Origin of the sequence: Streptomyces longisporoflavus (assembly GCF_014649775.1) — a bacterium.
Lineage (GTDB): Bacteria > Actinomycetota > Actinomycetes > Streptomycetales > Streptomycetaceae > Streptomyces > Streptomyces longisporoflavus.
Map to the genome: position 1 here is coordinate 1 of NZ_BMTR01000014.1, position 56,661 is coordinate 56,661.

At 70.6% G+C, this 56,661-nt stretch carries 50 protein-coding genes (1 of these 50 only partly in view); 21 read left to right on the forward strand and 29 right to left on the reverse strand.

Features of this window, described 5'->3' with window-relative positions; translation table 11 throughout:
* Positions 1-713 precede the first annotated feature (713 nt).
* On the forward strand, positions 714-1,724 hold the full coding sequence (gene trpS / locus IE226_RS26600) for a tryptophan--tRNA ligase (protein WP_190083921.1): 1,011 nt from the start codon (positions 714-716) through the stop codon (positions 1,722-1,724).
* Between the two features lie 82 nt (positions 1,725-1,806).
* Here trpS and proC read toward each other — a convergent pair whose 3' ends face one another.
* The 4 genes from proC to IE226_RS26620 form a co-directional block, all read right to left on the reverse strand.
* Positions 1,807-2,619, reverse strand: coding sequence for a pyrroline-5-carboxylate reductase (proC, locus tag IE226_RS26605; RefSeq protein ID WP_190083922.1), 813 nt, complete (start codon positions 2,617-2,619; stop codon positions 1,807-1,809).
* A gap of 82 nt (positions 2,620-2,701) precedes the next feature.
* Positions 2,702-3,439 (reverse strand): ABC transporter permease, encoded by a 738-nt coding sequence (locus IE226_RS26610; RefSeq protein ID WP_190083923.1) that lies wholly within the window; start codon positions 3,437-3,439, stop codon positions 2,702-2,704.
* Positions 3,436-4,269 (reverse strand): ABC transporter ATP-binding protein, encoded by an 834-nt coding sequence (locus IE226_RS26615; RefSeq protein ID WP_190083924.1) that lies wholly within the window; start codon positions 4,267-4,269, stop codon positions 3,436-3,438. Before IE226_RS26615 ends, IE226_RS26610 begins: the two co-directional genes overlap by 4 nt.
* Positions 4,270-4,367: 98 nt before the next feature.
* The gene (locus IE226_RS26620; protein ID WP_190083925.1) at positions 4,368-4,937 is read right to left on the reverse strand and encodes an EamA/RhaT family transporter; all 570 of its coding nucleotides are present in this window, start codon (positions 4,935-4,937) and stop codon (positions 4,368-4,370) included.
* Between the two features lie 164 nt (positions 4,938-5,101).
* Here IE226_RS26620 and IE226_RS26625 point away from each other — a divergent pair, with 164 nt between their 5' ends.
* Positions 5,102-7,414 (forward strand): serine/threonine-protein kinase, encoded by a 2,313-nt coding sequence (locus tag IE226_RS26625; RefSeq protein ID WP_190083926.1) that lies wholly within the window; start codon positions 5,102-5,104, stop codon positions 7,412-7,414.
* Between the two features lie 67 nt (positions 7,415-7,481).
* Here IE226_RS26625 and IE226_RS26630 read toward each other — a convergent pair whose 3' ends face one another.
* From IE226_RS26630 to IE226_RS26650, 5 genes are all read right to left on the reverse strand, one after another.
* A complete protein-coding gene (locus tag IE226_RS26630; protein WP_190083927.1) occupies positions 7,482-7,775 on the reverse strand; it encodes an SH3 domain-containing protein in 294 nt (97 codons plus the stop codon).
* Positions 7,776-7,997: 222 nt separating this feature from the next.
* The gene (ilvD, locus tag IE226_RS26635; RefSeq protein ID WP_190083928.1) at positions 7,998-9,851 is read right to left on the reverse strand and encodes a dihydroxy-acid dehydratase; all 1,854 of its coding nucleotides are present in this window, start codon (positions 9,849-9,851) and stop codon (positions 7,998-8,000) included.
* A gap of 166 nt (positions 9,852-10,017) precedes the next feature.
* Positions 10,018-10,647, reverse strand: a complete 630-nt coding sequence (locus IE226_RS26640; RefSeq protein WP_190083929.1) for a TetR/AcrR family transcriptional regulator — start codon at positions 10,645-10,647, stop codon at positions 10,018-10,020.
* The gene (locus IE226_RS26645) at positions 10,644-11,468 is read right to left on the reverse strand and encodes a sugar phosphate isomerase/epimerase family protein (protein ID WP_190083930.1); all 825 of its coding nucleotides are present in this window, start codon (positions 11,466-11,468) and stop codon (positions 10,644-10,646) included. The genes IE226_RS26640 and IE226_RS26645 overlap by 4 nt, the downstream gene beginning before the upstream one ends.
* 135 nt (positions 11,469-11,603) lie before the next feature.
* The gene (locus tag IE226_RS26650; RefSeq protein WP_190083931.1) at positions 11,604-12,536 is read right to left on the reverse strand and encodes a Ppx/GppA family phosphatase; all 933 of its coding nucleotides are present in this window, start codon (positions 12,534-12,536) and stop codon (positions 11,604-11,606) included.
* A gap of 71 nt (positions 12,537-12,607) precedes the next feature.
* Between IE226_RS26650 and IE226_RS26655 the strand changes: the two genes are divergently transcribed.
* Entirely contained in the window at positions 12,608-13,450 is an 843-nt protein-coding gene (locus IE226_RS26655) for a DUF3109 family protein (protein ID WP_190083932.1), read from the forward strand.
* 31 nt (positions 13,451-13,481) lie between these two features.
* Here the strand turns inward: IE226_RS26655 and IE226_RS26660 are convergent, their stop codons facing one another.
* Entirely contained in the window at positions 13,482-15,272 is a 1,791-nt protein-coding gene (locus tag IE226_RS26660) for a hypothetical protein (RefSeq protein WP_229871559.1), read from the reverse strand.
* 179 nt (positions 15,273-15,451) lie between these two features.
* Between IE226_RS26660 and radA the strand changes: the two genes are divergently transcribed.
* Positions 15,452-16,861 (forward strand): DNA repair protein RadA, encoded by a 1,410-nt coding sequence (radA, locus tag IE226_RS26665; protein WP_190083934.1) that lies wholly within the window; start codon positions 15,452-15,454, stop codon positions 16,859-16,861.
* 79 nt (positions 16,862-16,940) lie between these two features.
* Entirely contained in the window at positions 16,941-18,065 is a 1,125-nt protein-coding gene (gene disA, locus IE226_RS26670; RefSeq protein WP_190083935.1) for a DNA integrity scanning diadenylate cyclase DisA, read from the forward strand.
* A 107-nt stretch (positions 18,066-18,172) separates the two neighbouring features.
* Here disA and IE226_RS26675 read toward each other — a convergent pair whose 3' ends face one another.
* Complete coding sequence (locus tag IE226_RS26675) at positions 18,173-19,006, reverse strand: hypothetical protein (RefSeq protein ID WP_190083936.1); 834 nt, start codon at positions 19,004-19,006, stop codon at positions 18,173-18,175.
* Positions 19,007-19,190: 184 nt separating this feature from the next.
* On the opposite strand from IE226_RS26675, the gene IE226_RS26680 reads away from it, so the two are divergent.
* On the forward strand, positions 19,191-19,853 hold the full coding sequence (locus IE226_RS26680) for a phosphatase PAP2 family protein (RefSeq protein ID WP_190083937.1): 663 nt from the start codon (positions 19,191-19,193) through the stop codon (positions 19,851-19,853).
* 45 nt (positions 19,854-19,898) lie between these two features.
* Here the strand turns inward: IE226_RS26680 and IE226_RS26685 are convergent, their stop codons facing one another.
* Both IE226_RS26685 and IE226_RS26690 read right to left on the reverse strand, forming a co-directional pair.
* Positions 19,899-20,552, reverse strand: a complete 654-nt coding sequence (locus IE226_RS26685; protein WP_190083938.1) for a response regulator transcription factor — start codon at positions 20,550-20,552, stop codon at positions 19,899-19,901.
* Between the two features lie 5 nt (positions 20,553-20,557).
* Positions 20,558-22,183 carry an ATP-binding protein gene (locus tag IE226_RS26690; protein WP_190083939.1) on the reverse strand — a complete coding sequence of 542 codons (1,626 nt, stop codon included), beginning with the start codon at positions 22,181-22,183 and terminating at the stop codon, positions 20,558-20,560.
* Positions 22,184-22,663: 480 nt separating this feature from the next.
* On the opposite strand from IE226_RS26690, the gene IE226_RS26695 reads away from it, so the two are divergent.
* The 5 genes from IE226_RS26695 to cseC all read left to right on the forward strand — a co-directional run bounded on the left by IE226_RS26695 (position 22,664) and on the right by cseC (position 27,188).
* Complete coding sequence (locus tag IE226_RS26695) at positions 22,664-23,605, forward strand: HhH-GPD family protein (RefSeq protein WP_308429538.1); 942 nt, start codon at positions 22,664-22,666, stop codon at positions 23,603-23,605.
* Between the two features lie 170 nt (positions 23,606-23,775).
* Positions 23,776-24,324 (forward strand): SigE family RNA polymerase sigma factor, encoded by a 549-nt coding sequence (locus IE226_RS26700; RefSeq protein WP_190083940.1) that lies wholly within the window; start codon positions 23,776-23,778, stop codon positions 24,322-24,324.
* A complete protein-coding gene (locus tag IE226_RS26705; protein WP_229871560.1) occupies positions 24,312-24,965 on the forward strand; it encodes a hypothetical protein in 654 nt (217 codons plus the stop codon). Before IE226_RS26700 ends, IE226_RS26705 begins: the two co-directional genes overlap by 13 nt.
* Before the next feature lie 18 nt (positions 24,966-24,983).
* Positions 24,984-25,697: a two-component system response regulator CseB gene (gene cseB, locus IE226_RS26710; RefSeq protein WP_190083941.1), complete on the forward strand. Its 714-nt coding sequence runs from the start codon at positions 24,984-24,986 to the stop codon at positions 25,695-25,697.
* Between the two features lie 117 nt (positions 25,698-25,814).
* The gene (gene cseC, locus IE226_RS26715; protein WP_190083942.1) at positions 25,815-27,188 is read left to right on the forward strand and encodes a two-component system sensor histidine kinase CseC; all 1,374 of its coding nucleotides are present in this window, start codon (positions 25,815-25,817) and stop codon (positions 27,186-27,188) included.
* 127 nt (positions 27,189-27,315) lie between these two features.
* On the opposite strand, the gene IE226_RS26720 is transcribed toward cseC, so the two are convergent.
* Positions 27,316-28,962: an MDR family MFS transporter gene (locus IE226_RS26720; protein ID WP_190083943.1), complete on the reverse strand. Its 1,647-nt coding sequence runs from the start codon at positions 28,960-28,962 to the stop codon at positions 27,316-27,318.
* A 166-nt stretch (positions 28,963-29,128) separates the two neighbouring features.
* On the opposite strand from IE226_RS26720, the gene IE226_RS26725 reads away from it, so the two are divergent.
* A complete protein-coding gene (locus IE226_RS26725) occupies positions 29,129-29,704 on the forward strand; it encodes a TetR/AcrR family transcriptional regulator (RefSeq protein WP_190083944.1) in 576 nt (191 codons plus the stop codon).
* Between the two features lie 11 nt (positions 29,705-29,715).
* Here IE226_RS26725 and IE226_RS26730 read toward each other — a convergent pair whose 3' ends face one another.
* Positions 29,716-30,396, reverse strand: coding sequence for a M23 family metallopeptidase (locus IE226_RS26730; RefSeq protein ID WP_190083945.1), 681 nt, complete (start codon positions 30,394-30,396; stop codon positions 29,716-29,718).
* A 494-nt stretch (positions 30,397-30,890) separates the two neighbouring features.
* Between IE226_RS26730 and IE226_RS26735 the strand changes: the two genes are divergently transcribed.
* Positions 30,891-34,121 (forward strand): NACHT domain-containing protein, encoded by a 3,231-nt coding sequence (locus tag IE226_RS26735; protein WP_190083946.1) that lies wholly within the window; start codon positions 30,891-30,893, stop codon positions 34,119-34,121.
* On the opposite strand, the gene IE226_RS26740 is transcribed toward IE226_RS26735, so the two are convergent.
* On the reverse strand, positions 34,106-34,522 hold the full coding sequence (locus IE226_RS26740) for an ATP-binding protein (protein ID WP_190083947.1): 417 nt from the start codon (positions 34,520-34,522) through the stop codon (positions 34,106-34,108). The two genes, IE226_RS26735 and IE226_RS26740, sit on opposite strands and share 16 nt — an antisense overlap.
* A gap of 326 nt (positions 34,523-34,848) precedes the next feature.
* Between IE226_RS26740 and IE226_RS26745 the strand changes: the two genes are divergently transcribed.
* The 6 genes from IE226_RS26745 (at position 34,849) to IE226_RS26770 (ending at position 42,715) form a co-directional block, all read left to right on the forward strand.
* Positions 34,849-35,736, forward strand: coding sequence for a helix-turn-helix domain-containing protein (locus tag IE226_RS26745; RefSeq protein WP_190083948.1), 888 nt, complete (start codon positions 34,849-34,851; stop codon positions 35,734-35,736).
* 9 nt (positions 35,737-35,745) lie between these two features.
* On the forward strand, positions 35,746-35,931 hold the full coding sequence (locus tag IE226_RS26750) for a DUF397 domain-containing protein (protein WP_190083949.1): 186 nt from the start codon (positions 35,746-35,748) through the stop codon (positions 35,929-35,931).
* 79 nt (positions 35,932-36,010) lie between these two features.
* Positions 36,011-36,793, forward strand: a complete 783-nt coding sequence (locus IE226_RS26755; RefSeq protein ID WP_190083950.1) for a VOC family protein — start codon at positions 36,011-36,013, stop codon at positions 36,791-36,793.
* Positions 36,794-36,927: 134 nt separating this feature from the next.
* The gene (locus IE226_RS26760) at positions 36,928-37,371 is read left to right on the forward strand and encodes a PPOX class F420-dependent oxidoreductase (RefSeq protein WP_190083951.1); all 444 of its coding nucleotides are present in this window, start codon (positions 36,928-36,930) and stop codon (positions 37,369-37,371) included.
* 161 nt (positions 37,372-37,532) lie between these two features.
* Positions 37,533-40,088 (forward strand): NACHT domain-containing protein, encoded by a 2,556-nt coding sequence (locus IE226_RS26765; RefSeq protein ID WP_190083952.1) that lies wholly within the window; start codon positions 37,533-37,535, stop codon positions 40,086-40,088.
* Positions 40,089-40,144: 56 nt separating this feature from the next.
* The gene (locus tag IE226_RS26770; RefSeq protein ID WP_190083953.1) at positions 40,145-42,715 is read left to right on the forward strand and encodes an NACHT domain-containing protein; all 2,571 of its coding nucleotides are present in this window, start codon (positions 40,145-40,147) and stop codon (positions 42,713-42,715) included.
* A gap of 167 nt (positions 42,716-42,882) precedes the next feature.
* Here the strand turns inward: IE226_RS26770 and IE226_RS26775 are convergent, their stop codons facing one another.
* The gene (locus tag IE226_RS26775) at positions 42,883-45,408 is read right to left on the reverse strand and encodes an ATP-dependent Clp protease ATP-binding subunit (protein ID WP_190083954.1); all 2,526 of its coding nucleotides are present in this window, start codon (positions 45,406-45,408) and stop codon (positions 42,883-42,885) included.
* Between the two features lie 441 nt (positions 45,409-45,849).
* Here IE226_RS26775 and IE226_RS26780 point away from each other — a divergent pair, with 441 nt between their 5' ends.
* On the forward strand, positions 45,850-46,443 hold the full coding sequence (locus tag IE226_RS26780) for an SCO3374 family protein (protein WP_190083955.1): 594 nt from the start codon (positions 45,850-45,852) through the stop codon (positions 46,441-46,443).
* Here IE226_RS26780 and IE226_RS26785 read toward each other — a convergent pair.
* The 11 genes from IE226_RS26785 to IE226_RS26835 form a co-directional block, all read right to left on the reverse strand.
* On the reverse strand, positions 46,422-46,760 hold the full coding sequence (locus IE226_RS26785; protein WP_190083956.1) for a histone-like nucleoid-structuring protein Lsr2: 339 nt from the start codon (positions 46,758-46,760) through the stop codon (positions 46,422-46,424). The genes IE226_RS26780 and IE226_RS26785 overlap by 22 nt on opposite strands.
* A gap of 223 nt (positions 46,761-46,983) precedes the next feature.
* Positions 46,984-47,517, reverse strand: coding sequence for an amino-acid N-acetyltransferase (locus IE226_RS26790; protein ID WP_190083957.1), 534 nt, complete (start codon positions 47,515-47,517; stop codon positions 46,984-46,986).
* A 9-nt stretch (positions 47,518-47,526) separates the two neighbouring features.
* On the reverse strand, positions 47,527-47,967 hold the full coding sequence (locus IE226_RS26795) for a BlaI/MecI/CopY family transcriptional regulator (RefSeq protein WP_190083958.1): 441 nt from the start codon (positions 47,965-47,967) through the stop codon (positions 47,527-47,529).
* Positions 47,968-48,125: 158 nt separating this feature from the next.
* On the reverse strand, positions 48,126-48,296 hold the full coding sequence (locus tag IE226_RS26800; RefSeq protein ID WP_190083959.1) for a hypothetical protein: 171 nt from the start codon (positions 48,294-48,296) through the stop codon (positions 48,126-48,128).
* 14 nt (positions 48,297-48,310) lie between these two features.
* Entirely contained in the window at positions 48,311-48,922 is a 612-nt protein-coding gene (locus IE226_RS26805) for a hypothetical protein (protein ID WP_190084140.1), read from the reverse strand.
* 145 nt (positions 48,923-49,067) lie between these two features.
* The gene (locus IE226_RS26810) at positions 49,068-49,505 is read right to left on the reverse strand and encodes a hypothetical protein (RefSeq protein ID WP_190083960.1); all 438 of its coding nucleotides are present in this window, start codon (positions 49,503-49,505) and stop codon (positions 49,068-49,070) included.
* A gap of 139 nt (positions 49,506-49,644) precedes the next feature.
* Complete coding sequence (locus IE226_RS26815; protein WP_190083961.1) at positions 49,645-50,451, reverse strand: type III pantothenate kinase; 807 nt, start codon at positions 50,449-50,451, stop codon at positions 49,645-49,647.
* Positions 50,452-50,458: 7 nt separating this feature from the next.
* Positions 50,459-51,496, reverse strand: a complete 1,038-nt coding sequence (gene nadC / locus IE226_RS26820; protein ID WP_190083962.1) for a carboxylating nicotinate-nucleotide diphosphorylase — start codon at positions 51,494-51,496, stop codon at positions 50,459-50,461.
* A 2-nt stretch (positions 51,497-51,498) separates the two neighbouring features.
* Positions 51,499-53,283, reverse strand: a complete 1,785-nt coding sequence (locus tag IE226_RS26825; RefSeq protein WP_190083963.1) for an L-aspartate oxidase — start codon at positions 53,281-53,283, stop codon at positions 51,499-51,501.
* Positions 53,280-54,281, reverse strand: coding sequence for a pantoate--beta-alanine ligase (gene panC, locus IE226_RS26830; RefSeq protein ID WP_190083964.1), 1,002 nt, complete (start codon positions 54,279-54,281; stop codon positions 53,280-53,282). Before panC ends, IE226_RS26825 begins: the two co-directional genes overlap by 4 nt.
* Positions 54,278-55,216, reverse strand: coding sequence for a Rossmann-like and DUF2520 domain-containing protein (locus IE226_RS26835; RefSeq protein WP_190083965.1), 939 nt, complete (start codon positions 55,214-55,216; stop codon positions 54,278-54,280). The genes panC and IE226_RS26835 overlap by 4 nt, the downstream gene beginning before the upstream one ends.
* A gap of 147 nt (positions 55,217-55,363) precedes the next feature.
* Here IE226_RS26835 and IE226_RS26840 point away from each other — a divergent pair, with 147 nt between their 5' ends.
* Positions 55,364-56,605 carry a threonine aldolase family protein gene (locus IE226_RS26840; RefSeq protein ID WP_190083966.1) on the forward strand — a complete coding sequence of 414 codons (1,242 nt, stop codon included), beginning with the start codon at positions 55,364-55,366 and terminating at the stop codon, positions 56,603-56,605.
* Here IE226_RS26840 and IE226_RS26845 read toward each other — a convergent pair.
* Positions 56,562-56,661: the 3' portion of a hypothetical protein gene (locus IE226_RS26845; protein ID WP_190084156.1), read on the reverse strand. The gene runs 146 nt beyond the window's last position; only the last 100 of its 246 coding nucleotides appear in the window; the start codon falls outside the window, past its right edge; its stop codon occupies positions 56,562-56,564. The genes IE226_RS26840 and IE226_RS26845 overlap by 44 nt on opposite strands.

Genomic DNA, 56,661 nt, shown 5'->3' on the forward strand with positions numbered 1-56,661 from the left:
TCAAGGAACGGACGCTTCCTTTGTACTCACCCTCTCGGGCTTTCCTCCGGGCGCTTCCCTTCGGTGTTTCATTTTGTCTTGCTGTTCTTGCTGTCTTGCGTTTCCGACTCTATCAGACTCTTTCGTGTCCGATTTCCTCGGTGCCTTTCCGGTTCCCGCTCCGGCCTTTCGGCTTTCGCGTTTCCCTTTCCGGCGGTTCCGACTCTATCAGATCCTTTCGGGCCTGATTCCCAGTCAGTGAGGCTTGTCTTCCCGGCTGTTGGGCCGTTCCGACGAGTGAGACTTTAGCGGGATCCTGGCTCCCGATTCAAATCGGGGCGTTCTTTCGAACGCGGATTCCTCATTTCGCAAAAGCGCATGAAAGCGAGCAGACGACGGGTCGTCGAAGAGACGACGCGATGTTGATCGCTTGAATGGTTGTTGCGGAATGGCCGCCCGGGGACCGACCAGGGGTCGGCGCTCACGTCGGGCAACTCGGAGAACACTACGTAGGCGGCCCAGGGCGTGTCAACCCTGGTACGCGGCGTCCCCCGAGAGCTACTGTAGGAGACGTGACTACACATGCGCACACCCAACTGTGGTGGGCCGCCTGACGGCGGCCGTACACACGCATGTACTCAACGGCTGCCGACTCGGCGGCCGTTTCTTGTTTCTCCCCCTGGAGGATCCGGAGCCCGGTCGTCGGGCCGGCGGTCCTGACCAGAGGTGGAGAGATGACGAGGATCTTCAGCGGGATCAAGCCGACGGGGCACCTGACCCTGGGGAACTACCTGGGTGCCGTACGCCAGTGGGCAGAGGTTGATCAGCACCGGGCCGAGTCGTTGTTCAGCGTCGTGGATCTGCATGCCCTGACCGTGGATCACGATCCCGGCCGGGTGCGAAGGCTCAGTAGGCAGGCGGCGACGCTGTTGCTCGCGTCGGGGATCGATCCCGAGCGGGCCACCGTGTTCGTACAGAGTCATGTGGACGAGCACGCCCGGCTCTCGTATCTGCTGGAGTGCGTCGCGACGGACGGCGAGATGCGGCGGATGATCCAGTACAAGGAGAAGTCCGCGCTCGAGCGGGCCCGCGGTGGGAGTGTGCGGCTCTCGCTGCTCACCTATCCCGTGCTGATGGCGGCGGACATCCTGGCGTACGGGGCGGACGAGGTGCCGGTCGGGGACGACCAGGTGCAGCACGTCGAGCTCACGCGGGATCTGGCCGTGCGGTTCAACCAGCGGTACGGGCACACGTTCGTGGTGCCGCGGGCCACGTATCCCAAGGTTGCCGCCAGAGTCATGGATCTGCAGGACCCGACGTCGAAGATGGGGAAGTCCGGGGACGTGGGGGCCGGGATCGTCTATCTGCTCGATGAGCCGGACGTCGTGCGGAAGAAGATCTTGCGTGCCGTGACCGACAGCGGGTCCGAGGTCGAGTACGACCGTGAGGGCAAGCCGGGCGTCGCCAACCTGCTGGAGATCTTTGCGGCCTGTGAGGGCGGGAGCCCCGAGGACCTGAGCGGTGTGTACGAGTCGTACGGGGCGTTGAAGAAGGACACCGCCGAGGCTGTGGTGGAGGTGCTGAGGCCCGTGCAGGAGAAGCACAAGGAGCTGGTGGCTGATCCCGCGTATGTAGAGGAGGTGTTGCGACGGGGGGCCGAGCGGGCCAGGGGGATGTCCAGGCCGATGGTGGACACCGCCTACCGCGCGATTGGTCTGCTGCCGCCTGTGAACGAGGAGCTGTAGGCGCGACGGGGCGGTGATCGCTTCGGGGCGTGCGGGGGTCGCGGCGGGGCGCGGCCGTCGCGCGCCCCGGTCCGGGCGGCGGTCAGCTGTTGTTGCCGGAGGCCAGTTCGCGGCTGCGGTCGCGGGCGGCTTCGAGAGCGGCGATGAGAGCTGCTCGTACGCCGTGGTTCTCGAGTTCGCGGATGGCGTTGATGGTGGTGCCGGCCGGGGAGGTGACGTTCTCGCGGAGCTTGACCGGGTGTTCGCCGCTGTCGCGGAGCATCACGGCGGCGCCGATCGCGGCCTGCACGATGAGGTCGTGGGCCTTGTCGCGGGGCAGGCCGAGCAGGATGCCCGCGTCCGTCATGGCTTCGACCAGGTAGAAGAAGTACGCCGGGCCCGAGCCGGAGAGGGCCGTGCAGGCGTCCTGCTGGGTCTCGGGGACGCGCAGGGTCTTGCCGACGGCGCCGAAGATCTCCTCGGCGTGGGCGAGGTGGGCGGCGGTGGCCTGGCTGCCCGCGGAGATGACGGACATGCCCTCGTCCACGAGGACCGGGGTGTTGGGCATGACGCGGACGACGGGGGTGCCGGCGGCGAGGTGCTCCTCGATGAAGGAGGTGGTGATGCCGGCGGCGGCGCTGATGACCAGGCGATCGGGGGTGATGTGCGGGGCGAGTTCTTCGAGGAGGCGGCCCATGTCCTGCGGCTTGACGGCGAGGATGAGGGTGTCGGCCTGCTTGGCGGCCTCGGCGTTGCTGACCGGGTCGACTCCGTAGCGGGTGCGGAGTTCGGCGGCGCGTTCGGAGCGGCGGGTGGTGACCAGGAGGTCGGCGGGGGCCCAGCCTGCCCGGATCATCCCGCTGAGGAGGGCTTCGCCGATCTTGCCGGTGCCGAGGACTGCGACGGGCTGGGGCATGTGTGGGTCACCCTCCAGGTGCGGTTCAGCCGGGGTCGTTCTCTTCCGGTCCTTCTCTTCCGGTCATCCTCGCATTGGTGCGTCAGGCCGTGCGGCGGCGGAGGGTGGCGGCGCCCAGGGCGAGTACGAGGACGGCGCAGGCCGCGACGATGACCGCGTCGCGTACGAAGGCGCCGGTGACGGAGGGGTGGCGCAGGACTTCGTTCATGCCGTCGACGGCGTACGACATGGGCAGGACGTCGGAGATCGCTTCGAGGGCCGGCGCCATGTTGTCGCGTGGGGTGAACAGGCCGCAGAGGAGGAGCTGGGGGAAGATCACGGCCGGCATGAACTGGACGGCCTGGAATTCGGAGGCCGCGAAGGCGGAGACGAAGAGGCCGAGTGCCGTGCCGAGCAGGGCGTCGAGGAGCGCGACCAGGAGCAGCAGCCAGGCGGATCCCGTGACATCGAGGCCGAGGGCCCACAGGGCGAGGCCGGTGGCGAGGAGGGACTGGATGACGGCGAGGAATCCGAAGGCGAGGGCGTAGCCCGCGATGAGGTCGCCCTTGGCCAGGGGCATGGCGAGGAGGCGTTCGAGGGTGCCTGAGGTGCGTTCGCGGAGGGTGGCGATGGATGTCACCAGGAACATCGTGATGAGGGGGAAGATGCCGAGCAGCGAGGCGCCGATGGAGTCGAAGGTCTGCGGGCTGCCGTCGAAGACGTAGCGCAGGAGAAGGAGCATCACGCAGGGGACGAGCAGCATCAGCGCGATGGAGCGCGGGTCGTGGCGGAGCTGTCGCAGGACGCGGGCCGCGGTGGCGAGGGTGCGGTGGGCGTTCATCGGGGGCTCCTGGAGGGGGTGCCGTTCTCGGTGGACGGGGTGCCGTTCTCGGTGGTGGGGGTGTTGTCGCGCTGGGCGGCGATTGCCTCGTCGACCAGGTGAAGGAAGGCCGCTTCGACGGTTTCGGAGTCGGTGCGGGTGCGCAGGGCCTGCGGGGTGTCGTCGGCGAGAAGCTCGCCCTCGCGCACGAGGAGAAGGCGGTGGCAGCGTTCGGCCTCGTCCATGACGTGTGAGGACACGAGGATCGTGGTGCCCCGGTCGGCGGCGATGGAATGGAAGAGGTTCCACAGATCGCGGCGGAGTACGGGGTCGAGACCGACGGTGGGTTCGTCGAGCACGAGGAGTTCCGGGGCGCCGATGAGGGCGACCGCCAGGGAGACGCGGCTGCGCTGGCCGCCGGAGAGGTTGCCCGCGAGGGCGTCGGCGTGGCTGGTGAGGTCGACGTCCTCGATGGCTCGGGTGACGTGGTCGTGGCGGCGTCGGGCGGCGAGGCCTCGGCCGGGGTCCAGGACGGCGGCGAAGTAGTCCAGGTTCTGGCGGACGGTGAGGTCGTCGTAGACGGAGGGGCTCTGGGTGACGTAGCCGATGCGGGAGCGGAGGGCGGGGGCGCCCGCGGGGTGGTCGAGGACGTTCAGGGTGCCGGTGACCTTGGCCTGGGTGCCGACCGTGGCGCGCATGAGGGTGGATTTGCCGCAGCCCGATGGGCCCAGGAGCCCGGTGATCTGGCCCTTCGGGACGGTGAAAGTCAGGTCGCGGAGGACTGTGCGGGGGCCTCGGACGACGGTCAGGCCCCTCGCCTCGATGGCAGGAGGTTCCGCATTATTCATCATGTGATGATTATTGCGCGCCGGGCGCCGCACGCGTCAAGGCCCGGCCCCCGAGATGGGGGGGGCCGGGCCAGGGGTCTGACGGGGAACGGGCGGCGCGGTTACGCCTTCTTCTTCTTGCGGGAGGGGTTGCCCGTGCGGCGGGAGGTGCGCTTGGCGTACTGCTCGCGGGCCGCCTCGTACTCCTGGCGGTGGAGCTGTTCGCCGGGGGCCTCGGTGAGGGAGCGGACGAAGTAGGCGAGCAGGACGCCGACGAAGCCGATCGTCATGAGGCCGCGCATCGACGACTGGGACGCCGGGTCGTGGCGGCGGGTGAACCCCTCCCAGCTGCGGCGGAAGGCGATCGCGCTGCAGACCGAGAACATGATGAGGACCAGGAAGTTCACGAACGTCCCCACGTCCGCGATCGCCATGCCCTCGTAAGCGAAACGCAGCACGAAGCAGCCGGCCGCCGCCGCGAGCAGCGATCCCGCCGCGACGCCCGCGCGGCGCGCGCCGTAGCCGTTGTCGTGGCCTACCCAGGTCGTACCGAAGAAGCGGAGGGGCTCGGGCTGCGGGCCGGGGGCCGTCGCGGCCTTGCCGCTCGCTTGGGGTGCGCCGGACGTCCCGGTTGTGCCGGTTGTGCCGGTCGTCGCCGCCGTGCGGTCGGGGGTGCTGGAATCTGCGCTCACCCGTCGAGTATCGCTCGGGGCGGTCGCGGGCCGGCGCAAGGCAGGCTCGCCCTATTCGTCCCCCGCCTTGCCCTGCCGTACCACCCGGCGGCTAGTTTGGTTGGCAGGACAGGTAGACGGACCCAGGCGAAAACTGAGGCAGGCGGGACGGGGAGGTCGGGAGAGTGTCGCTCCGCGGAGGTGACCCAGCCGAGATCGGCGGCTACCCGCTCGAGGCACGGCTCGGCTCGGGCGGCATGGGCACGGTCTTTCTGGCACGTACGGCTTCGGGGCGCCCCGTCGCGATCAAGCTGATCCACCAGCAGTACGCGGGGGACGAGGAATTCCGCATCCGCTTCCGGCAGGAGGTGGCGGCGGCGCGGCGGGTCAGCGGCGCGTTCACCGCCGCCGTCGTCGACGCCGACCCGGAGGCCGAGCACCCGTGGATGGCGACGACCTATATAGAGGGGCACACCCTCGCCCAGCACATCGCCAAGAAGGGCCCGCTGACCGGCACGGATCTGCGCACGCTGGCCATCGGTCTGACGGAGGCGCTGCGCGACATCCACCGCGTGGGCGTCGTGCACCGGGACCTGAAGCCGTCGAACGTCGTGCTCTCGCCCGAGGGTCCGCGCGTCATCGACTTCGGCATCTCGCGCGCCGCGGACCAGCAGACGCTGACGATGACCGGGCGCGTCATCGGTACGCCGCCCTTCATGTCGCCGGAGCAGTTGCAGGCGCCGCGCGGCGTCGGGCCGCGGTCCGACGTCTTCTCGCTGGGTACGTTGCTGGTGTACGCGGCGACGGGGCAGGGGCCGTTCGATGCGGACAGCCCGTACATGACGGCTTATCAAGTGGTGCACGAGCCGCCGGAGTTGACCGCCGTACCGGCCGCCCTGCGCGCGGTGGTCGAGCCCTGCCTCGACAAGGACCCGGACGCGCGTCCGTCCGCCGACGAGCTGCTTGAGCGGCTGCGGGATCTGCCGGCCGAGATGGGGGACGTGGCGGCGGGGGCGCCGGGAAGTCGTACGCGGGACACGGATACGCAGCATCATCGCGCGGGGGATGACGGGACGGCGAACGGGTTCGGCGCCGACACCGACACCGGTACCGGTACTAGCACTGGAACTGGGGCCCCTGCCGACGGCACCCTCAACAGCGTTCGCCGGCGCCGCCGCTGGCGCCCCGTGCTCGCCGCCGCCGTCGCCGTGGCCGCACTCGGCGGCGGGGTCGCCGCGCTGCAGCTCGGCTCGTCCGACACCTCTTCCGGGAGCGGTGACGGCGACGGCAGGGACAGCACGGTCGCGGCGGCCGAGGCGCCGCCCCTGCCCGACGGCTTCCGGCCGTGGCGCACGACCGTGCCCAACGACCGGGGCATCCCGGACGAGGTGCGCTGCGTACCGCGCGGGGACGCGTTGTTCTGCGGGGGCGGCGGGGTCGTCGCGACCCGGCTGCGGATCTCCGACGGCAAGGAGATCTGGAAGGTCAAGAGCCCCGGTGTGCCCACCCAGGGCATGCACATCGTGGGCGCCACGAACGACACCGTCCTCGGCTACCGCGTCCCGGAGGGCGACGGCGCGGGCCAGCAGCTGGTGGCGCTGGACGCCCGTACCAGCAAGGAGTTGTGGTCACGGCCGATCGGCGGCCAGTCGACGGTCTACACCGGGCGGACGCAGGACGCCGTGCTGTCCGGCTCGACCGTCCTGAGCGTCGATCCCGGCCGTACGCGGATCGAGGCCAGGGAGGCGCACAGCGGACGCGTGCTCTGGTCGACGCCGTTCCCCGCGGGCTCCGAGTGCACGCCGGTCGCGGCGGGACAGCGCATGTACGCGATGTGCGGGCCGTCCGCCGAGGTCGCGAACGTCGACGTGCGCCACCCCGTCCTGCACACCGTCGACCTGGAGTCCGGGTCGCTCGGCAAGGGCATCCCCGTCCAGGGTCCGGTGCATCCGGTGGGCGACAGCAAGGGCGGGCTCGTGCTCCTGCACCAGCGGATGCGGGGCGCCCAGTCCGTCGGGTACGACAAGGTGCTGCGGGTCGATCCGGCCAGTGGCCAGGTGTCGTCCCGGCCGCTGAAGAAGACGTACGACGCGACGCCCGGCATGGCGGACGGCACCGTCTACTTCGCGGGGCGGACCGGGCGCATCAGTGCGGTGGACCCGGCGAACGGTCGGGAGAAGTGGTCCCGGCAGACGAGCGTGGAGGGCGCCTCGGGGCCGGTGCTGGCTGCGGGGGCTGGTTCTGGAGCCGGTTCTCGCTCCGGTTCTGGTTCTGCTGGTTCCAAGGCTCTTTATTTCAGCTCGGCCAGTGGGCGGGTCGTCGCGCTCTCGGTGCGGGGCGGCGAGCCGCTGTGGTCCACGAGTCCACGGGCGGACGGGCTCGGCGGTGAGGTGAACGCCAGTCCGCGGATCGCGGTTTCGGGGCGTGTGGTGGTCGTGACCGCGGCCAAGAACACCGTGTTCACGTTCGACGCGACGAAGCCGCCGAAGTCCGGGTGAGAATCCGGATGAGAATCCGGGTGGACTTCGGCGGCTTCCGCGGTGGTGCTGAGAGCGTTGGCGTGAGTCAGCAGCGGGGTGCCACGTAGCCGGTGCTGCCCGTGCGGACGTACGCGTCCGAGACGTAGCGGCCGCTGCCGATGCGGTCCCACAGCTTTGTCGTGCCCGCCGGGCCCGTTATCTTCTCGCCCGGCTTCTGGCAGAGGATCGTCACTCGGGTTCCTGCCGAGAGGCGGCCTACCTTGCCGTACGACGTGCCCGGGCCGGAGCGGACGTTGACGTCCGCGACGATCGGGTACGTTCTGGCCGCCGCGGCCTCGATTTCCTCCGCGGATTCCGGTGCGATGACGTTCTCGCTCATGCTTCTCTCCCCCGTGAAGCGGCGGCTCGGGGCCGCCTTGGCATGTTCGCTTACAGGGGTGGACGCGTGGGGGTGGCGGTGCGGTTGCGGGAGGGGGTGGACGCGCCCCGCAAGGGGCGCGGGGAACTGCGCGACCAGCCCTCACCGGCCCGCAGGCCCCTCACGGCACGTCCGGCAGCGGCCAGGTCAGGTCAGGTCAGGTCTGCAGGCCGCAGGCCGACCTCAGCCCAGCTTCGAGACGTCACGCACCGCGCCGCGGTCCGCGCTCGTGGCCATCGCCGCGTACGCGCGCAGCGCTGCCGAGACCTTGCGCTCGCGGTTCTTGGGGGCGTAGACGCCGCCGAGCGCCTCGCGGCGGCGGGACAGTTCCGCGTCGTCGACGAGGAGTTCGATGCCGCGGTTCGGGATGTCGATGCGGATGCGGTCGCCGTCCTCGACCAGGGCGATCGCGCCGCCGGCCGCCGCCTCGGGCGACGCGTGGCCGATCGACAGGCCCGAAGTACCGCCGGAGAAGCGGCCGTCCGTGACCAGGGCGCAGGCCTTGCCGAGGCCGCGGCCCTTGAGGAAGGAGGTGGGGTAGAGCATCTCCTGCATGCCGGGACCGCCCTTGGGGCCCTCGTAGCGGATGACGACCACGTCGCCTTCCTTCACCTGCTTCTTGAGGATCTTGTCGACTGCTTCTTCCTGGGATTCGCAGACCACGGCCGGGCCCTCGAACGTCCAGATCGACTCGTCGACGCCCGCCGTCTTCACGACGCAGCCGTCCTCGGCGATGTTGCCCTTGAGGACCGCGAGGCCGCCGTCCTTCGAGTACGCGTGGGCCACGTCCCGGATGCAGCCGCCCGCGGCGTCCGTGTCCAGGCTGTCCCAGCGCTTCGACTGGGAGAACGCGGTCGCCGAGCGCTCGCAGCCCGGGGCCGCGTGCCACAGCTCGACGGCCTCGGCGGACGGCGAACCGCCGCGCACGTCCCAGGTCTCGAGCCACTCCTTGATGGATGCGGAGTGGACCGTGTGCACATCCTCGTTCAGGAGACCGCCGCGGTACAGCTCGCCGAGGATCGCGGGGATGCCGCCCGCGCGGTGCACGTCCTCCATGTAGTACGTGCCGCCGGGCGCGACGTTCGGGGCGACCTTGGCCAGGCAGGGGACGCGGCGCGAGACCTCGTCCATGTCGGCGAGGCTGTAGTCGAGCTCGGCCTCCTGCGCCGCGGCGAGCAGGTGCAGGATCGTGTTCGTGGAGCCGCCCATGGAGATGTCGAGCGCCATGGCGTTGTCGAAGGCGGCGCGCGTGGCGATGCTGCGCGGCAGGACCGAGTCGTCGTCGCCGTCGTAGTACCGCTTGGCGATCTCGACGACCGTCTCGCCCGCCTTCTCGTACAGCGCCCTGCGGGCGGTGTGCGTGGCGAGCACCGAGCCGTTGCCCGGCAGGGAGAGGCCGATGGCCTCGGTCAGGCAGTTCATGGAGTTGGCCGTGAACATGCCGGAACAGCTGCCGCAGGTCGGGCAGGCGTTCTCCTCGATACGGAGGATGTCCTCGTCCGAGATGTTCTCGTCGACCGCGTCGCTGATGGCGTTGACCAGGTCGAGTTTTCGGACCGTGCCGTCGACCAGCGTGGCCTTGCCGGCCTCCATCGGGCCGCCGGAGACGAAGACCGTCGGGATGTTGAGACGCAGGGCGGCGTTCAGCATGCCGGGGGTGATCTTGTCGCAGTTCGAGATGCAGATCAGGGCGTCGGCGCAGTGTGCCTCCACCATGTACTCCACCGAGTCCGCGATCAGGTCGCGGGACGGCAGGGAGTACAGCATTCCGCCGTGGCCCATCGCGATGCCGTCGTCCACGGCGATCGTGTTGAACTCGCGCGGGATGGCGCCCGCGGCGACGATCGCCTCGGAGACGATCCGGCCGACCGGCTGGAGGTGGGTGTGGCCGGGCACGAACTCGGTGAAGGAGTTGGCGACGGCGATGATCGGCTTCCGCCCGATGTCCGCGCCGGGTACACCGGAGGCCCGCATAAGGGCGCGTGCGCCCGCCATGTTGCGGCCGTGGGTGACTGTGCGGGACCTGAGCTCGGGCATCGTCGCTCGCTCCTTCTGAGATCTCAGAGACATAGGAATCGACTGTTTTCGAGGGTACGCCGCCGCTCCACGATCTGGACAGCCTGTCCGGATTGCGGGACAGCCGTCTCGCTGAGCGGCGGTTCGGCGGCTGCCTGCTCCTCCCCGGCAACCGGCCCGCTCGACCTCACGGCCCCGTCAGATGCCCCTGCACCACCGGCGCGAGCCGCGCGATGATCGTCTCCGGGTCCGCGGAGGCCAGCGGCTCGACCTGGATCACGTACCGCAGCATCGCCGTGCCCACCAGCTGCGCGGCCGCCAGTTCCGCCCGCAGCTCCGCGTCAGGCTTGTCGATCCGCTCGGCCATCCTGCCGAGCAGCTGCGCGGCGATGAGCCGGCGGAAGACGGCCGCCGCCGTTTCGTTGTTCACCGCCGAGCGCACGATCGCGAGCAGCGGTACACGGGTCGCGGGGTTCTCCCAGACGCCGAAGACGAAGCGGGTCAGGCGCTCGCCGACGCCGTCGAGCGGGCCGTCCTCGATCGCCGCCGGGGCGTCGAGCGCGGGCGCGAAGGCCACCTCGATCGACGCCTCGAAGACCTGCTCCTTCGTACCGAAGTAGTGGTGCACGAGCGCCGAGTCCACCCCGGCCGCCTTGGCGATCCCGCGTACGGACGTCTTCTCGTACCCGCGGGCGGAGAACTCGGTGCGGGCCGCCTCCAGGATGCGGTCCCGCGTCGCGGGGCCCTCGGCGGACTGCGTACGGGACGGCCGTCCCCTGCGGCGCGGAGCCGCGCCGTCCGCTGCCGGAGCCGTCACGAGCGGGGCACCTTCATCGCGGACGCGAGGTGCAGCCGCGTGAAGGCGAGGGCTTCGGCGAGGTCGGCCTCGCGCTCGGCGCTGGACATCGCGCGGCGCGTGTTGACCTCGATGACGACGTGCCCGTCGAAGCCGCTCGTCGCGAGGCGCTCCAGGAGCTCGGCGCACGGCTGTGTGCCGCGGCCCGGCACCAGGTGCTCGTCCTTGGCGGAGCCCTTGCCGTCGGCGAGGTGGACGTGTCCCAGACGGTCGCCCATGCGGTCGATCATGTCCATGGCGTCCGTGCGGGCGGTCGCGGTGTGGCTGAGGTCGACCGTGAAGTGGCGGTAGTCGTCCTTGGTGACGTCCCAGTCGGGGGCGTAGGCGAGCATCTCGCGGTCGCGGTAGCGCCACGGGTACATGTTTTCGACAGCGAACCGGACGTCCGTCTCGTCCGCCATTTTCCAGATGCCGTCGACGAACGCGTTCGCGTAACCCCGCTGCCAGCGGAAGGGCGGGTGCACGACGACGGTCGACGCGCCCAGCTTCTCGGCGGCGGCCTGCGCGCGCCGGAGCTTCACCCAGGGGTCCGTGGACCACACGCGCTGCGTGATCAGGAGACATGGCGCGTGCACGGCGAGGATCGGGATGCGGTGGTAGTCGCTGAGTCTGCGCAGCGCCTCGATGTCCTGGCTGACGGGGTCGGTCCACACCATGACCTCGACGCCGTCGTAGCCGAGGCGCGCGGCGATCTCGAAGGCCGTCGCCGTCGACTCCGGATAGACCGAGGCTGTCGACAGGGCGACCTTCGCATCCGGGATGCGCACCACTGGTTCTGCCACGAGGGACAGCGTACGGGCCCCGCCCCGGCACCCGGGAGGTGGTCTCCCACACACCCGGGCCGTATGTGATGTACGTCTACTGGCGCGCGGCGGCGTCTGCGCTCGGCGCCGATCGCCGCTGTCCGCGCATGAGCCCTATGACGTCGGAAGATGGTCGAGCCTGCGCAGGATCACGCCCTCGCGCAGCGCCCACGGGCAGATCTCCAGGGTCTCGACCCCGAAGAGATCCATCGCACCCTCGGCGACGAGCGCCCCCGCGAGGAGCTGTCCGGCCCGCCCCTCGGAGACTCCGGGCAGTTCGGCGCGCTCCATGGCCGTCATCGCGGACAGCTGCGGCACCCAGTCCTCCAGGGACTTCCGCTTCAGCTCGCGCTGTACGTAGAGCCCCTCGGCAGAGCGCGCGGCGCCCGCGAGCCTGGCCAGCTGCTTGAACGTCTTCGACGTCGCCACGACGTGGTCCGGGGCGCCGAAGCGGCTGAACTCTCCCACCGTGCGCGCGATCTCGGTGCGCACGTGCCGCCGCAGCGTCTTCACGTCGGCGGGGTCCGGCGGGTCCTGGCTCAGCCAGGAAGACGTCAGACGCCCCGCGCCGAGCGGCAGGCTGACCGCCGCGTCCGGTTCCTCGTCTATGCCGTACGCGATTTCGAGCGAGCCGCCGCCGATGTCGATGACCAGGAGCTTTCCCGCCGACCAGCCGAACCAGCGGCGGGCCGCGAGGAAGGTGAGGCGGGCCTCTTCGGGGCCGGCGAGGACCTGTAGATCGACGCCGGTCTCCTCCTTGACCCTGGCGAGGACCTGGTCGGCGTTGCTCGCCTCGCGCACCGCGGAGGTCGCGAACGGCAGCAGGTCCTCGACGCCCTTGTCCTCGGCGGCCTCCATCGCGTCACGGACGGTGCCGACCAGCAGGTCGATGCCTTCGGGGCCGATCGCACCGGCGTCGTCGAGGAGTTGGGCGAGGCGCAGGTCCGCCTTGTGCGAGTACGCGGGCAGGGGGCGCGCGCCGGGGTGTGCGTCCACCACCAGCAGATGCACCGTGTTCGAACCTACGTCGAGGACACCGAGTCTCATATACGGAACGCTACTGCTCGTACGGCTGTCGCTGGTCCTCGGACCGGGGACAGCGCGCATACCCTGGAGACGTGCCAAAGACGAACAAGGCGAAGACCGACAAAACGAAGCCGAAGAACAAGTCGGGGAAGCCGGGAAAGCCCGGGAAGTCCGCGAAGGCGCAGCCGGACGAGAAGGGCCTCGACTTCGCCCGCGCCTGGGTGGAGTTCCCTGATCCCGCGGACGACGAGCAGGTCTTCCGCTGCGATCTGACATGGCTGACCTCTCGGTGGACCTGCATCTTCGGCAGTGGCTGCCAGGGCATTCAGGCGGGCCGTGCGGACGACGGATGCTGCACGCTGGGCGCCCACTTCTCCGACGAGGACGACGAGAAGCGCGTCGCCGAATCCGTGGCGCGGCTCACGCCGGACATCTGGCAGCACCACGACATCGGCACGGAGACCGGCTGGGTCTCGACGGACGACGACGGCGAGCGCCAGACCCGCCCGTACAACGGCTCCTGCATCTTCCAGAACCGCCCCGGTTTCGCCGGGGGCGCGGGGTGCTCGCTGCACATCCTGGCGCTGAAGGAGGGGCGCGAGCCGCTGGAGACGAAGCCGGACGTCTGCTGGCAGTTGCCGGTCCGGCGGACGTATGAGTGGATCGACCGGCCCGACGACACGCGCGTCCTCCAGGTGTCCATCGGGGAGTACGACCGGCGCGGCTGGGGCCCCGGCGGCCACGACCTGCACTGGTGGTGCACGTCGGCGACGTCGGCGCACGGCGCGGGTGATCCCGTGTATGTCTCCTACCGCCCCGAGCTGACCGAGCTGATGGGCAAGGAGGGGTACGACCGGCTGGCGGAGCTGTGCGAGGCGCGACTGGCGTCGCAGCTGCCGTTGCTCGCTCCGCATCCGGCGGATCCTTCGCGGTAGAGACTGGTGGGGCGGGCCGGTTCGACTGGCCCTAGCCCGGGCTCGGGCCGTCGCTGTCGCTCGGCGGGGGTGTCGAGTTGCCCGGGTCCGACGGCGTGGGCGTCGGGTCCGGGGTGGTCGGCGTCGGGTCCGGGGTCGTCGGCGTGGGGGTGGGGTCCGGGGTCGTCGGGGTCGGCCTCGGCTTCGGGGGTACCGGGGTCGGCCGGGGGCCGGGGTGCGTCGGGCGGCCCGAACCGCTGCCGTATCCGTTGATCGAGACGATCGCTCCCGATGGCGCGACGGAGACCCGCGCGCTCCAGTGCCCCGCGGGCTCCCGCGTGTGGTCGACGTACACCCGGATCGTGAACGTCTCCCCCGGTGCGAGCGTCCCGGACGACCGGCTCAGGTAGAGCCAGGGCGCTCCCGCGCTCGCCGACCAGTGGACACGCTCGCCCCCCGAGGCGAAGAGCGTGATCAGTGTCGTACCGCCGCTCGGCTGCGCCGACACGGTGAGACGGCCGGCGCCGGTTCCGGAACGGGACGGCGGTGATCCGGAGCTGATGACCTCCACGGAGACGTCCGGCGAGCGGCTGCCCGCGGTGAAGCGGGGGTCGGGGGGCGTGTCGGCGTTGCCCGCGTTCTCGTAGTCCTCGGGTCTGCGGTCGCCGTTCGTCCCGTCGGACCCGGCGTCGCTCGCGCTGACCGAGCGGCCGTCCTGGCCCTCGCCGGTCAGCGGCGCCCCGCGGTACGCCGCCCAGAGGGCGAGCACCGGCGCGGCCACCACGGTGGCGACGACCGTCGTCGTCACGGCACGCGCGCGCATCCGGTCGCGGCGGGCGGCGTGGTCCTTGGGGTCCATCGGGAATCCGCGCCGGTCGAAGCGCGGACCGCCGCCCCGCGCGCGCGGGAAGTGCGCCATCGCCATGTGCACGGCGGCCCGCGGTGCCTCGATGACGGGGAGTGCGGCGGGGGAAGCGGCCGTGCCGGGCCAGGCGCCGGATCCCGCGCGCTCGGCGGTACGACGGCAGCGGGGGCAGTCGTCGACGTGCCGGACGAGTTCGCGGCGCAGGGCCGTGCCAAGGAGGAGCTGGTTGTCGCCGGTGAGGCGGGCGACGATCGGGCAGTTGCCGGTCTCCACGACGGCGAGCGCGGCCCGCGTGCGCTCCACCTCGCAGGCGGCGGACGCGAGAAGCTCGCGGGTCCTGCCGACGTCCATGCCGACGACCGCGGCGACCTCCTTGGCGGTGAGCTGGTGGCGCACGGCGAGCTCCAGCGCCTCGCGCTGCTCGGGCGTCGTGCCCGCGGCCTCCGGCCAGGCAAGACGGGCGAGTTCGCGGCGCCGCTGCCGCTCTGTCTCGTCGGACGGCGCGGCTGACTCGGGCTTGGCGGGCGGGGCGGTCTCGGTGGGTGGGGTGGCCGGGGTGGCCGCACCGGATGCTTCCGGCCCGGCGGCCGGGGCGGGCCCGGCGGACGCGGCGGCCTTCGGGACGCGGGATGCGGACCCGGAGGCGTGCGCGCCCTGCCGTTTGCGCTTCGCGTCGGCGAGGGCGCGCAGGCAGACCCAGCGGGCGAGTGCGTACAGCCAGGATTTCAGCTCGGCCTCGGCGGCCGGGCCGCGTGAGCCGCGGCGCTCGGCGATGGCGAGCACGTCGCCCAGGGCGGTGGTCGCGGCTTCGTGATCGCAGAGCACGGACAGGCAGTACGTGAACAGGCCGTCCAGACAGGGCTCATAGCGGGCGGGCGGCGCCTGCGGCACCGAGCGGGGCACAACGCGCCGGCGCGCGTCTCGATGCGCCCGGTGTGCGCCGGTTACTTGCGTGGGGGCTTCCGGCCTGCTGCTCATCACCCGTGCGAAGTTAGGCGGATGATGCCGGGACGTTCCTCCCCCTTGAGCACATTTAATCCTTACGGGTGAACAGATCCCTCAAAAGGGGACAGGAACCCATGATTCCGGAAGTGCGTCCGTGACCGCGATATGGCTCGCGTGCGGCACTGTCAGTCCTGCCCGCTACGGTTCGGTTCATGGCTGCCCGCACGAAGTCCGGTAAAGACCGGCCGTCCTACCGCTGCACCGAGTGCGGTTGGCAGACGGCCAAATGGCTCGGCCGCTGCCCCGAGTGCCAGGCCTGGGGGACGGTCGAGGAGTACGGGGCGCCCGCGGTCCGCACCACCGCCCCCGGCCGCGTCACCTCCTCCGCCCTGCCCATCGGCGAGGTCGACGGCCGCCAGGCCACCGCACGCTCCACCGGAGTGCCCGAGTTCGACCGCGTCCTCGGCGGCGGCCTCGTCCCCGGTGCCGTGGTGCTCCTCGCGGGCGAGCCGGGCGTCGGCAAGTCGACGCTGCTCCTGGACGTCGCGGCGAAGTCGGCGAGCGAAGAGCTGCGCACGCTCTATGTGACCGGCGAGGAGTCGGCGAGCCAGGTCCGGCTGCGCGCCGACCGCATCAAGGCCATCGACGACCATCTCTACCTCGCGGCGGAGACCGATCTGGCCGCCGTCCTCGGACACTTGGACGCGGTGAAGCCGGCCCTTCTGATCCTGGACTCGGTGCAGACGATCGCTTCCCCGGAGATCGACGGGGCGCCGGGCGGCATGGCCCAGGTACGCGAGGTGGCGGGCGCCCTGATCCGCGCCTCCAAGGAGCGCGGCATGTCCACGCTCCTGGTCGGCCACGTCACCAAGGACGGCGCGATCGCGGGACCCCGCCTCCTGGAACACCTCGTGGACGTCGTCCTGTCCTTCGAGGGCGACCGCCACGCGCGCCTGCGTCTCGTCCGCGGCGTCAAGAACCGTTACGGGACGACGGACGAGGTCGGCTGCTTCGAACTGCACGACGAGGGCATCACCGGTCTCGCCGACCCCAGCGGCCTCTTCCTCACCCGCCGTACGGAAGCCGTCCCCGGCACCTGCCTGACGGTCACGCTCGAAGGCCGCCGCCCCCTGGTGGCCGAGGTCCAGGCCCTCACCGTCGACTCCCAGATCCCCTCCCCCCGCCGCACCACGTCCGGCCTCGAGACCTCCCGCGTCTCGATGATGCTGGCCGTCCTGGAGCAGCGCGGGCGCATCACCGCGCTCGGCAAGCGCGACATCTACAGCGCGACGGTCGGCGGCGTGAAGCTCACCGAGCCGGCCGCCGACCTCGCGGTCGCCCTCGCCCTGGCCAGCGCGGCGAGCGACACCCCGCTGCCGAAAAATCTCGTCGCGATCGGCGAAGTGGGGCTCGCGGGCGAGGTCAGAAGGGTCACGGGCGTCCAGCGCAGACTGGCCGAGGCACACCGCCTGGGCTTCACGCACGCCCTCGTACCGGCCGATCCGGGCAAGGTACCGGCCGGTATGAAGGTCACCGAAGTCGCCGACATGGGGGACGCGCTGCGAGTCCTTCCGAGGTCGCGTCGCAGAGAGGCCCCACGGGAGGACGAAGAGCGCCGGTAGACTTTGCCCTGGTCTCGCCCATCCGTACGAAGCAGTCGTGCGGACCGGGGCTTGGACAACCCGCGACCCGAGGAGTGCAGTGGCAGCCAACGACCGGGCGTCAGCTCCCGGCAAGTCCGGTGGAAGCTCCGGTGCGGACGGGCTGATGCGCGCCTCCCTGAGCGCGGTCGCGCCCGGCACAGGCCTGCGCGACGGACTTGAGCGCATCCTCCGTGGCAACACCGGAGGGCTCATCGTCCTCGGCTGGGACAAGACCGTCGAATCGATGTGTACGGGCGGATTCATCCTGGACGTCGAGTTCACGGCGACGCGGCTGCGCGAGCTGTGCAAGCTCGACGGCGGCATCGTCGTCGACAAGGACATCACCAAGATCCTGCGGGCGGGCGTGCAGCTCGTCCCGGACCCGACGATCCCCACCGAGGAGACGGGCACCCGGCACCGCACCGCGGACCGCGTGTCCAAGCAGGTGGGCTTCCCCATCGTCTCCGTCTCCCAGTCCATGCGCCTCATCGCGCTCTACGTGGACGGGCAGCGCAAGGTCCTGGAGGACTCGGCGGCGATCCTGTCCCGCGCGAACCAGGCCCTCGCGACTCTCGAGCGCTACAAACTCCGCCTCGACGAGGTGGCGGGCACGCTCTCCGCCCTTGAGATCGAGGACCTGGTGACCGTCCGCGATGTCACCGCGGTCGCCCAGCGCCTGGAGATGGTGCGCCGCATCGCCACCGAGATCGCCGAGTACGTGGTGGAGTTGGGCACGGACGGCCGTCTTCTCGCCCTGCAACTGGACGAGTTGATCGCCGGCGTCGAGCCCGAGCGCGAACTGGTCGTACGGGACTATGTCCCCGAGCCGACGGCGAAGCGTTCCCGCACGGTCGAGGAGGCGCTCTTCGAGCTGGACGCGCTCTCGCACGCCGAGCTCCTCGAACTGCCCACCGTGGCACGGGCGCTGGGGTACACCGGCTCTCCGGAGGCGCTGGACTCCGCGGTCTCCCCGCGGGGCTTCCGCCTCCTCGCGAAGGTGCCGCGGCTGCCCGGCGCGATCATCGACCGCCTGGTCGAGCACTTCGGCGGCCTGCAGAAGCTGCTCGCCGCGAGCGTCGACGATCTGCAGACCGTGGACGGGGTGGGCGAGGCGCGGGCGCGCAGCGTCCGGGAGGGGCTTTCGCGGCTCGCGGAGTCCTCGATCCTGGAGCGGTACGTCTAGCAGGTGCTGCCGGGTGGGTGGTGTTTCTTCCCGCCCACCCGCCCGACCGTCCGGTCACTCGATCACCCCGAAACCGCTCAGGGCCGCCGCCAGGCCCGTCAGACCCGTCAGGCCTCTTCGAGTACGAACGATGCCTGGACCGGCTTCAGGCCGGGGGCCTTGGCCTCTACGAGGTACGTCCCCGGCTCCGCGCTTCCCGCCGAAGGCGTCGCGCACCGCGGCTCGCTGCCGCGCCGGTTCCACTCCACGGTGTGCGTGACGCTTCCCTCGCCCGGCACCCGCAGCAACAGGCTTCCGTCGCCCTCGGGGCAGTCCGCCGAGGACCAGATCTCCTTGTCGTTTTCGGCCCGTGTGATCGTGAGGACCGTCTTCTTGCCGCCGAGGTCCACCTTGCAGGCCTTGCCCGCGCTGTTCTTGGCGACGAGTTCGAACTTCGGCTTCTGACCGACCTCGTACCGGTTGTGGATGCTGCGCAGCTTCAACTTCACGTCGCCGCTCACGCAGTTGGGGACGCTCGACCCGGCCGGCAGCTGTCCGCCCGCACCGCCGCCGCCCTTGGCGTCGTCTCCCGGGCCGCTGCCGTCGCCGCCGCCTGCGCCCGAGTCACCCGAGCCGTCCGACCCCCCGGAATCACCGGAGCCGCCGCCCGAGTCACCGGACCCGGAACCGGAGCCGTCCCCGTCGTCCCCGTCGCCCGACTCGTCGCGTCCGCCGGGGTTTTGACTGATGGCAGGCCCGGAACCGGAAGGGCCCGGTGTGATGGACGTGGCCGGGCCGGAGCCCGACGGGCCGTCGGCGCCGTTCTTCCCGCCCCCGCCCCCCATCGTGAGCACCCACACGATCAGGAGCGCCAACAGCCCGATCAAGGACAGCAGAACGGCCCTCCGACGCCAGTAGATGGTGGAGGGAAGCGGCCCGACCGGATTGCGCAGTGATCCCACGGCCCAAACCTTACGAGAGTTCCGCCGCTTGTCCTGCCCCACCCGCCGCTCGGAGCCACAAAGTTTCACGATCATCATCACGGAATGAACGGCTCCGCTTACCGGCCCCTGTCTTTCGGCAGGGGCTGTGACCGGACGATCGCCGGGTGTGACGATTCGGACCCACTGCGTACCGTCCGTAATCATGGACACCATGACCGACGATCTCTATCGCGATGTCACCGACTTCGCCCACGACACCCCTACCTGGTTCCAGCATCTCGCGGAGGTGTGGACGGAGCTCGGACTGCTGCTTTTCGGCGTGCTCTTCATCGTCGCCTGGTGGCGTGCACGGCGCGACGACCCCCGCGCCCTCGCGATAGCTGTTCTCGCACCGCTCGTCACGGCGGTGGCGTACGTGTGCAGCGAGACGCTCAAATCGGCGGTCGACGAGGAGCGCCCTTGCCGGGCCGTCGCCGGAGCCGTCACCTCCATCGTCGAGTGCCCGGCGTACGGCGACTGGTCCTTCCCCAGCAACCACTCGACGATCGCGGGCGCTGCGGCGGTCGGTCTCGCGCTCGCCTGGCCGCGGATCGCGGCGCTCACGCTGCCGATGGCCGTGCTCATGGCGTTCTCGCGGGTCTTCGTGGGCGTGCACTATCCGCATGACGTGGGCGTGGGTCTGCTCCTCGGCGCCGTGCTCGCCCTCGTCCTCGTACGGGCGGCAACTCGCCCCGTGGCGCGGGTCGGCGAGGCGATGCGGGGTTCGTCGACGGGCGTCGTCAGGTGGTTCGCGGGGCCGGGGAGCCCGACGCCGACGCCGCAGGCGGTGACGTCACATCGGCGGCCCGCGTCGCATCGGCGCTGAGGGGATGCAGCTGAGGGGATGTGACTGGCGGGGCGCGGTGGAGCTTCAGTGCCGTACAAGTCCCGCCTCGTAGGCGACGATTGCCGCCTGGACGCGGTTCTTGACCCCGAGCCGGTCGAGGACCGCGCTCACGTACGCCTTCACCGTGCCTTCGACCAGGTGGAGCCGGGCGGCGATCTCCGGGTTGGAGAGCCCTTCGCCGACCAGGCCGAGGACTTCGCGCTCGCGCGGGGTGAGAGCCGCGGTGCGGGTGCGGGCGTCGGCGCCCCGGACCGTGCGCTGGGCGCCGTAGCCCTCGATGACGTGGCGGGCCACCTTGGGCGAGAGGAAGGCGGCGCCGCCGGCCACCGCGCGTACGCCCGCGATGAGTTCGTGCGGGTCGCCGGACTTCAGCAGGAATCCGGTGGCTCCGCCGCTCAGGGCCCGTGCGACGTACGCGTCCTCGGAGAAGGTCGTCAGCATCGCGACCGCGGTGCCGGGCAGCGTCCGTACGATCTCCTCGCCCGCCGCCAGGCCGTCGAGGCCGGGCATGCGGATGTCGAGCAGCGCGACGTCCGGGCGGTGGGCCTGCGCGAGCGAGATCGCCTCCCGGCCGTCGCCGGCCTCCGCGACGACCTCGATGTCCTCGCCCGCGCCGAGGATGGCGCGGACACCCGCGCGGATCATCGCCTCGTCGTCGGCCAGCAGTACGCGGATCACCGCTCTCACTCCTTCTCCTTCTCGTGCGCGTGCTCGTGCTCGTGCTCGTGCTTCTTGGGCGGCTGGGCTTTGCCGTTGATTCCGGCTTTGGGGATCACGCTCTTCTCCACGACCGTGCCGTCCTTGAGGCAGATCCTGAAGTGCTCGACGCTGACGAAGAGTTCAGCACTCGCGCGGTAGTAGCGGCAGTCCGCGCCTTCGGGGGGCGGGGTCGGGGCGCGGTCCTCGGGCGGGTCGGTCGCGGCTCTGGCGGGCAGGAGCCGTTCGGCGTCGGACTGTGGCTGGCCGATCTCGAGACGGGCGTAGTCGGCGGGTTCGAGTACGGCCTGCGATCTGGAGTACGCGTACCAGGCGAAGGCGCCGCCCACGAGGAGCACTCCGGTGGCCAGGGCGGCGCCGAAGGCCAGTACGGTGTGGCGCCGCGCGTGTGCGATTCGAGCCCCTGCGGGGGCGGGCGTGGGGGCAGACGGAGACGTGGGGGCGGACGCGGCCGGGGAGTGGTTCTCGCCCGCCGCGGGGAGCCGTGCGACGACCCGGAAGCCGTCGCCGTGCGGTCCGGCGTCGAGGGTGCCGCCGAGGTCTTCGACGCGGGCCCGCAGGCCTACGAGGCCGGAACCGGCGCCGGGCCCCGGACCCATGCCGGTTGCTACCCCATTGGTGACGATGACGGCGGCCGGTCGGACCTCGACGGTGACGGGGGCGCCGGGGGCGTGCTTGGCGGCGTTGGTCAGGGCTTCCTGGACGACGCGGTAGGCCACTCGGCCGTGTTCTTCCGTTACGGCGGCCGGTTTCGCGTGACCCCCCTCGCCGCTCTCCGCGTACTTGACCGGCAGGCCCGAGTCGGCGGCCCGTTCGACCAGGGCCCGCACGCTCTCGCCCGCCGGGGCGAGCGGGGCGGCCTCGTCTCCCTCTTCCCTCAGCAGCCCGATGATCTCGTGCAGCCGGTCCGTGGCGTCGGACGCGGCGGCGCGCAGGTCCGCGGCGGCGCTGCGGTGCCGTTCCGGCAGGTCGGGGGCGACCTGGAGGGCGCCGGCCCGTACCGCGATGAGGCTCAGCTCGTGTCCGAGGGAGTCGTGCATGTCCTGGGCGATCCTGGCCCGTTCCCGGAGCCGGGCCCGGTCGGCGACGATGCGCTGCTCGCGCTCCAGCTGGGCGGCGCGGGACCAGCCGGCGGCGGACAGTTCCTTGCCCTGGCGGAGGTAGCGGCCCGCCAGCCACGGGAAGACGGCGCCGAAGAGCAGCGTGCCCATGAGGACCAGCCACTCCACCACGGGGTCGACCCCGCGTACGAGGATCTTGGCCGTGCCGAGGAGGGCGGTTGCGCCGAAGGCTAGGAGTGCGGGGCGGATGCGGGTGGCTTTGCGCCCCATGAGCAGCGCGAACGTGGCCAGGGCGGGGCCGTACGAGAGCGTGAACAGGGAGGGGGCTGCGGCCAGGCCCGGGCCCGCGGCCGCTGCGAAGGCTGCTGGGGGGTGGCGGCGCCAGGTGGCTGCGGCCAGGCCCAGGGCGGCGATTCCCGCTGCCTGTTGCCAGGCGGGGCGGGGTTCGTTCAGGCCTATACGGTCCGCCGTCAGCGCGGGGAGGGACAGTGCTGCCCAGAGGAGGGTGTCTTGTCCTCGGCTGCTTTTCACGCCGTGACGTTACTTTTCGTCCCGCGGTGCTCGCCCCTGTCGATCGTAAGGTCCTTGGCCCTTGGGCCGCCTTCTCTCCCACCCACCCGCCCGATCACCCCGCGTCCACCCTGACCGAACAAGCTCTCCCACCCACCCGCCCGATCCCCCTGCAACACCACCTTGCCGAACAAGCGGGTGGGTGGGGCGGCGGGGACAAACGAAGGGCGCGTGGGGCGGCGCGGCTGCTTGGGGCCGGCAGGCGAGTAGCGCGGGTGGGAGGCGGGGCGGGCGGGTGCTTCAGGCGCGTAGGGCGGGTGGGATGCGCGGGCACCAGGCGGCCGAGGGACAGGCGAATATTGCGGGCGGCGCGCGTGGGGGTTTGGGGTGGTAGAGGTGGGCCGGAAGGTGTTGGGTGGGCCCGTCCAGGCGGGCGAAACCGGGGGGAGAGGGCCCCGCCTGGCCCGGCGTCCGGTGACCCCGTGGCAGGATCGTCTTGCCATGACTGCGCCCACGAAGCCCATGCCGCCCATGCCCCCGACGCCGATGTCAGACCGCCCCGAGCCCGCCGGCGAGGCCCTGCACAGCCCCGTCATCGCCTGGTTCGACGCCAACGCCCGTGATCTGCCGTGGCGTCGGGCCGACGCCGGGCCCTGGGGCGTGATGGTCAGTGAGTTCATGCTGCAGCAGACGCCCGTAAGCCGCGTCCTGCCCGTGTACGAGCAGTGGATCGCCCGCTGGCCCCGCCCCGCCGACCTCGCCAAGGAGGCCCCCGGCGAAGCGGTCCGCGCCTGGGGACGCCTCGGCTACCCCCGCCGCGCCCTGCGGCTGCACGGCGCCGCCGTCGCCATAACGGAACGGCACGGCGGCGACGTACCCGCCAAGCACGCGCAGCTCCTCGCGCTGCCCGGCATCGGCGAGTACACCGCCGCGGCCGTCGCGTCCTTCGCGTACGGCCAGCGGCACGCCGTCCTCGACACGAACGTCCGTCGTGTCTTCGCCCGTGCCGTGACCGGCGTCCAGTACCCCCCGAACGCCACCACCGCCGCCGAGCGCAAGCTCGCCCGCGCCCTCCTGCCCGAGGACGAACGCACCGCGTCCCGCTGGGCCGCCGCCTCCATGGAGCTCGGCGCCCTCGTCTGCACCGCCAAGAACGAGAACTGCGCCCGCTGCCCCATCGCACAGCAGTGCGCGTGGCAGGCGGCCGGCAAGCCGGCGCATCAGGGGCCGGCCCGCCGGGGACAGACGTACGCGGGCACGGACCGCCAGGTCCGCGGCAAGCTGCTCGCGGTGCTGAGGGAGGCCGTGGCCCCCGTGCCGCAGGCGACCCTCGACCGGGTGTGGGACGAGCCCGTGCAGCGGGCCCGCGCCCTCGACGGACTGGTCGCGGACGGCCTTGTCGAGCCTCTCCCCGAGGGGCTGTACCGCCTGCCCCTGACCTAGCCGGGGGCCGGCGGGACCTCGCCTTTACGTCCCGCCTACTTCTGTTACACAACCGACGGAAGGCCGTGCGCCCGCCGCTGGCTGCTCCGCACAGCCTCGTGACAACGCCTCCGTAGCTTCATAGCCGTACCGCACAAGCAGCGGTAGTCGGTGAACGGAGGCGGTTGGGTATGGCGCACGGTGAGGTGCTCGAGTTCGAAGAGTACGTCCGCACTCGGCAGGACGCCCTGCTGCGCAGTGCCCGGCGCCTGGTCCCCGACCCCGTCGACGCCCAGGACCTGCTCCAGACGGCGCTCGTGCGGACGTACGGCCGCTGGGACGGCATAGCCGACAAGCGGCTCGCGGACGCCTATCTGCGCCGCGTCATGATCAACACGCGTACGGAGTGGTGGCGGGCCCGCAAGCTCGAAGAGGTCCCCACCGAGCAGCTGCCCGACGCGTCCGTGGAAGACTCCACGGAACAGCATGCGGACCGTGCCCTCCTGATGGACATCATGAAGGTCCTCGCACCCAAGCAGCGCAGCGTCGTCGTGCTGCGACACTGGGAGCAGATGTCCACGGAGGAGACGGCCGCGGCACTCGGCATGTCCGCGGGAACGGTCAAGAGCACCCTGCACCGGGCGCTCGCCCGGCTCCGCCAGGAGCTGGAGAGCCGCGACCGCGAGGAGCCCGCCACCGGCGCGCTCGAACGTGAGGAGCGGGAGCGTTGCGCGGCCTAGGCCCCCGGGCTGGCAGGACGATCAAGGCGGGGAGTGCGGCAGGTACCGCGCTCGCCGCCGTCGCCCTTTTGCTCACCGCCTGCTCGACCGGCGGTTCCGGCGCGAGGGACGAGGGCCCCGGCAACCGGGGCGAGACGGTGATGACCCCGTCGCCGTCCCCGACGCCCTCCGCGGAGTCCGCGCCCTCGCCGCCCTCCACCCTCGAAGCGGTGAAGCTCGTCAAGGGCGACCCGAAGGTGAGCCGGACGGTCAAGCGCGACCTGAAGCCCTGCGTCGCCGACGAGTACCCGGTCGACGTCTCGTACGGAAACCTGACCGGAGGATCTGCCTCCGATGTCGTCGTGAACATCATGACCTGCGGCGATGCGGTCGGTACGAGCACGTACGTGTATCGCACCGAGGGCAAGAAGTACGAGAATGTCTTCCAGGACGAGGAGCCGCCCGTCTACGCGGAGATCGACCGCGGCGATCTGGTGGTCACCAAGCAGCTGTACGCGGAGGACGATCCGGTGTCGTATCCCTCGGGCGAGGTCGTCATCACGTACGAGTGGGCGGCGAACCACTTCAGGGAGACGGACCGCATCCGCAATCACTACAGCAGCGCGGCGGGCAGTGATGCCCCCGCTCCGACCGAGAACTGAGAGAACTGGAAGCCCCCGATGGCAGAGCACACCCATGTCCTGTTCGTCGAGGATGACGACGTTATCCGCGAGGCGACGCAGCTCGCGCTCGAACGGGACGGGTTCGTCGTCACCGCGATGCCCGACGGCCTGCGGGGCCTTGAGGCGTTCCGCGCCGACCGGCCGGACATCGCGCTGCTCGACGTGATGGTGCCGGGCCTGGACGGCGTCTCGCTGTGCCGCCGCATCCGCGACGAGTCGACGGTTCCGGTGATCATGCTCTCGGCGCGTGCCGACTCCATCGATGTGGTGCTCGGCCTGGAGGCGGGGGCCGACGACTACGTGACCAAGCCCTTCGACGGCGCGGTTCTGGTGGCCAGGATCCGCGCCGTCCTTCGCCGTTTCGGCCACGCGAGCGGTCCCGAGTCGGGGGCGCCCGCCGCCGGTGAGGGCGGCTCGCCGGACGGCGGCGTCCTGCACTTCGGCGATCTGGAGATCGACACGGAGGGCATGGAGGTCCGCAGGGGCGGCGATCCGGTCGCGCTGACGCCCACCGAGATGCGCCTGCTCCTCGAATTCTCGTCCGCGCCCGGCACGGTCCTCTCCCGCGACAAGCTCCTGGAGCGGGTGTGGGACTACGGCTGGGGCGGCGACACCCGTGTCGTCGACGTCCATGTGCAGCGGCTTCGTACGAAGGTCGGCCAGGACCGCATCGAGACGGTCCGCGGCTTCGGCTACAAACTCAAGGCGTGAGCCGCCGGCGTGGCTGAAGCGAACGGCGTGGCTGAAGCGAACCGTGTGGCCGGCCTGAACAGCGCGTCCGGTCTGAACGGCGTGGCTGACCTGAACAGCGCATCTCGGGGGACATATATGAGCAGGAGGACGGTGGCCGCGCCCGCCGCGGTGCGCGCCCGCCTGCGCACGGCGTTCGGCTCCCGCCTGCGCACCGGCGTGCGCTGGAAGATCAGCGCGGCGATCGCGCTCGTCGGAGCGCTCGTCGCGATCGCGCTGAGCCTGGTCGTGCACAACGCGGCGCGCGTCTCGATGCTCGACAACGCGCGCGACGTACAGGACGAGCGGATTCTCTACGCCCAGCGGATCTACGAGACGTCCGGGCGCACGTCGCAGTTCGGCATGAAGATCGACGATCCTTCGATGCCCAAGGAGCTCCTCACGAAGGTGCTCGCCGGGCGGCGTGCGACGTACGTGGAGGACCACGAGGGCGGTGTGCCGGACATCTGGGCGGCGGTGCCGCTGAGCGACGGCCACATCTTGTCGCTGCACACCCGCTTCACCGACCGCAGCACGACCGTCATGCGGGACCTCGACCAGGCCCTGGTCATCGGCTCCATCTCGGTGGTCTTCGGCGGCTGCGCGCTCGGCGTGCTCATCGGCGGCCAGCTCTCGCGGCGCCTGCGCAAGGCGGCGACCGCGGCGCAGGAGGTCGCCCGGGGGCAGACGGACGTCAGCGTACGAGACGCCATCGGCGGCGTCGTACGCGATGAGACCGACGATCTGGCGCGCTCGGTGGACGCGATGGCGGACGCGCTCAAGCAGCGTCTCGAAGCCGAACGGCGGGTCACGGCCGACATCGCGCACGAGCTGCGTACGCCGGTGACGGGCCTGCTCACGGCGGCCGAGCTGCTGCCGCCCGGCCGGCCGACGGAGCTGGTCAGGGACCGGGCGCAGGCGATGCGCACGCTCGTCGAGGACGTACTGGAAGTGGCCCGCCTGGACAGCGCGGCCGAGCGGGCCGAGTTGCAGGACCTGATGCTCGGCGAGTTCGTGACGCGGCGAGTCGCGGTGCTCAACTCCGAGGTGAGCGTGACGGTGGTGCACGAGTCGGAGGTCACCACCGACCCGCGCCGCCTGGAGCGCATCCTCGGCAACCTCCTCGCCAACGCGGCCAAGCACGGGAAGCCGCCGGTCGAGGTCAGCGTCGAGGGCCGTGTGGTGCGGGTCCGCGACCACGGGCCCGGTTTCCCCGCGGGGCTTCTCGCGGAGGGGCCGAGCCGTTTCCGCACCGGCAGCACGGACCGGGCGGGGGTCGGGCACGGTCTGGGTCTGACGATCGCCGCGGGTCAGGCGAGGGTGCTCGGCGCGCGGCTCACGTTCCGCAACGTGGCGCCCGCGGGGGCCGGGCCCGATGACCCGGCGGAGGGCGCGGTGGCGGTCCTCTGGCTGCCGGAACACGCTCCGACGAACACGGGCAGCTTCCCGATCCTGCGGCTGCCGGACAAGTAGAAGCGCCCCAAAGGGGCGCGGGAAACCGCGCGACAAGCCACAACGCGCCTGTACGTAGATACAAACGACAGCGGGCCCCGGCGCCGTCAAGGCACCGGGACCCGTTCACAGCCGGGTGGATCGCAGTTCAGACAGCCTCTGCAACCGCTTCCCGCGCCCCGGGAGCGGCGTCCCCGGCCGCGTCCCCGGCCGGCTTCTCGTCCCCGGAGCCGGAGTCCTTGGGCTCGGAGTCCTTCGGTGCCGCCCCCCGCAGCGGAACCTCCTTCACGAACAGCGCCGCGACCAGCGCCGCCACCCCGATGACCGCCCCCAGCAGGAACGCCGAGTGCGTACCGGCGGAAACAGCGTGCTGATACGCGTCCCGCACGGGCGCCGCCAGCCGCGCCAGGCTGTCCGCGTCCAGCTGCGCCGACTGCTCGGTGACCTTGCCGCCGAGCTCCCCGGCGCGCGAGGCCATCGTGTCCTCGACCCGGCTGTTGAAGAGCGCCCCCATGATCGCGACGCCGAACGACGAACCGAGCGTACGGAAGAGCGTGGCCGAGGACGACGCGACGCCCATGTCCTTCATCTCGACGCTGTTCTGCGCCACCAGCATGGTGATCTGCATCAGGCAGCCCATGCCCGCGCCGAGCACCGCCATGTAGAGGCCCGAGGTGAACCGCGACGTGTCGGTGTCCATCTGCGCCAGCAGGAAAAGGCCGAGGACCATCAGTACGGTGCCGGCGATCGGGAAGATCTTGTACTTGCCGGTGGAGGTGGTGAACCGCCCCGAGAAGAACGAGACGACCATCATCGAGAGCAGCATCGGAAGGAGCAGCAGCCCGGAGTTGGTGGCCGAGGCGCCCTGCACCGCCTGCTGGTAGAGCGGCAGGAACAGCATCGCGCCGAACATCACGAACCCGGTGAGGAAGCCGATCACCGACATCAGCGTGAAGTTGAGGCTGCGGAAGATGTGCAGCGGCAGGATCGGTTCGGCGGCCTTCTTCTGCACGATGACGAAGCCGATGAGGGCGACGACGCCGATCGCGATGAGCTCCATGATCACGGTCGAGGTCCAGGCGTACTCCGTACCGCCCCACGTGGTGACGAGCACGAGCGAGCTGATGCCCACGGTCAGGAGCGCCGCACCGAGGTAGTCGATGCGCCCCTCCGCCTTCTTCTTCGGCAGGTGAAGGACGGCCGTGACCATGGCGAGCGCGACGGCGCCGAGCGGCAGGTTGATGTAGAAGGCCCAGCGCCAGCCGAGGTGGTCGGTGATGGTGCCGCCGACGAGCGGTCCGCCGATCATGGCCACCGCCATGACGCCGGTCATCATGCCCATGTACTTGCCGCGCTCCCGCGGCGTGACCAGCTCACCGATGATCGCCATGACGCCGACCATCAGACCGCCGGCGCCGAGTCCCTGTACGGCACGGAAGCCGATCAGCTGGCCCATGTCCTGCGCCATTCCGCTGAGCACGGAACCGAGCAGGAAGATCACTATGGAGGTGAGGAAGACGCCCTTGCGCCCGTACATGTCGCCGAGCTTGCCCCAGATCGGGGTCGAGGCGGCGGTCGCGAGCATGTACGCGGTGACGACCCACGACAGGTGCTCCATGCCGCCGAGGTCACCGACGATCGTCGGCATCGCGGGGCTCACGATCATGTTGTCGAGCATCGCGAGCAGGATGGTCACCATCAGCGCCATCATCACGACGCGCACGCTGCGCGGCTGAGGCGCTTCCTTACCCTTCTCCCCTGCCTTCTCCCCGGGCTTTGTCTCTGTCTCGGCCATGTTCCCCACTCCCCGGATACCCCGACTGCGTATTGCTGTCCGCCGCCACTTACTTGCCGACCGGCAAGCTGACTACACTGGGGGAAACTAGACCCCCAACTAGCCGGGCGTCAAGTAAGTAAAATCGGGTCCAAGGATTCGAGTCGAGGGAGCCAGGGAGCAAGAGATGGTCACGGGCAAGCAGCAGCGCCGCGGGGACACCCGCCAGCGCATCCAGGACGTGGCCCTCGAACTCTTCGCCGAGCAGGGGTACGAGAAGACGTCACTGCGCGAGATCGCGGAACATCTGGACGTCACGAAGGCCGCGCTCTACTACCACTTCAAGACCAAGGAAGACATCCTCACCAGCATCTTCGAGGACATGACCCGGCCCATCGACGAGCTGATGGAGTGGGGCAGGGAGCAGCCGCGCACGCTGGAGACGAAGCGGACGATCCTGACCCGCTACAGCGAGATCCTCAAGGGAGCGGCGCCGCTCTTCCGCTTCATGCAGGAGAACCAGGCGACGATGCGGGACCTGAAGACGGGCGAGACCTTCAAGGACCGCATGCTCGGCCTGCTCGACATCCTCAGGGAGCCGGGTACGCCGATGACGACGCAGGTGCGCTGCTTCAGCGCGCTGTTCACGATGCACGGCGGGATGTTCGTGCTCAAGGACGTCGAAGGCGACCCCGAGGAGAAGCGCAAGGCCATCCTCGAGGTCGCCATCGATCTGGTGACACAGGCGCACGAAGGCGCCTAGGGGCTACCGGGTCAGACGGTGACACCGTTGGAGCGCAGGAACGCGACCGGGTCGACCGCCGAGCCGTAGTTCGGGGTCGTACGGATCTCGAAGTGCAGGTGCGGGCCGCTGGAGTTTCCGGTGTTGCCGGAGGCGGCGATGTGCTGGCCGGTGCCGACACTCTGGCCGACGCGCACGTCGATCTTCGACAGGTGCGCGTACTGCGAGAAGGTGCCGTTGTCGTGCTTGATCACGATGGCGTTGCCGTACGCGGGACCGTCACCGGCGCCGTTGCCGCCGGCCTTGACGACGGTGCCGTTGTGCACGGCCTCGACGGACGTGCCGATCGACACGGCGAAGTCCTGGCCGGAGTGCTTGCTGGACCACATGTTGCCGCCGAGCCCGAAGGACGCGGAGAGCGTGTACTTGTCGACCGGGTCCTGCCAGCCCGCGGCCTTCTTGGCGGCGGCCTGCTTGGCCTTGGCCGCGGCCTGCTTGGCCTTGCTCGCGGCCTTGGCCTGCGCGTCGGCCTGAGCCGAGACCGAGTTCGCGGAGACGCCGGGCAGCGCGCCGCTCTTGGCGTCGGCGGCGGCGGCGATCCCGGTACCGAGAACGGCCGAGGCGCCGAGCCCGGCGGCGGCGACGGTGATGACGGCCGACCGCGTGCGGAGCAGGGACAGGCCGGACTGGGTGGACGTGGCGCGCTTCGACATGGCGGATGACCTCCGGGATGGGGAGCGTGTACGTGACACCGCCGCTGTCGCTGCGTGGCACGTGGGACTGGGACACAGGGGGACCCGGCACACGCTTCGCTGCGTTTCCGCCGGGGCCTCACCTTGGTAACCCGCCCCCCGGCCGCTGCTCAAACACCCCATCTACTACCTAAAGCCGTAGCGAACCGCCCCTCTTTCGACCTCTTGACACTGACAAATCCCGACAATTACCCCTTCAACCACTTGCCGGAATTGCTGCCCGCAACCACGTTTAACCCCACTTCCAAAGGGCATCTCCGGCCAGCACTGGCACGTCCGGCGACCGACCCCTCCCGACGCCCCCAAGGTCCCGGGGGCTGCGTGCCAAAGGTCCCGACCCCCCGGCCGCGCGCCCCCACTATTCCGCCTAGTACCGGACATAACGCCTGTGCGTCATGTCACCGGCCTCCGAGATCCACAACCTCCGCGATGTGACCGGCACTACGCTGCGGCGCATGGATCCCGCGGTCATAGGCGCCCGACTCGCCTCGGGCGTCGCAGCCCCCTTGATCAAGAAACTGTTCGTACGGGAGGGGCCGGGCGCGGGGCTGCTGGACAAGCCGGTGCGCCTTGCGGGCCTGGTCTCCTTCCGGGGCGAGAAGCGAACCCTGACGGAGAAGGACCTCACCGCGCTGGCCGGGGACCTGGTCCACCAGGCGTTACGCACGGGCGAGCGGCCGATCGCCGCCGAGGAGCGTCAGGCAGTCACGGACGCCCTGGCCCGCACGCTGCACGCGCTGGGAGACCTGTCCCTGAGCGACGTAGAGGCGGTCGAACTGGGCCACACCGCTTTGGCCGCCAGGCTCCGGTCCGCGTCCGGCTCCCCGTCCCGCGACCTCTCGGCGGACGCGACGTACTTCTACGACCGCCTCCTCGACACGACGTGCCTGCACATCCTGCAGTTCTTCACGCAGCGATCGGCCTTCGTGGCCCGCACCCTGGTGGAGCAGAGCCGCAAGCAGGCCGAGCTGATCGCCAAGGTGGACGCACTCATCGCCCGGAGCCCGCTGCCGGGGGCGCAGGACGTGGCTTTCGAGCAGCGGTATCTGGCGTACGTGGCGAAGAAGTACAGCCGCCTCACGATCTACGGCATCGACCTCGCCGAGTGCCGCGACTGGCCCCTGGACACCGCCTATCTGAGCCTCCACGCATCCCGCAGCGCGGACCGCCTGCCCGCCCCCGAGGGCACCTACGCAACAGGGAGCCCAGAGGGGATGCCCCTGCCCGGCACTCGGGCCCTCTCCCCCGTCGAGGGAGTGTTCGCGGAGGCCGAGCGAGTCCTGCTGCGCGGCTCCGCCGGTTCCGGCAAGACCACCCTCGTGCAGTGGCTCGCGGTCACCACCGCCCGCCAGGACCGGCTCACGGACGACCTCGCCCACCTCATCGGACGCGTGCCCTACGTCCTCCCCCTGCGCACCCTCACGCGCGGCGGCGCTTGCCTGCCCACTCCCGCTGACTTCCTCGCCGCGGTCGGCAATCCACTCGCCGGTGCCCAGCCCGCCGCCTGGACGGACCGCGTCCTGTCCGCCGGCCGCGGCCTCGTACTGATCGACGGCATCGACGAGGTCCCCGAGGAGGAACGCGAACGCACCCGGCGCTGGCTCTCCGACCTCCTCACCGCCTACCCCGGCAACCTCTGGCTGGTCACGTCACGCCCTTCGGCCGTACGCGAGGAGTGGCTCGGCAGCGAGGACTTCACCGACCTCGCGCTCTCCACCATGAGCCGCGAGAACATCACGACCTTCATCCGCCGCTGGCACGAGGCCGCCGGAGCGGACGCGGCCATGGGCGAGAAGCTCCTGGACGCCGTACGCACCAAACAGGACCTCGGCCGCCTGGCCACGAACCCTTTGATGTGCGCCCTGATCTGCGCCCTGCACCGCGAGCGCCGCGGCTTCCTCCCGCGCGGCAGGAAGGCGCTCTACGACGCGGCGCTCTCCATGCTCCTGGAACGCCGGGACCGCGAACGCGACATGGCCGTCGAGCTGGACGAGGAGTCCCAGGTCGAGCTGCTCCAGAAGCTCGCGTACTGGCTCATCCGCAACGGCCGCGCGGAGATGGACCACGCGGACGCCGTGCACCAGATCGAGCGGCTGCTCCCGTCCATGCCGTACGTGGCCGAACAGGGCGGGGCCGAGGACATCCTGCGCCACCTGCTCGTACGGTCGGGGCTGCTGCGCGAACCGGGCCCGGGAGCGGTGGACTTCGTGCACCGCACCTTCCAGGACTACCTCGGCGCGCGGGCGGCGGTGGAGGAACGCGACTTCGATCTCCTGCTCCGGCACGCGCATCTCGACCAGTGGGAGGACGTCGTACGCATGGCGGTCGCGCACGCCCGCCCGGACGAGCGGGTGGGCCTGCTGCGGGGCGTCATGAAGCGCGGCGACGAGGAGCCGGAGCACCGCGTACGACTGCATCTGCTGGCGATGGCCTGCCTGGAACACGCGGCGAAACTGGACCCCGGGGTGCGGGGGGAGGTGGAGCGGCGGGCGGGGGAGCTGATTCCGCCGCGGAGTTATCCGGAGGCCCGGAAGCTGGCGGAACTCGGACCGATTGTCTTGGAGTTGCTGCCAGGGCCGGAGGGCGCGCCGGAGGAAATGGAAGCCGCCTACGTGGTCAGTACGGCGGCGGAGATCGGCGGGGACGCGGCGCTGCCTTGCCTGGTGAAGTACAGGGATCACGAGAGCACGACCGTCCGGTCGCAGCTCGGGGCTCACTGGAACCGGTTCGATACGGAGACCTACGGCCGGGAGATCATCAGTCATCTCCGCTCCACGACCACCACGACGATCACCGTCCATTCCACGGCCGAACTCTCCGCGCTGTGCGGCATGGGTGGCCACGGACGAGTCGATCTCATGGGCGATTTCACGGCAGGCCAGATCACGAAAGCCCTGAGTGAGAGCCGACTGGATAGCCTCACGCTCACCGACAATGCCGTGATCGACAACTTGGACTTCGTCGGCCGATTCAGGGACCTGCGCTTCCTCAGTCTGAGATCCTGCTCCGGCATCGACTCCCTCGCTCCGGTAGCAGGCCTGCACCTGAACTATCTGGTGCTCTTCGAGCTCCCGCTGCTGCAAGATCTCAGCCCCCTGCGGGAGTTCGACCAGCTCAGGATGGTCAGCGCACGGTCGGAATACACGTGGCCGGTCCTCGATCTCATACCGCGCGAAGCCCCACTGGAGTGCGTCTTCCCGCCCAAGAACACCATCGGCCTCACCGGCCTCAGAGACTTCAAGGCGTCGCTGACCCAACTGGGCCTGGAGCTGGAAGCCCCGATCTCCGAAGAGGACTGGCGGGCGGTCGCGGACCTGAATCACTTGGCCTATCTGAGTCTGAGCGCGCGGGAGCTGGCAGGCCTCGCGGCCACCGGAGTGCGGCTGGAAGAGGTGAGCCAGCTCTCGGTCATGGCCCGCCGCGCCGAGTGCGACCTGCGGGACGCGGTCGCGGCGTTCCCCTCGATGACCCACCTGCACCTGTACGAGCCGCCGCGGACGCTCGACCTCACTCCACTACGTGCGCACGCTCGTCTTGAGCGGGTGACGGTGGCGCAGGCGCAGGCGCTTGACGCGCTCGACGCCACCCAACTGCCCGACTCCGTGGCGCTGACGGTCGACGGGCGCTCCGTCGCCCCGTCCTTCCCTCGCCCCGTGGCCCCGCCGGATGATCACCGATTGAGCTGAAACCACACGCCTTTACCGCTCCCGGTGGGAGTCATGCCGCAGACGTCCGACAGCGCGGTCACGAGAAACAGCCCCCGCCCGCCTTCGTCCTCGGCGGGAGCTCGCCGCGGCGAGGGCAGCTGGGGGCTCCCGTCGTACACGGCGACGCGTACGTGCGTCGTGGCGACCGCCGCTCTCAAGTGCACGTCGCCACCCTTCGTGTGCTGGTGGACGTTGGTCACCAGCTCCGAGGTGCAGAGCGCGGCGGTTTCGGCGAGGTGATCGAGCCCCAGGGTGATCAGCGCGTTGCGTACGAAGTCGCGGCAGATCTTCGGGGAGCTGGCGTTGGCCGGGGAGAACAAGGTGTAGGTCTGCGGGAGTTCGGGTCCGGGTCCGCATACGGAGTCTCCGGAGTCATGCATGGTTACGCCCATTGAGACGCCTCCAAGGCGCGGAGTTTCGCTGTGACGGTGATTCGCCTGCTGCCCTGCTGATCGCCCGGCCGCAGTGGCCTACTGCCCCTCGCGAACAAGTCGCCGTCCGGCACGGCGAGTTGGATCGGGCAGTGCGCTTCTGCGGTCAGGCAGGGTGTGCTGCGTCGACAGCGAGGCTTCCACCATCAGCGTGTGAGCGTCGCCGCACTTAAAGTAGCGAATGTAGGCTCAGATCTGCAACCAAATCAGGGCAGTTGCTAGACCCCGCCCAACCAGTAGCGGCAAACTGTGGCCAGACCACCAGGAAGGCCCGCATGGCGCTGCGCACTCACATCACGGAACGGCAGAAGAGACTCGGTTCCGAGCTCCGCAAACTACGTGAGTCGGCAGGGCTGTCAGTGAACGCCGCCAGCGCCCAGATCGGGATGGGCGCGGCACACCTCAGCCACATCGAAGCCGCTCGGACAGCGATCGCCGCCGATCGCCTCACTGCGCTTCTGCGCACATACAACGTCAGATCTGAGCCCTACTCGGAGGCACTCGCAGCGCTGTCGGAGAGTGACGGCAAAGGCTGGTGGACCGAGTTCCGCAAGGCCCTCCCCCAACACAACCTTGACCTGGCCGAGTTGGAGTTTCGCGCGGCGGGCATCCAGAGCTACGAGACTCTCCTCATCCCTGGGCTGCTCCAGACCGAGGCCTACATGCGAGCCCTCTTCTACAGCTCCCGTCCGGGCGCCTCCCCCGCAGAGATCGAGACGCTCGTCAGCTACCGCCGCGCCCGCCAGCAAATCCTGGCGGACGACTCCTCCACCACCCTCCACGCGGTCATCCATGAAGCCGCCCTGCGCATTACCGTTGGCGGCCCGGCGGTCATGCGGGGCCAACTGTCTCACCTGGTACGTGCTGCTCAGCGTCCCCGCACGACCATCCAGGTTCTGCCGTTCGACGCAGGGGCCCGCGCCTGGTTCGGTACCCCTCTCCTGATCCTCGGCTCAGAGGTACCGGGACTGGAGACGGTCTTCCTGGAACACCCCGCCGAGCCTCTCCTGCTGGGTGACGGCGAGTCCATCGCCCGATACCGAAGCACCTTCGACTCCCTCAAGCGCAACTCGCTCCCGCCAGTAACGGACGATGGCCCACCAGGAAGTCACGAGCAACGGGACTCCTGGGGGCTCATCCATCACGTCCTCTACACCTTCTAGGAAGAGACCATGAATCCGCCGCTCACCTGGCAGAAGTCCTCCTTCAGCGACGGCGCGGGGGCCAACTGCGTCTACGTCGCCGCAGCTCGAAACGCTGGCACCATCCACCTCCGCGAGAGCGACGCCCCGGAGGCGAGCCTCGCCACGACACCCGCTGCCTTCGCCGCGCTGATACGCTCCCTCGCGCGAAAGTAGGCCACCCCCCGACCTATTGGCCCCCTAACGTCGGCCGCTCCTCCCCCGCAACAACGGAGAACCCAAGGAGCAGCCGACGATGAGCCAAGTCACCACCCCCCAACCCCACGGCACCCCCACCTGGATCGACCTCCGCGTGACCGAGTTCGAGCGGGCCCTGGAGTTCTACGGCGCCCTCTTCGGCTGGGAGTACGCCGAAGAACCCCGGCCCGCGCAAGGCGGACGCAGCGCAACCTGCCTCCTGCGCGGCGAGCCCGTAGCGTCGATCACGCAGGCCCCGGCCACCGAAAAAGGCCCCGGCTGGACCATGTACTTCGCCACCCCGGACTGCGACGGCACCGCAAAACGCATCGCCGAGGCGGGCGGAACCCTGCTCGAAGGCCCGGCGGACATCACCGCTCAAGGCGCCCGCCAGCTCATCGCGGAGGACTCCGTGGGCGCCCGTTTCGGCCTCTGGGAAGCCCGCCCGCACATCGGATGCCGCCTGGTGAACGAGCCGGGCTCGCTGGTGCGCAACGACCTCATGACCCCGGCCCCCGAGCAGGCCCGCGCCTTCTACAGCACGGTGTTCGACTACACCCTGGACCTCAACGACGTCATGCCGGACGCGGACTTCACCTTCCTGCGCCGCCCGGACGGCCACGAGATCGGCGGCATCTTCGGAGTGCCGGGAGACCCCGCGTCCGCCCTCACCCCATCCTCATGGGCCACCACCTTCGAAGTGGCCGACACCGACGCGGTAGCGGCGCAAGCCACCGCCTCCGGCGGCACGCCCACCACCCCGGAGGACATCCCGTACGGCCGCATCGCCACGATCACCGACCCCGCCGGCAACGAGTTCTCCGTCATCACGAGGCTCTGAGCCGGCCCGCATCGAATAGTGCAACAAGCCGTTGCACAATCGCCCCGTCGGCACGTCGTGGCGGCCGCCTGTGAACGACACGGCAACCGGGGCCGCCACGGAATACCCCGCACCGACCCTCAGGTTCCCTCACCATGACGACAGACAACACCCCCGCCCCCTTCGACCCCCACGCCCTCCTAGAGCAGAGCGACCTCGGCGTGCTGGCGACCATCAAGGCCGGCGGGATGCCGCAGCTTTCGCCCGTGATGCCCTCCTACGACCGGCCCGCGGGCCTCATCCGCGTATCGACCACCGCAAAGACCGCCAAGTTCGTGAACCTGCGTCGCGACCCCCGTGCCGCCCTTGAGGTGACCAGTGCCGACGGGCGGGCCTGGGCCACCGCCGAGGGGGCCGTCACGCTCGTCGGACCCGGCAGCGACCCGGACGGACCCGAGGTGCAGGCCCTGGTCGACTACTACCGTGCCGCCGCCGGGGAGCACCCGGACTGGGACGAGTACCGCCGGGTCATGGTCTCCGACCACAGGGTGCTGATCACACTGACGGTCGACAAGGTGTACGGCACCAGGCTCGACTGACGACCAGGCGTGCCCACCCCTCGCCCCGCCGCCCGGTCCTCGCCCCACGGTCCCACCCTCACCCCACCGCCCGGGCCGAACCCCGCATCAATACCCCTACGGGGGTACCAGTTCGCCCTCAACTACCGCCGATCTAGCGCCCCTTCACCTACCCTCGACCCATGGTCGAAGCCACCACGCTAGGCGCCCGCATCGCGTCCGGCGTCGTCCTGCCGCTCGTCAAGAAGCTCTTCGTCGCGGATCAGCCCGGCGCGGCTCTGGTGGACAAGCCCGTACGCATCGCCTCGCTCGTCTCGTTCAGCGGCGAGAAGCGCGGTGTCACGCCGAAGGACGTCGAGAAGGTCGCCGACGAGCTGGTGCGCAGGGCGCTCAAGGCCGCCGGGCCGATCGAGCAGCCCATCGAGCCGGGTGAGGCCCTCGCCGTCAGGAACGCCCTCTCCCATACGCTCGGCATCCTCGGCACCCTCACGATCGAGGACTGCGACGCCGTCGCGCTTGGCCCCGAGGCGTTCGCGGGGCAGCTCCGCGCCCGTACGCCCCTGTCCGCGTTCGGTCTCACCCGCGACGCCGAGCTCTTCTACGACCAGCTCCTGCACACCGCCTGCCTCCACATCCTCAACTTCTTCTCCCGGCGCTCGACCTTCATCGCGCGTCAACAGCTCGTGCAGACGCAGCAGTTGGCCCGCGTCGTACAGACCATCGACATCCTTCTGCAGCGCCTGCCCTCGCAGTCGTCCGAAGACGCCGCCTTCGAATCCCGCTACGCCGCCCACATCGCGGAGCGCCACGGGACTCTTACGATCTACGGGCTGGACGCCGGTACGGGTGAGTGGCCGCTCGACACCGCCTACCTCAGCCTGGAGGCGACCCGCGAGCGTGCCGGGCACGGAGGCAGCGGGCTTCCCGTCCCCGCCGAGCAGGTTCTCGCCCAGCACGACCAGGTTCTGCTCCGGGGCGTCGCCGGGTCCGGGAAGACCACCCTGGTCCAGTGGCTCGCGGTGACGGCGGCGAGCCGGACGTACGAGCACGGGCTCTCGCACCTCATCGGGCGCGTGCCCTTCGTCCTGCCGATGCGGCGGATTCTGCGGCCGGGGGCGGAGCTGCCCATTCCGGGGAACTTCCTGACGGCCGTCGCCTGCCCGATCGCGGGCGAGCAGCCCGCGGGCTGGGTCGAACGCGTCCTGCGCGCCCGGCGCGGCGTACTCCTCGTCGACGGCATAGACGAGATCGCCGGAGACCGGCGGGAATCCGCCCGGCGATGGCTGCGCGAGCTGGCGCGGACCTTCCCGGGGAATCTGTGGCTCGTCACCTCGCGGCCGTCGGCGGTCCCCGAGCAGTGGCTGACCGCCGCCGGCTTCAACGAACTCACCCTCTCGCCGATGTCGCGGCACGACGTCGCCACGTTCGTACGCCGCTGGCATCGCGCCGCCGGGGCCGACGAGAGCACCGGCGTCTCCCTGCTTCAGTCCGTACGGACCACGACCGAGCTGAACCGCCTCGCCACCAACCCCCTGATGTGCGGCATGCTCTGCGCCCTCCACCGGGACAGGAACGGCTTCCTTCCCCAGGACCGCAAGTCTCTGTACGAGGCCGCTCTCTCCATGCTGCTCGAACGGCGGGACCGGGAGCGGGGCCTCGATGATCCCGGCGGCGTGCGTATCCCGTACGCCACCCAGATCCAGCTGCTGCAACGGCTCGCGTGGTGGCTCATCCGCAACGGGCGCTCGGAGATGGACCGCTCGGACGCGCTGCACATCATCACGCAGGCGCTCCCCTCGCTGAATCTCAGCAGCAGCGCGGAGGAGGTATACACCTCGCTGCTGCTGCGCTCAGGGCTGTTGCGCGAGCCGGCGGACGGTCACGTGGACTTCCTGCACCGCACGTTCCAGGACTATCTCGGCTCGCGTCTCGCCGTACAGGAACTGGACTTCGACCTCCTCCTGAACAACGCGGACAAGGACCAGTGGGAGGACGTCGTCCTCCTCGCCATCGCCCACGCCCGGCCCAAGGAGGCCGAGCGGATGCTGCGGCGGCTCGTGGAGCAGGGCACCCCGCGCGGCAAGCTCCTCGCCGCCGCCGGGATGCCGTACGCGGCGGAGGTGGCGCCCGCGATCCGTTCGTTCGTGGAGGTCGGGGTGCGGCTGCTCGTGCCGCCGGGCTCCGGCGCGGAGGCCGAGGAGCTGGCCAGGGCCGGCGGCGAGCTGGTGCTCTCGCTCCTTCCGCCCGCCGCGGACCTCGACGACTTCGCGGCACGCCATGTGGTGCGCACGGCCAGCGAGCTGGGCAGCGAAACCGCGCTGCACTTCCTCACCCAGTTCCGCGAGCACCCCAGCATGGACGTCCAGCGGACCCTCGCCGCGGCCTGGCCGCGCTTCGACCGGGAGCTCTACGCCCGCGAGATACTCGCGCACCTGCCGCGCCAGGCCAGGGTCACCGTCCGCGACACCGATGACCTGCACGCCCTGCGGTCCATCGGCGGCTGGGCGGACATCCAGGTCGTCGGCGCCTACCGCGTCGAGGACCTGACCGAACTGATCGTGCGCGACCAGCTCACCCGGCTCGGTCTGGAGGCGTCCCACCCCGTCGAAGGACTGGCCTGGCTGTCGGTCTTCCCGAACCTCAAACGGGTCCATGTGGCCTCCGAGGTGAGCGAGGCCGTGGCCCAGCAGGCGCCGGACCGGATAGAACTCATCACCCCTCCACCGTGGCGGAGTTGACTGACCTTGACTCCCCATGACACGCGAATTCCCACCCGCAGGGACCCTCTATGCCCATGGAGCCCGTTGTCCGCATCCCCTCGCCCATCGCCGCACCGCTGGTACAACGGCTCATCCGGCTGCCTCCCCCGCTGCCGCCCGCGAAGCCCGAGCTGCTGATCGCGGGGCTCACCACCTGGCGCGGCGCGGACGCCCCGTCGACGCCCGACGACGTGCATCGCACGGCGGCGGATTTCGTGCACGTCGCGGCAGAGGCACACGCCGCCCCGACGACCGAACTGGGCGCCGTGGTCGACGTGCTGACGCGCACGCTGCTCGCCATCGGGGAACTGGACCTGACGGACGTGGACGCCGTACTCCTGGGGCCGCAGGACTACGCACGGCGCCTGCGGGGCGCCGTACAGGGCGCGGACCGTGCCCTGTCCCCCAACGCGGCGTGGTTCCACGACGAACTGCTCGTGGCGGTGTGCCTGCACCTCCTGTACCACTTCGTCCGGCGCTCGCCGCACATCCAGCGCCACATGGCCGAGAGGGCGAGCCGTATCCGCCAGCTCATCGACCTGAACGACGCCGAGGCCGCCGCCCGTCAGCCCGAACGCTCCAAGGAGGACCAGGACTTCGAGTCCCTGTACGCCGAAGAGGTCGAACGTCAGCACGGCTGGCTCACCATCGTCGGCGTGGACCTCGCCAACGCACCGGACCGCTGGCCCCTGTCGGACACCTACCTCAGCCTGGAGGCCGAGGAGAGCAGCGGCAGCGGCGTACCGGGCGAGCCGCGTACCGTGCTGCTCGCCGACCGGGTCCTGGAGGGCCCCGAGCGGGTACTCCTTCGCGGTGTCGCGGGCTCGGGCAAGACGACCCTCATCCAGTGGCTCGCCGTGGCCGCGGCGCGCGAGGGCACCCGCGTGCCCTTCGTCCTGCCCGTACGCCGCTTCGCCCGCGAGGGCTTCCCCGCCCCGGACGACTTCCTGCACGCCATCCGCCACCCGCTGGCCGACCAGGCGCCGGAGGGCTGGGTCGTCCGCACGCTCCTCGCGGGCCGGGCCATGCTCCTGGTCGACGGCATCGACGAGGCCCCGGAGGGGACCCGCGCCGAACTGCGCAAGCAGCTGCGCCGCCTCCTGCGCATCTTCTCCGGCAACGGCTGTCTGGTCACCTCGCGCCCCTCCGCCGTCGAGGACGGCTGGCTCGCCCAGGAACGCCTCGCCGAGGAGGGCTTCAAGGAGCTTTCCCTCAGGCCGATGTCACGCGACCAGGTCACGCGCTTCATCCACGACTGGCACGCGGCGGCGATGAGCGACGAGCAGTGCAAGGAGCAGGCGGAACGCGACAAGCTGAAGGAGTACGAGCAGCGCCTCCTGCACTCCGTGCGGATCTACCGCGAGCTGCGCCAGCTCGCCACCAACCCCCTGATGTGCGGCCTGATATGCGCACTCAACCGTGACCGCTCCGGCTCGCTCCCCAAAGGCCGCAAGGAGCTGTACGACGCGGCCCTGGAGATGCTCCTCCAGCGCCGCGACCCCGAGCGCGACGTGCTGTACGCCGATGACGTGCGGCTCCAGCAGGGCCCGCGGGAGCTGCTCCTTCGCAAGCTGGCCCACGCGATGGTCGAGGAGGGCGTCTCCGAGCTGCCGCGGCAGCGTGTGATCTCCATCCTGGACGGCGCGCTGCCCGCCATTCCCTCCGCTCGCGCCGAGGGCGACGGCGAGAAGATCTTCCATCATCTGCTGCAGCGCACGGGTCTGCTGCGCCAGCAGTCCGGCGGCCTCTCGGTGGACTTCATCCACCGCACGTTCCAGGACTATCTGGCCGCCAAGGAGATAGTGGCCCGCGGAAAGCTGCGCACGCTCGTCGAGCACGCGCACCGTGCCGAGTGGGAGGAGGTCATCCGCATGGCCGCCGCCCACGCACGCCCCGAGGAGTGCGCCGACTTCCTGGAGCGGCTGCTCGCCGCCGCCCCGAACCTCCGCCGCCCGCACGTGAACCACCGGCGCCTGATGGCCGCGGCCTGCCTGGAGCACGTCACCGAGCTCGACCCGGAGGTGCAGCAGCTCGTCCATCGGCGTACGAAGAACCTCGTGCGCCCCACGACGGAGCTGGCCGCCCGCAGCCTCGGCTGGGTCGGCCCCATCGTCCTGGAACAGCTGCCGGACCCCGAGCAAGTGCCCGACGACCAGCAGGCGCTCCTCCTGGCGATCACGGCGACCCGCGTCCAGGACGACGCCGCCATCGACTACCTCGCCCGCATGCGCGACCGCAAGTCGCTGTCCATCCGGATGGAACTGGCCCGTCCGTGGCGGCACTTCGACACGGAGCGGTACGCGCGCGAGATCATCGCCCATCTCGACCCGATCGGCCTGTACTACCCCGTGGCGGACACCGCCGAGCTCGCGGCGCTGCGGCAGCTCGGCGGGCGGCCGTGGATCCAGCTCGTCGGCGTCATGCCCACCGAGGAGCTCCTGGACGGCCTGGAGCTCGAACAGCTGACCCACCTGTGGGTCACCGCCGAGCTGGCCGACACGGACATGTCCTGGCTCTCCCGCTTCCCGAACCTGAGCGTGCTGCGAGTAAACCCCCGCCTCCCCCGCGTACGAAACGTCCCGGAGGGAGTCACGATCACGTCGTAGCGCCCCGTAAGGGGGGCGCGCGGAGAAGCGCCCCGCAAGGGGCGCGGGGAACTGCGCGACCAGCCACAGGGCACCCGCAGCCAAAACGCAAAGCAAAAGGGGGCTGCCCCGGACCGTAAGAAACGATCCGGGGCAGCCCCTAGGAGCCCGTCAGGCAGGCCGCAGGCCTACGCCTCCTTGCTCAGGTTAGGCCCGGCGCCGCCGGCCGCCTGCTCGATCGGCGGAACATCCGGAAGCGCCGCCTTCTCCTCGCCGCGGAAGGTGAACTTGGCTTCGTCGCCCTCACCCTCCGTGCCGACGACCACGATGTGGCCGGGGCGGAGCTCGCCGAAGAGGATCTTCTCCGACAGGATGTCCTCGACCTCGCGCTGGATCGTCCGGCGCAGCGGCCGGGCGCCCATCACCGGGTCGTAACCCTTCTTGGCCAGGAGCTTCTTCGCGTCACCGCTGAGCTCGATGCCCATGTCGCGGTCCTTAAGACGCTCGTCCACCTTGGCGATCATGAGGTCGACGATCTCGATGATGTCTTCCTCGGTGAGCTGGTGGAAGACCACCGTGTCGTCGACACGGTTCAGGAACTCCGGGCGGAAGTGCTGCTTCAGCTCGTCGTTGACCTTGGTCTTCATGCGCTCGTAGTTCGTCTTGACGTCACCCGACGCGGCGAATCCGAGGTTGAAGCCCTTGGAGATGTCACGCGTGCCGAGGTTGGTCGTCATGATGATGACCGTGTTCTTGAAGTCCACGACCCGGCCCTGGGAGTCGGTCAGACGACCGTCCTCCAGGATCTGCAACAGCGAGTTGAAGATATCCGGGTGGGCCTTCTCGACCTCGTCGAAGAGAACGACCGAGAACGGCTTGCGGCGGACCTTCTCCGTCAGCTGACCGCCCTCTTCGTAACCGACATATCCGGGCGGCGAACCGAAGAGACGCGAGACCGTGTGCTTCTCGCTGAACTCCGACATGTCGAGAGAGATCAGGGCGTCCTCGTCGCCGAAGAGGAATTCGGCGAGCGTCTTGGAAAGCTCCGTCTTACCGACACCGGACGGGCCGGCGAAGATGAACGAACCACCGGGACGCTTCGGGTCCTTCAGACCCGCACGCGTACGGCGAATCGCCTGCGAAAGCGCCTTGATGGCGTCCTTCTGGCCGATGACCCGCTTGTGGAGCTCGTCCTCCATGCGCAGCAGACGCGAGGACTCCTCCTCGGTCAGCTTGAAGACCGGAATGCCCGTCGCCGTGGCGAGGACCTCGGCGATGAGCTCGCCGTCGACCTCGGCGACGACGTCCATGTCGCCGGCCTTCCATTCCTTCTCGCGCTTGGCCTTCGCCGCGAGCAGCTGCTTCTCCTTGTCGCGGAGAGAGGCGGCCTTCTCGAAGTCCTGCGAGTCGATCGCGGACTCCTTGTCCCGGCGGACGTTCGCGATCTTCTCGTCGAACTCGCGGAGGTCCGGCGGCGCGGTCATCCGGCGGATGCGCATGCGCGAGCCGGCCTCGTCGATGAGGTCGATCGCCTTGTCCGGCAGGAAGCGGTCCGAGATGTACCGGTCGGCCAGGGTGGCGGCCTGGACCAGCGCCTCGTCCGTGATGGAGACCCGGTGGTGGGCCTCGTAACGGTCGCGCAGACCCTTGAGGATCTCGATGGTGTGCGGCAGGGACGGCTCCGCGACCTGGATGGGCTGGAAGCGGCGCTCGAGGGCCGCGTCCTTCTCCAGGTGCTTGCGGTACTCGTCCAGCGTCGTGGCACCGATGGTCTGCAGCTCGCCTCGCGCCAGCATCGGCTTGAGGATCGAGGCGGCATCGATCGCACCCTCGGCGGCTCCGGCACCCACCAGGGTGTGGAGCTCGTCGATGAACAGGATGATGTCGCCGCGGGTGCGGATCTCCTTGAGGACCTTCTTCAGGCGCTCCTCGAAGTCACCGCGGTAGCGCGAACCGGCGACGAGCGCGCCCAGGTCCAGGGTGTAGAGGTGCTTGTCCTTGAGGGTCTCGGGCACCTCGCCCTTGACGATGGCCTGCGCCAGGCCCTCGACGACGGCGGTCTTGCCGACGCCGGGCTCGCCGATGAGCACGGGGTTGTTCTTCGTACGGCGGGACAGCACCTGCATGACCCGCTCGATCTCCTTCTCGCGCCCGATGACCGGGTCGAGCTTGGACTCACGAGCGGCCTGGGTGAGGTTCCGGCCGAACTGGTCGAGCACCAGGGACGTGGAAGGCGTGCCCTCCGCAGGACCGCCGGCGGTGGCGGTCTCCTTGCCCTGGTATCCGGAGAGCAGCTGGATGACCTGCTGCCGCACCCGGTTGAGATCGGCGCCCAGCTTCACGAGGACCTGGGCGGCGACGCCCTCGCCCTCGCGGATCAGGCCGAGCAGGATGTGCTCCGTGCCGATGTAGTTGTGGCCCAGCTGAAGGGCCTCGCGGAGCGAAAGCTCCAGGACCTTCTTGGCACGGGGGGTGAAGGGGATGTGCCCGGACGGGGCCTGCTGGCCCTGGCCGATGATCTCCTCCACCTGCTGGCGGACCGCCTCGAGCGAAATCCCGAGGCTCTCCAGGGCCTTAGCGGCGACACCCTCGCCCTCGTGGATCAAGCCCAGGAGGATGTGCTCGGTGCCGATGTAGTTGTGGTTGAGCATCCGGGCTTCTTCCTGAGCCAGGACGACAACCCGCCGCGCGCGGTCGGTGAACCTCTCGAACATCGTTAATCGCTCCTCAGAGCGGTCAGGCAGTAAGGGGGCTGTCCCCTCCCTGTCCTTCCGCAGCTTAGTCCCGCAAGCGGGGACCGCTCATTCCAACTGCCGACACCCGGCCGAGAACAAGAGGTGCCTCCTGACCCCGAACGCCGACAACTGCTCCAACCCGATGGTGCGAGACGATGTTCCCGCAGGCCAAGCACTTACCCTCACCACAGCTACGCCGATGGCGAACGTGAGACGGCCTCGCGCGTGTGTCGCCCCTCCCCACTAGGGATGTCTTACCCGTAAGGACTGACACTCCATGCGGCGCGCGCCGGTTCCCTCCGCTACGGGCGAACAGCCTTGCGCCGCCGAACACGCCATCACGCCCCTTTTTCGGCCACGGTGCGCATTCCCGGAAACACCCTGCGTAACCCTGCGGGCTTCCGGCCGGTTGCTCCTGGCATGGCCATCACCGTTCCCCCGCCCCGCGCACCGGCCGAGCAGAGCGACCCGGTGCGGCAGTGGTACGCGAACGAACTCGGCTGGGCGACCGCCGAACGCCGTCCGGGACTGCCGGTGCAGCTCCTGACGGGGCTCCGCTTCGATGTACTGCAGCTGCCCGCCGAAGCCGGTTTCGCCGCCCTGCGGCACGTCGGGCCGAAGGCTCCGGTGGCTCTGCGGGGCGATTCGATGCGGCTCTTCGTGGCCGCGGGAAGCGCCGACGAGCTGCCGGGGCTCCTGGACTGGCTGGAGTGGGGCGGCATCCCGCTGGATCTCACGGCCGTCGGGGCGGGCGGACTGACCGACGCGCCCACGCCTCCGGGGTGGTCCGGCTCGCAGGGGGCCGCCGTATGGCTGCGACCCCCGGAGCCCGGGTGCGAGGTGGAGCCGACGCTGCCGGCACTGCCGTCCCTGTCGTGCGTGGGGGGTGGCACCGCGCCGCACAGCGATCCCGCCGTGGGCTCCGGTCTCGTACGACTCGTGGACACGGCGGCGACGCAATGCCACCGGGTCCGGCTGCGACGAACCCGTCGTCAGCCGTTGGCCTTCTCGTAGGCCTCGCGAATGGACGCCGGGACGCGGCCGCGGTCGTTGACCTCGAAACCGTTCTCCTTCGCCCAGGCGCGGATCGCCGCGGTGTCCTGACCGCCGCCGGAAGCGGAAGCACGAGCTTTGGCGCGCCCGGCCGAACCACGGCCACCGGTGCGACGACCGCCCTTGAGGTACGGCTCAAGAAGACCACGGAGCTTGTCCGCGTTCGACGTGGTGAGGTCGATCTCGTAGGACTTGCCGTCCAGCGCAAACGTCACGGTCTCGTCTGCCTCGCCACCGTCGAGGTCATCGACAAGAAGGACCTGAACCTTCTGTGCCACCGGATTTCCTTTCATCGATAACTTAGGGCCGGATCGCACGACGCGAGCCGCAGAATCGCCGCCCCCTGTTATATGCAGTACTGCAGTACGTCGGAAAGCAAACCGCTTTTGCTGGGAAAACACAAACCCCCGGGAGAGACCGGACGCCCCGGGAACCCGGGAAACGTGCGCGTTTCGGACATAGGGAACCCGGGCAGCGGGCAGACCGGAATACCGGCGTCGATCACAGATGCAGAAGCATCCGGCTGTTGCCCAAGGTGTTCGGTTTCACTCGTTCGAGGCCCAGGAACTCCGCGACGCCCTCGTCTTTGGAACGCAGCAGCTCGCTGTAGACATCTCCGTCGACAGGTGTCTCACCGATCTCCACGAAGCCGTGGTTCGCGAAGAACTCGACTTCGAAGGTGAGACAGAAAACCCGCCGGACACCGAGCCAGCGTGCAGTCTGCAACAACTTCCCCAGTAGTTGGTGTCCCACTCCGGCGCCCCTGACATCGGGGTTCACCGCGAGAGTGCGCACTTCCGCGAGGTCTTCCCACATCACGTGCAGGGCCCCGCAGCCGACGACCTCGGCGTTGTCGTCGCGTTCGGCCACCCAGAACTCCTGGATGGACTCGTAAAGAGCCACCGTCGCTTTGTCGAGCAGGATCCCCTGACGGGCGTAGGAGTCGAGGAGGTTGCGTACGACCGGCACATCGGCGGTGCGCGCCCGGCGTACGGAGACTGCTTTAGCGCTGAGTTCAGGGGGTTCTGCTGGCATGACCGGACGCTATCTCTCTGCTTCGGGCTCCGCCGCGCCGGGGTTCTCCGGTGCTTGAGTGGTGGAGTCTTCAGAGAGGGGGACTTGAGCGGCCGGGCCGATGATGCGCATCGCGTCACTGAGCGCTTCGCGCTGTTCCGCCGACATCATCCCGAAGAACGCGACGAGAGCGGCGGCAGGGTTGTCACTGCGCGACCATGCTTCGTTCATCAGTGCGGCGGCGTAGGCGGCCCGAGTGGAGACCGCCTCATATCGATAGGCGCGGCCTTCCGCTTCACGGCGGACCCAGCCCTTCTGATGAAGATTGTCCAAAACGGTCATGACGGTGGTGTACGCGATGGACCGTTCCTGCTGAAGGTCTTCCAGGACTTCTCGAACGGTGACGGGGCGGTTCCACTTCCACACCCGTGTCATGACTGAGTCTTCGAGTTCTCCCAAGGGGCGAGGCACACCAGAACAATAGTGGGAGAAGTCACTAATGACATGACGGACGTGGCGGAGCTGCCATTTCCGCAACAAAAAGGGCGTACGACTCGGAATGTGAGCGAGTCGTACGCCAAGGGTGTGCGGGTGGTGACGTCAGGTCACCGGGGGTCCGGGCGGACCGGTCAGGCCTTGGGCGTCTGCTGGGCGCCTTCGGCACGGGAGATCACGGCGTCCACGGCCGCGTCCTCCTTGGCCTTGTTGGCGCCGCCCTGGGTCTTCACGATCGTCACGATGAGACCGCCGAAGAACACGGCCATCACTACGGGGGGCAGGAGCGCGGAGACGTATTCCATGCCCCCCAGAGTAGCTAGCCCGCGGCGAGCTGGTGCGGCGGGTCCGACGGGCGGCGCTTGGGCGGGAAGACCTCGGCCGGGGTCGGCACGGGGCGCGGCTGTTCGGGCGCGGCCGGTTTCTGCGGCGGGGCGCTCGGCGTCTTGGGTCCGGGCGGCGTCCGGTCGTCCGCCCCGTCCCGGCCGCCGGGGATGGCGAGCAGGCGCGTGCGCGAGGCGGGGACGAGGGGGCGGGGCGCCGGGACGGTCGGATGGGAGCGGCCCGCGAGGCGGGCGCGTACCGCCTGTTCGGCGACGATCCGGCAGCGGTCGAGGAGTGCCTCGGCAACCGGGTTGCCGCGCAGGGCGCGCAGCGCGGCGAGGTCGTCGGCGCCGGGCTGGTAGCCGCCGGCGAGGACGTCGCCCAGGAGTGCGAGGTAGCCGGTCGCGGTGCCGGGCAGGGCCGCGCGGTAGCGGGCGAGGTCGGCCAGCAGGAAGGCGCGGAGCCTGGCGCCCTCGCGCACCGCCTCGTCGACGGCGTCGGCGAGGCGGAGGCAGTCCTGGACGTCCTCGTCGGAGACGGGGCTGGGATGCAGGGCGACGGCCAGAGCGCGGCGGAGCACACGCAGCTCCTCCGCACCGAAGGCCATGCCGCCGCGAGAACCGTATGGCGTGGGCATGAGCCGACAATACGTGTTAAACGGACAAAATCCGCTTAACGGAAGTCTGTGGCGTGGCTGCTCGCTCCGGCCGCCGGCCCGGCCGCTGCCCCGGCCGCTCTCCCCCGCCGCCGCTTCACTCCGAGCGGCGGCGGATCATCGCGAAGACGACCGCGCCGACCCCGAGAGCACCGGCCGCGGCGGCGGCGATCCAGGGCAGCACGCCCGCACCGGTGTCCGCGATGGTGCCGTCGCGGGCGGGTTGGTCCTCGTCCGCACCGGACGACGGCGATGTGCTGGAAGTGGCGGAGGTGGCAGGCGCGGTGGGGGCGGTGGGCGTCACGGTCGCGTCGGGCCCGCCGGCGGCGCCGCCCGCGCGGGGGTGCGCGGCGGGGGACACCGCGTGCGAGTCCCCGGCGTACGGCACCCCCCGCACCTCCCCGGCGTACCGCATCGCGTGCGCCGTGCCGCCGCTTCCGGGGTGGGCGGCCGGGATCGCCGCCGCGGCCGGTCCGGTGAGTCCGGCCAGCACCCCGGCCGCCACTGTCGCGACCAGTCTTCCCCTACGCCTCATGTGCTCCACGCCCACTCGAACCTGCTCAAGTCCCGCCCCTGCGCTGACTCTTGTATGGGGCGCGGGGTCGTGTGCGCAAGCCCCGCTTATGAGCCGCCGGTTATGAGACGCCGACCACGGGGGTATTGGGCCGGAATGCTCAACTCCGGGCGATGTTGCGTTCGTATACCAGGCGCAGGCCGATGAGGGTCAGCCACGGCTCGTGCTCGTCGATGACCGTGGCCTCGCCGAGCACCATGGGCGCGAGGCCGCCGGTCGCGATGACCGTCACGTCGTCGGGATCGCCGCCGGGGCCCGCCAGTTCGCGGGCCATGCGCTGCACGACGCCGTCGACCTGGCCCGCGAAGCCGTACAGGATGCCCGACTGCATGGCCTCCACGGTGTTCTTGCCGATGACGCTGCGCGGCCGGGCCAGTTCGATCTTGCGGAGCTGCGCGCCCCGTACGCCGAGGGCCTCCACGGAGATCTCGATGCCGGGGGCGATGACGCCGCCGGTGTACTCCCCGCGCGCGGAGACCGCGTCGAACGTCGTCGCCGTGCCGAAGTCGACGACGACGGCGGGGCCGCCGTAGAGCTCGACGGCCGCGACCGCGTTGATGATGCGGTCGGCGCCGACCTCCTTGGGGTTGTCCATGAGGATCGGGACACCGGTCTTGATGCCGGGCTCCACGAGGACGGCGGGCACGTCTCCGTAGTAGCGGCGGGTGACCTCGCGCAGTTCGTGCAGGACGGAGGGGACCGTCGAGCAGATGGCGATGCCGTCGATGCCGTCGCCGAGCTCCTCGCCGAGCAGCGGGTGCATGCCCATCAGGCCGTTCAGGAGCACGGCGAGTTCGTCGGCGGTGCGGCGGGCGTCGGTGGAGATGCGCCAGTGCTCGACGATCTCTTCGCCGTCGAAGAGGCCGAGGACGGTGTGGGTGTTTCCGACGTCGATGGTCAGCAGCATGTCGTCGTCACTCCGCCCCATCGGAAAGCGCGCGAAGCGCTTCCTTGGAAGGGTGGTGGCGGGAGACGGGCGGGCGAAGGTCGAGGCCGATGTCGAGGATCGGCGAGGAGTGGGTGAGGGCGCCCACCGCGAGGTAGTCGACGCCCGTCTCGGCGTACGCCCGGGCGTTCTCCAGGGTGAGGCGGCCCGAGGACTCCAGGATCGCGCGGCCGTTCACGAGGGCCACGGCCTCCTCGGTCTCGCCGGGCGTGAAGTTGTCCAGGAGGATCAGGTCGGCGCCCGCGTCCACGACCTCGCGCAGCTGGTGCAGGGTGTCGACCTCGACCTCCACGGCCAGGTCGGGGAAGGCCGCGCGCACGGCCTTGAAGGCCTGCTCCACGCCTCCGGCGGCCACCACGTGGTTGTCCTTGACCAGGGCCGCGTCGGAGAGCGACATGCGGTGGTTGACGCCGCCGCCCATCCGCACCGCGTACTTCTCCAGGGCGCGGAGCCCGGCCGTGGTCTTGCGGGTGTCGCGGACCTCGGCCTTGGTGCCTTCCAGTGCGTCGGCCCACGCGCGCGTGGCCGTCGCCACGCCGGAGAGCCGGCACAGGAGGTTGAGCGCGCTGCGCTCGGCGGTGAGCAGGTCGCGGGTGCGGGTGGTGACGCTGAGCAGCTTGGCGCCCGCCTCGACCCGGTCGCCGTCCTCCACGTGCCGCTCGACCTCGAAGGTGTCCGTGCAGACGAGGGAGATGACGGCTTCGGCGATGCGCAGGCCCGCGACCGTGCCCGCCTCACGCGCGGTGAAGTCGCCGGTCGCGACGGCCTCTTCGGGGATCGTGGCGACGGAGGTGACGTCCACCCCGCCGGCCAGGTCCTCCTCGATCGCCATGTGCGCGATGTCCTCGACCTGCACGGGGTCCAGGCCCGCGTCGGTCAGGAGCTGCGCGAGAGCGGGGTCGAGGCCGCACTCCAGGGGGTCGTACGCGTCGTCCGAGCCGCAGCCGCAGGCGTCGCCGCAGCCACCGCCCGCGGGGGCGAGAGGGAGGTCGTCGGGGGTGCTCACGGTCACTTCTCCTGGGGACTGGGGCTGGGACTGATGCTGGGGCTGGAGCTGGGACGGGTGCCGGGACTCGGGTCGGTCGGCGGGAAGTCGGGGGTTTCTGTCGTGTGCACGGCCAGGGTCCGGTCCGCGTTCAGCCGTACGACGATGTGGCGGCGCCAGGCCTCGTCGTCGCGGTCGGGCCGGTCCTCGCGCCAGTGGCAGCCGCGGGTCTCCTCGCGGCGCTGGGCGGCGGCCACCAGGACGCGGGCGACGCACAGGAGGTTGGTGGTCTCCCAGGTGTCCACGCCGGGCTCGGCCGTCTTGCCGTCCTCGGCGAGCGCGCCCGCGGCCTCGGCGTGGATACGGGCGAGCCGGGCGGCGGCCTCGGCGAGGGAGTCGGCGGACCTGAGCACTCCGGCGCCGTCGGTCATCACGCGCTGGATGGCGAAGCGGGCCTCGGGGGGCAGCAGGGGGTGCGCGGGCGCCGTGTGGTCGGGCGCCGGTGCCGGCACGGGGACGGGAACTGCCGCGTAGAGGCCGGGGAGGGCCTTCTCCGCGTGCTGTGCCGCGATGTCCTCGGCGATGCGCTCGGCGTAGACAAGGCCCTCCAGGAGGGAGTTCGACGCGAGGCGGTTCGCGCCGTGCACGCCGGTGCAGGCGACCTCGCCGCAGGCGTACAGGCCGGGGACCGTGGTGCGGCCGTGCGGGTCGGTGCGGACGCCGCCGGAGGCGTAGTGCGCGGCCGGGGCTACGGGGATGGGCTCGGTCACCGGGTCGATGCCGTGGGTGCGGCAGGCGGCGAGGATGGTGGGGAAGCGGTTCTCCCACATCTCGGCGCCGAAGTGCCGGGCGTCCAGGTACATGTGCTCGGCGCCCTTCTCCTGCATGCGCCGGGTGATGCCCTTGGCGACGATGTCGCGCGGGGCGAGCTCCGCGAGCTCGTGCTGTCCGACCATGAAGCGCACGCCGTCCGCGTCCACGAGGTGGGCTCCCTCGCCGCGCACCGCCTCGGAGACCAGCGGCTGCTGGCCCTCGGCGTCGGCGCCCAGGAAGAGCACGGTGGGGTGGAACTGCACGAACTCCAGGTCGCTCACCTCGGCGCCCGCGCGCAGGGCGAGCGCGACGCCGTCGCCCGTCGACACGGACGGGTTCGTGGTGGCCGAGAAGACCTGGCCCATGCCGCCGGTGGCGAGGACGACCGCGGGGGCGTGGACCGCGCCCACGCCGTCGTGCTGGCCCTCTCCCATGACGTGCAGGGAGACTCCGGCGGTGCGGCCTTCGGCATCGGTGAGCAGGTCCAGTACGAGGGCGTTCTCCACGGTCGGTATGGACCGCGCCCGTACCGCTTCGACCAGGGCGCGGGAGATCTCCGCGCCGGTCGCGTCGCCGCCCGCGTGCGCGATGCGGCGGCGGTGGTGGCCGCCCTCGCGGGTCAGCTCGATGGAGCCCTCGGGGCCGGTGTCGAAGTGGGCGCCGGTCTCGATGAGGCGGTGCACGGCGTCGGGGCCCTCGGTGACCAGGGTGCGCACCGCGGCCTCGTCGCACAGTCCCGCGCCCGCCACGAGGGTGTCGTCCAGGTGCTGTTCGGGGGTGTCGCCCTCGCCGAGTGCCGCGGCGATGCCGCCCTGGGCCCAGCGCGTGGAGCCGTCGTCCAGGCGGGCCTTGGTGACCACGACGGTCTTCAGTCCCGCCGCCGAGCAGCGCAGGGCCGCGGTCAGTCCGGCCACTCCGGAGCCGACGACGACGACGTCGGCTGCCAGGGACCAGCCCGGCGCGGGGGCGTGCAGCCGTATTCCGGTGGCGCTCATGGGGTGGCTCCGAACGTGAGCGGGATGTTGTCGATCAGCCGGGTCGTACCGACCCTGGCCGCCACGGCGAGGACCGCCTCACCGGTGTGGCCCGGCCGTACGTCCGTGAAGTCGGCCGGGTCGACGAGGGCCAGATAGTCGAGGACCAGCGGGGTCTTGCGGCGGGCCGCCTGGTCGAGGACCTGCCGCGCGGCGGCACGGACGGCGGCGGGGCCGCCGGGCACGGACGGCGTGACGGACTGGGCGAGCGCGTGGGTGTCGGCGGCGGCGCGGGACTCCCCCAGGGCGTTCAGGGCGTCGGCGCGCGCGTGCGTGACGGGGGCGAGCGCCGCGCGCGCGTGCAGGGCCTCCTGGGCGGCGTGCCGGTCGCGGCCGGCGAAGAGGGCCCGGGAGAGCGCGAGCGCGGTGCGGCGTTCGTCCGCCGACAGGTAGCGGTTGCGGCTGGAGAGGGCGAGGCCGTCGTCCTCGCGCACGGTGGGTACGCCGACGATCTCGACGCCGAAGTTCAGGTCGCGCACCATGCGGCGGATGAGGGCGAGCTGCTGGGCGTCCTTCTGTCCGTACAGCGCCACGTCGGGCCGCGTGAGGTGCAGCAGCTTGGCGACGACCGTGAGCATGCCGTCGAAGTGGCCGGGGCGCGTGGCCCCTTCGAGGAGTGCGCCCATGGGACCCGCGCTGATGCGGACCTGCGGTTCGCCTCCCGGATAGACCTCGTCGACGGAGGGAGCGAACACGAAGTCCGTGCCTTCCTGTTCGGCGATCTTGACGTCGGCATCCAGGGTGCGGGGATAGCGGTCGAGGTCCTCGCCCGCGCCGAACTGGAGGGGGTTCACGAAGACCGTGACCACGACTTCGCCCTCGTCGCCCGCGATCCGGCGCGCGGTGCGGATCAGGGTGGCGTGGCCCTCGTGCAGGGCGCCCATGGTCATGACGACGACACGGCGGCCGGCACGCGCGCGCGTGCGCAGGGGTTCGGCGGTGTGTACGAGGCGGGTCATCGCGTCCCTCCCCCGGTGCCGCCGGACGGGCTCCCGCCGTTGGCGAGGACTCCCAGGAGATCCTCGGCGAGCTCGGGCTTGAGCAGGCCGTGGGCGAGCGCGCGGTCGGCGGTCGCGCGGGCCATCGCCAGATATCCGGCGACGGTCTGCGGCGCGTGCTTGCGCAGCTCGGCGACGTGCGCGGCGACGGTGCCCGCGTCCCCGCGCGCGACGGGGCCGGTGAGGGCCGCGTCGCCGGAGCGCAGGGCGTTGTCCAGGGCGGCGCCGAGCAGCGGGCCGAGCATCCGGTCGGGGGCGCTCACGCCCGCGTCCCGGAGCAGGTCCATGGACTCGGCGACCAGCGTGACCAGGTGGTTCGCGCCGAGTGCGAGCGCCGCGTGATAGAGCGGCCTGGCCTCCTCGGCGATCCACTCGGGCTCGCCGCCCATCTCGATGACCAGGGCCTCCGCGGCCAGGCGCAGCTCTTCGGGGGCGGTGACGCCGAAGGAGCAGCCCGCGAGGCGCTGTACGTCCACGGGGGTGCCGGTGAACGTCATGGCGGGGTGCAGCGCGAGCGGCAGGGCGCCGGCTCGCAGGGCGGGTTCGAGCACCTTTGTGCCGTACCGCCCCGATGTGTGCACGAGGAGCTGGCCGGGGCGGACCGCTCCGGTCTCGGCGAGGCCCTCGACGAGGCCCGGCAGGGCGTCGTCCGGCACGGTCAGGAGGACCAGGTCGGCGCGCTCCATGACGTCGGCGGGGGTGACGAGGGGGACGTCGGGCAGCAGGGCCGCCGCGCGCCGTACGGAGGCGTCGGAGACTCCCGACGCGGCGACCGGGCGGTGCCCGGCGAGCTGGAGTGCCGCGGCGAGCGCGGGGCCTACCCGGCCCGCTCCCACGACACCCACCGTGAGCCTCGCGGGACGGTCCCGCGGGTCTGGCTGATGAGGTGCGTTCACGCGATGACGCCTTCCCGTTCCAGTCCGCTCGGGGTACCGGACGATTTCTCGTCATGCTAACGCGATTGGTGCGCGCCGCGTCCTCGGCTGTCCACAGGCTGTGGGTATTGATATGACCGGTGGTCGCGCACACGCCATGCTCGGGGCATGACTTCTCACGACGGAGCACAGGAGCGACGGGGGCAGCAGGGGGAACGGGGGCAGCAGGGGCAGTCTGGGCAGCAGAGGCAGGAGCATCCGGCGGACGGCGAGGCGAGCGACGAGGAACTGCTCGCCGCCCGCCGCCGGGCCGCGGGACTCGGCGCCGACCGGACCCTCCACCGCTGGTCCGCGCACCTCCCGATCGCCACGCGGCTCTCCGCACTGGCCGCCGCGGCCCCGGAGGTCGTGGGCCCGGACGAGCCCGTCGACATCTACGGCAATACGGTCGTCGCCCGCCTGGAAGAAGAGGTCGCCCGGCTGCTCGGCAAGGAGGCCGCGGCGTTCTTCCCCACCGGCACGATGGCCCAGCAGGTCGCCCTGCGCTGCTGGGCGGGCCGTACGGGGAACGCGACCGTCGCCCTGCACCCGAAGGCCCACCCCGAGGTCCACGAAGGGGGCGCCCTGCACGCGGTGAGCGGGCTACGCACGGTGCACCCCACGCGGGAGCCGCGGCTGCCCACGGCCGGGGAGGTGCGGGACTTCGGAGAGCCTTTCGGGACGCTGATGCTCGAACTGCCGCTCCGGGACGCCGGTTTCGTCCTGCCGTCCTGGGACGAGCTCGAAGAGGTCGTGGCGGCGGCCCGCGAACGCGACGCCGTCGTGCACTTCGACGGCGCGCGCCTGTGGGAGTGCACCCCGCACTTCGGCCGCTCGCTCGCGGAGATCGCCGGTCTCGCGGACACCGTCTACGTGTCGTTCTACAAGTCCCTGGACGGCCTGAGCGGCGCGGCGCTCGCGGGCCCGCGCACTCTGGTCGACGAGGCGGTGACCTGGCGGCACCGCTACGGCGGCCAGGTCTTCCAGCAGTACCCGGCCGCCGTCGCCGCCCTGCTCGGCCTGAAGAACACGCTTCCTCGCCTGCCGGATTACGTCGCCCACGCGCGCGTGGTCGCCGACGCGCTGCGCGAAGGGTTCGCGGCCGCCGGGGTGCCCTGGTCGCGCGTGCACCCGGGGCAGCCGCACACCCACCAGTTCCAGGTCTGGCTGCCGTACGACCCCGATGTCCTGACCGAGGCGGCGCTCGGGCAGGCGGAGGAGACCAAGACCCAGCTGTTCGGCCGGTGGTTCTCCGACGGGCCGCCCGGCCTCGCGGTCACGGAGGTCACCGTGACCGAGGCGGGCCTGGAGTGGACGCCCGGCGACGTCAGTGACGCGGCCGCGGAATTCGTACGGCGGATCCCCGGCTGAGCCCGGCGCGGGCGGCGACGCCGGCGAGCCAGGCCCGGATCCGCCCGCGCGCGGGG

What these genes read in the sequence shown, in the direction of transcription:
- trpS (WP_190083921.1), top strand. Translation starts at nt 714, where the DNA reads ATGACGAGGATCTTCAGCGGGATCAAGCCGACGGGGCACCTGACCCTG.
- proC (WP_190083922.1), bottom strand. Translation starts at nt 2,619, where the DNA reads ATGCCCCAGCCCGTCGCAGTCCTCGGCACCGGCAAGATCGGCGAAGCC.
- IE226_RS26610 (WP_190083923.1), bottom strand. Translation starts at nt 3,439, where the DNA reads ATGAACGCCCACCGCACCCTCGCCACCGCGGCCCGCGTCCTGCGACAG.
- IE226_RS26615 (WP_190083924.1), bottom strand. Translation starts at nt 4,269, where the DNA reads ATGATGAATAATGCGGAACCTCCTGCCATCGAGGCGAGGGGCCTGACC.
- IE226_RS26630 (WP_190083927.1), bottom strand. Translation starts at nt 7,775, where the DNA reads ATGAGCGAGAACGTCATCGCACCGGAATCCGCGGAGGAAATCGAGGCC.
- ilvD (WP_190083928.1), bottom strand. Translation starts at nt 9,851, where the DNA reads ATGCCCGAGCTCAGGTCCCGCACAGTCACCCACGGCCGCAACATGGCG.
- IE226_RS26650 (WP_190083931.1), bottom strand. Translation starts at nt 12,536, where the DNA reads ATGAGACTCGGTGTCCTCGACGTAGGTTCGAACACGGTGCATCTGCTG.
- IE226_RS26660 (WP_229871559.1), bottom strand. Translation starts at nt 15,272, where the DNA reads ATGAGCAGCAGGCCGGAAGCCCCCACGCAAGTAACCGGCGCACACCGG.
- radA (WP_190083934.1), top strand. Translation starts at nt 15,452, where the DNA reads ATGGCTGCCCGCACGAAGTCCGGTAAAGACCGGCCGTCCTACCGCTGC.
- IE226_RS26680 (WP_190083937.1), top strand. Translation starts at nt 19,191, where the DNA reads ATGGACACCATGACCGACGATCTCTATCGCGATGTCACCGACTTCGCC.
- IE226_RS26695 (WP_308429538.1), top strand. Translation starts at nt 22,664, where the DNA reads ATGACTGCGCCCACGAAGCCCATGCCGCCCATGCCCCCGACGCCGATG.
- IE226_RS26700 (WP_190083940.1), top strand. Translation starts at nt 23,776, where the DNA reads ATGGCGCACGGTGAGGTGCTCGAGTTCGAAGAGTACGTCCGCACTCGG.
- cseB (WP_190083941.1), top strand. Translation starts at nt 24,984, where the DNA reads ATGGCAGAGCACACCCATGTCCTGTTCGTCGAGGATGACGACGTTATC.
- cseC (WP_190083942.1), top strand. Translation starts at nt 25,815, where the DNA reads ATGAGCAGGAGGACGGTGGCCGCGCCCGCCGCGGTGCGCGCCCGCCTG.
- IE226_RS26720 (WP_190083943.1), bottom strand. Translation starts at nt 28,962, where the DNA reads ATGGCCGAGACAGAGACAAAGCCCGGGGAGAAGGCAGGGGAGAAGGGT.
- IE226_RS26725 (WP_190083944.1), top strand. Translation starts at nt 29,129, where the DNA reads ATGGTCACGGGCAAGCAGCAGCGCCGCGGGGACACCCGCCAGCGCATC.
- IE226_RS26730 (WP_190083945.1), bottom strand. Translation starts at nt 30,396, where the DNA reads ATGTCGAAGCGCGCCACGTCCACCCAGTCCGGCCTGTCCCTGCTCCGC.
- IE226_RS26735 (WP_190083946.1), top strand. Translation starts at nt 30,891, where the DNA reads ATGGATCCCGCGGTCATAGGCGCCCGACTCGCCTCGGGCGTCGCAGCC.
- IE226_RS26740 (WP_190083947.1), bottom strand. Translation starts at nt 34,522, where the DNA reads ATGCATGACTCCGGAGACTCCGTATGCGGACCCGGACCCGAACTCCCG.
- IE226_RS26745 (WP_190083948.1), top strand. Translation starts at nt 34,849, where the DNA reads ATGGCGCTGCGCACTCACATCACGGAACGGCAGAAGAGACTCGGTTCC.
- IE226_RS26750 (WP_190083949.1), top strand. Translation starts at nt 35,746, where the DNA reads ATGAATCCGCCGCTCACCTGGCAGAAGTCCTCCTTCAGCGACGGCGCG.
- IE226_RS26755 (WP_190083950.1), top strand. Translation starts at nt 36,011, where the DNA reads ATGAGCCAAGTCACCACCCCCCAACCCCACGGCACCCCCACCTGGATC.
- IE226_RS26760 (WP_190083951.1), top strand. Translation starts at nt 36,928, where the DNA reads ATGACGACAGACAACACCCCCGCCCCCTTCGACCCCCACGCCCTCCTA.
- IE226_RS26765 (WP_190083952.1), top strand. Translation starts at nt 37,533, where the DNA reads ATGGTCGAAGCCACCACGCTAGGCGCCCGCATCGCGTCCGGCGTCGTC.
- IE226_RS26770 (WP_190083953.1), top strand. Translation starts at nt 40,145, where the DNA reads ATGGAGCCCGTTGTCCGCATCCCCTCGCCCATCGCCGCACCGCTGGTA.
- IE226_RS26775 (WP_190083954.1), bottom strand. Translation starts at nt 45,408, where the DNA reads ATGTTCGAGAGGTTCACCGACCGCGCGCGGCGGGTTGTCGTCCTGGCT.
- IE226_RS26780 (WP_190083955.1), top strand. Translation starts at nt 45,850, where the DNA reads ATGGCCATCACCGTTCCCCCGCCCCGCGCACCGGCCGAGCAGAGCGAC.
- IE226_RS26790 (WP_190083957.1), bottom strand. Translation starts at nt 47,517, where the DNA reads ATGCCAGCAGAACCCCCTGAACTCAGCGCTAAAGCAGTCTCCGTACGC.
- IE226_RS26800 (WP_190083959.1), bottom strand. Translation starts at nt 48,296, where the DNA reads ATGGAATACGTCTCCGCGCTCCTGCCCCCCGTAGTGATGGCCGTGTTC.
- IE226_RS26805 (WP_190084140.1), bottom strand. Translation starts at nt 48,922, where the DNA reads ATGGCCTTCGGTGCGGAGGAGCTGCGTGTGCTCCGCCGCGCTCTGGCC.
- IE226_RS26810 (WP_190083960.1), bottom strand. Translation starts at nt 49,505, where the DNA reads ATGAGGCGTAGGGGAAGACTGGTCGCGACAGTGGCGGCCGGGGTGCTG.
- IE226_RS26815 (WP_190083961.1), bottom strand. Translation starts at nt 50,451, where the DNA reads ATGCTGCTGACCATCGACGTCGGAAACACCCACACCGTCCTCGGCCTC.
- IE226_RS26825 (WP_190083963.1), bottom strand. Translation starts at nt 53,283, where the DNA reads ATGAGCGCCACCGGAATACGGCTGCACGCCCCCGCGCCGGGCTGGTCC.
- panC (WP_190083964.1), bottom strand. Translation starts at nt 54,281, where the DNA reads ATGACCCGCCTCGTACACACCGCCGAACCCCTGCGCACGCGCGCGCGT.
- IE226_RS26840 (WP_190083966.1), top strand. Translation starts at nt 55,364, where the DNA reads ATGACTTCTCACGACGGAGCACAGGAGCGACGGGGGCAGCAGGGGGAA.